Source organism: Leifsonia sp. NPDC077715, from assembly GCF_040686855.1.
Classification (GTDB): Bacteria; Actinomycetota; Actinomycetes; order Actinomycetales; family Microbacteriaceae; genus Leifsonia.
Genome location: NZ_JBFBOG010000001.1, coordinates 127,593 through 182,779 on the forward strand (window position 1 = coordinate 127,593; position 55,187 = coordinate 182,779).

A 55,187-nucleotide genomic window follows, 5' to 3' on the forward strand; every position below is an offset into this window, starting at 1 on the left:
GCCGAATCGTCGCTATTCGTGGCGAATAGCGACGATTCGGCACGAATCGCGGGCTACTCGGGCGCGCGCGGGCCCGCGTCGAGGAGGTCGAGGAGGGCGGCCTCCGGGACGCGGGAGGTGTCGATCACCTCGCCGTTGCGGTAGCGGTCGAAGATGCGCGGGTCGATGTAGCTGTTGCGGGCGATCGTCGGCGTGTTGCCGAGGGCGGAGGCCGCCTCGTTGACGGCGGCGCTGATCCGCTTCTTGCGCTGCGAGTCCGAGCCCGCCAGCCCGAGGTCGGCCAGCGCCGTCGCCGCGACGATCGTGCCCTTCAGCGTCCGGAAGTCCTTCGCCGTGAACTCGCCGCGCGTCTGCCGCCGGATGTACTCGTTGAGCGACGCCGGGCGGATGGTGTGCCAGGTGCCGTCCTTCCACGACAGCAGCCGTGACCGCTGGCCGCGGAGCGCCTGGATCTGGCGCAGCAGCTCCGCCAGGTCCTCGTCGCTGATCGTGCTCGTCCACTTCTGCGCCGACTTCGCCGGGAAGGTCAACGTGATGTCGTCGCCGTCGATGCTGGCGTGCCGGCACAGCAGCGTGGTGAGGCCGCGGCTCCCGTTGGCGTGCAGGTACTCCTCGCTGCCGATCCGGACGCTGCCGAGGTCGATGATACGGAAGGCGGCGGCCAGGATGCGGTCCCGCCCGAAGCCCTCCTCGCGCAGGTCCATGGTCACCTTCCGGCGGGCCGAGGGCAGGGTCTCGGCGAGCTGGGCCGCCCGCTCGAACTTCAGACGGTCCTGATGCAGGCGCCACGAGTCGTGGTACCGGTACTGGCGGCGCCCGGCCTGATCGGTGCCGACGGCCTGGATGTGGCCGCGCGCGTCCGGGGAGATCCACACGTCCTCCCACGCGGGCGGGAGCACGAGGGACCGGATGCGCTCCAGCTCGTGCTCGTCGACGATGCGGTTGCCCGCTTCGTCCTCGTAGACCGGTCCCTTGTCGGTCATCCTCCGGTGATAGCCAGGGCCGGACGGGTTGCTGCGCTTCAGCCGCGTCACGCGGGCTTCTTCGCAGACTTCTTGGCCGGTGCCTTCTTCGAGGGAGCCTTCTTGGCGGGAGCCTTCTTCGCCGTGGAGGCGGACGACCCCGAGGACGACTTGGTCGACCGGCTGCGCTCGACACTGCGCTGCAGGGCCTCCATCAGGTCGATGACCTCGCCGCCGCCCTTCTTCTCGGACTCCTCCTCGCCGAAGGTCGCGGCGGTGTCGACGCTGTCGCCCTCCTCCAGCTTGGCGTCGATGAGCTTCCGCAGCTCCACCTGGTACTCGTCGCTGAACTTCTCCGGCTCGAAGTCGCCGGCGAAGCTCTCCATGAGCGCGCTGGAGAGCTGCAGCTCGCGGTCGGTGACCCGCGGCTCCTGGTCGAGCGACGGGAAGTCCGCTGCGCGGATCTCGTCGTGCCAGAGCAGCGTCTGCAGCACGAGGACCTTGCCGCGCACGCGCAGCGCGGCGAGGCGCGTCTTCTGGCGGAGGGCGAACTCCACGATCGCGGTGCGCTCCTCGTCCTCGAGCGTCTTGCGCAGCAGCGCGTACGCCTTGAGCGACTTGGAGTCGGGCTCCAGGTAGTAGCTGCGGTCGAACATGAGCGGGTCGAGCTGGTCGTTGGGGACGAACTCGACGACGTCGATCTCGCGGCTGCGCTCGGAGGGCAGGGACGCGATGTCCTCGGGCGTGAGGATGACGGTCCGTTCGCCGTCGTCGTACGCCTTCGCGATGTGCTCGTACGGGATCACCTTGCCGTCGATCTCGCAGCGTCGCTGGTAGCGGATCCGTCCGCCGTCCTCGTCGTGCACCTGGTGCAGCGGGACGTCGTGATCCTCGGTTGCGCTGTACACCTTCACCGGGACGTTCACGAGTCCGAAGGTGATGGCGCCCGTCCAAATGGCCCTCATGTGCCCATCGTGTCCGGGGATCAGCGCATTTTCAAGCAGTGATCAGGGAATGCACCGGTACGGCGTACGGTGTGCCTATGGCCGCGCCGGACACCGAGGTCGTCGACATCGACGGCCACCGCCTCAAGCTGACCAACCTCGACAAGGTGATGTATCCCGCCACCGGAACCACGAAGGCGGACGTCTTCGGCTACTACAGCGCGGTCGCGGAGGCGATGATCCCCCACGTCCGCGACCGCATCGCCACGCGCAAGCGCTGGGTGCACGGCGTCGGGACCCCGGAGGACCCGGGGCAGGTGTTCTTCCAGAAGGATCTCGACGAGCGCTCGACGCCCGACTGGGTGCGCGAGGCGACCATCCAGCACTCCTCCGGACCAAAGACGTATCCGCTCGTGAACGACCGGGCCACGCTCATCTGGCTCGCGCAGATCGCGTCGCTCGAGATCCACGTGCCGCAGTGGCGGGTGGGTCGGGACGGCGAGCGCGGCAACCCGGACCGGCTCGTGCTCGACCTCGACCCCGGAGAGGGCGTCACCCTCGCCGATTGCGCGGAGGTCGCCCGGATGGCGCGCACCATCCTCACCGACATGGGACTGGAGCCGTTCCCGGTGACCTCCGGGTCGAAGGGCATCCACCTGTACGCCGCGCTGGACGGGTCGCAGACCAGCGACCAGGTCTCGGCGGTCGCGCACGAACTGGCGCGGGTGCTGGAGTCCGACCATCCGGACCTCGTGGTCAGCGACATGAAGAAGTCGCTGCGGGCCGGCAAGGTGCTGGTCGACTGGAGCCAGAACAACGGGTCGAAGACGACCATCGCGCCGTACTCCCTGCGCGGTCGGTTCGAGCCGACGGTGGCGGCGCCGCGGACGTGGCGCGAGCTCGCGTCCAAGGACCTCCGGCACCTCGACTACCGCGAGGTGATGCAGCGGGTGCAGCGCCGTGGCGATCTGCTGGCGGACCTGGATGCCGCGCACTCCGGAGCGCGGGCGACGGAGCCGGACCGGCTGTCGACGTACCGCTCGATGCGCGACGCCGCGAAGACGCCGGAACCGGTGCCCGCCGACCGGCCGGAGGCGCGCGAGGGGCGCTCGTTCGTCATCCAGGAGCACCACGCGCGTCGGCTGCACTGGGACTTCCGGCTGGAGAACGACGGCGTGCTGGTCAGCTGGGCGCTACCGAAAGGCACACCGACCGACCCGAAGCAGAACCACCTCGCGGTGCACACCGAGGACCATCCGCTCGAGTACGGGGGCTTCGCCGGCGACATCCCGCACGGCGAGTACGGCGCAGGGCACGTCGACATCTGGGACCACGGCGACTACGAGCTGGAGAAGTGGCGCGACGACGAGGTGATCGCGACGCTGCACGGCCAGCCGGACGGGGGCCTCGGCGGGGTGCCGCAGAAGTTCGCGCTGATCCGGACGAAGCAGGGCGGGGACGAGAAGAACTGGCTGATCCACCGGATGAAGCTGGACGGCGAGGAGGAGCACACGCCCCGGACACCGCGCGAGCCCGGGCCGCCGATCACCGGGACCCCGGTCTCCCCCATGCTCGCGACCCTCGGCTCGGCGGCGGACATCTCGGACGAGGACGAGTGGGCGTTCGAGATGAAATGGGACGGCATCCGCGCGGTCGCCGAGGTGCGCGACGCGCGCCTCCGGCTGACGACCCGGAACGGCAACGACGTCACCGTCACCTACCCGGATCTCGCCGGGGTGGTCGACCTCGCCGGCGACCACGACCTCGTCCTCGACGGCGAGATCGTGACCCTCAACCCGCAGGGCCGGCCCGACTTCGGGCTGCTGCAGACGCGGATGGGACTGACCCGGCCCGCCGACGTGCAGTCCGCGCTGAAGCGCGCGCCCGCCCACTACATGGTGTTCGACGTGCTGGAGGTCGACGGGACGAAGCACACGCGCGACCCGTACGACGAGCGGCGGTCGCTGCTGTCCGACGTGCTCCGGCCCGGGCGCGGCGACGTCGTCCAGGTGCCGCCGGCGTTCGACGGCGACCTGGCGCACGCGGTCGCGTCCAGCAAGGAGCTCGGCCTCGAAGGCGTGATGGCGAAGCGGCGCGACAGCACCTACGCGACAGGGCGCCGCTCGCGCTCCTGGATCAAGATCAAGCACCACCTCACCCAGGAGGTCGTCATCGCCGGGTGGACGCCCGGCAACGGCCGCCGCGCGAACACCATCGGTGCGCTCCTCCTCGGCATCCCGGACGGTGACAGGCTGCAGTACGTGGGCAAGGTCGGCACCGGCTTCAGCGACCGAGCGCTCGACGACCTGAGCGCGAAGCTCGCGAAGCTGGAGCGGAAGACCCGGACGATGGAGGGCGTCCCGTCAGCGGATGCGCGCGGCGCGCACTGGGTGCGACCGGACCTCGTCGGCGAGGTCGAGTTCGCCGAGTGGACGGGACCGGGGAGGCTGCGACAGCCGTCCTGGCGGGGGCTGCGGCCCGACAAGCGCCCCGACCAGGTGGTGCGCGAGTCCTGACGCCCGCCTACGGCGTGGGCGCGAGCGCGTCGTAGCGGCGGAACGAGCCCTGGATGCGCACGATCGTCGCGACGAGCACCACGATCAGCAGACCGCCGAGCAGCGGCGGGAACCACAGCGCGCCGGTCAGGGCCAGCACGCCGATGTACAGATCGCCGAGGCGGGGGCCGCCGGTCACCACGACCGTGAAGACGCCCTGCAACCGGCCGCGCATCACATCGGGCGCCGAGGCCTGGAGGATCGTCATGCGGAAGATCGAGCTCACGTTGTCGGCCGCGCCGGAGGCCGCGAGCAGCAGTGTGGCGACCAGCAGCGCCGGGAGGTTGGCCTGGGCGAGCGAGGCGCCGCCTCCCGCGGTCCCCGTGAACGCGACGACCGCGAGCACGAGGCCGAACCCGAGGATGCTCGCGCCGTACACGATGATCGCCCGCTCCACCGCGCGGCCCTGCCAGCGGACGCTGCCCAGGCGCCCCGAGAACACGCTCGACGCGAGCGTGCCGACCGCGCCCGCCGCGGTGAGGATGCCCACGGTGATCGGTCCGCCGCCGATGAGGAGCGCGCCGACGGCCGGGAACAGGGCGCGCGGCTGACCGAACGTCATCGCGATGACGTCGAGGACGAAGGTCATGCTGAGGTTCGGGGCCGTGCGCAGGAACCGCAGCCCCTCGAGCACCGACGCCAGGCCGGCGCCGGTCCGCTCCCCCTCCGGCACGATCGCCGGCAGCGTGAAGATGCCGAGGAAAGCGGCCGTGAAGAGCACCGCGTCCACGGTGTAGGTCCACGGGATGCCCACGGTCGCGACCAGCAGGCCGGCGAGCGCCGGGCCCACCGTGACCATGACGCCCATGGAGATGCCGCCGAGGGCGCTGGCGGCGGGGAGCAGGCTCGTCGGAAGCAGGCGCGGCGTGATCGCCTGCCGGGTCGCGCCGATCATCACGCCGGCGACCGCGTTGATCGTGGTCAGGATGTAGAGCGGCCAGACCACCGGGACGCCGGTCCACGCGAGCAGGGCGAGCGCCGCCGTCGACAGCCAGGCCACGATCGCCGTCACCAGCGCGACCTTGCGGCGGTCGAACGCGTCGGCGAGGACGCCGCCGTACAGCCCGAAGACGATCATCGGGACCAGGGCGAACAGCGCGACGAGCGAGACGGCGAGCGTCGAGTGCGTCAGGTCGAAGATGTGCAGGCCGACCGCGACGACCGTCATCTGCGTGCCGATGCCGGAGATCGCGCCGCCCAGCCAGAGGCGCGCGAACGCGGGCGACTCGCGCAGCGGCGAGAGGTCGACGAAATGGCGCCGCCGTGGATGCTGCTGCGCGGTCTCGCCCGCGGGCACACCGGCGTCGATCGGCGCGGTCGGGTCGACCTGCGCGGCGGGGTCGGCGGTGCGGTCCGCCGGGTCCCCGCTCAGAACCGGGGCTGCTTGCTGAGACGGACCGCGGCGGTGGACACCACCACGCCCCACAGCATGATCACGACGGTGATCGCCTGGAGCAGCACCTGGAAGAACGGGGTGAAGGGGGTGACCGAGACCCAGAGCCAGAGGATGGCGCCGATCAGCGTGATCACGTAGCTGAAGGTGTGGCGGGCGTACAGCGCGTTGAGCGAGACGATGGTCGCCGCGACGGTCACCTGGAAGAACGGGAGGAACTGGTCGGCGTTCCCGGTCCACGTGTACACGAGGCTGATGACGCCGATCACCAGCGATACCAGGACCACAAGCGTGGCGAGGAGGTTGCCGAGCGCGCTCGGGAGGACCGTGCTCAGGCTGCGGACGAGCGTGCCCTGCTCGTCGGATGCGACGACCTCGCGCTCGTGCTCGTTGGGCTGGGAGATGACGTGCGTGCTCACGTCGTCGATCCTACCGCCCGTCGTCCCGGCGCGGAGCACGGTCGGCGTAGATTGCGGGCATGGCCACTTCTCGACGCCGCCGGCACGCTCGCCTCCCGTTCCCCGACCGCGCCGAGCGGGTGGACGAGGCCGTCGCGCGCCGGATCAATGCCCGCACGACGGGGCCCGGGGTCGACGGCTTCTGGCGCGGCCTCACCCGGTTCGCCAACCACGGCAAGCTGTGGTTCGTCGCGGCGTTCGTCCTGGTCGCGCTGGGGCGCCCGCGTGCGGCCGTGCGCGGTCTCGCCTCCCTGGGTCTCGCGAGCCTGGTCGCGAATCTGGTCGGGAAGCGCCTGGTCGGGGGCGACCGCCCGGCGCTCACCACCATCCCGATCGCCCGCAGGCTGGACCGCTCCCCGACGTCGCCGTCGTTCCCCTCCGGTCACACGGCGAGCGCCGCCGCATTCGCCACCGGAGCCGGCTTGGAGTGGCCCGCCGCCGGCGCCGTCCTCGCGCCCGTCGCGGCCGGGGTCGGATACTCGCGGCTGCACACGGGCGCGCACTGGTTCTCGGATGTCGCGGGCGGCGCGGCGATCGGCGTCGGCGCGGCCGTCGCCGTGAAGGCGGCCGCGGGGCTGGCCCGACCGGTCGTCGACCGTCGGGACCCGCCGACCGCCGAGACCGTCGACCTGCCCGCCACGACGACCGGCGCCGGCGTCTTCATCGTCGCCAATCCCGGCTCCGGCCGGGGACTCGGACGCCCCGCGCCGGGGCCGCTCCTGCGCTCGGCTCTGCCCGAGGCGGAGGTGCACGAGCTCTCCGAGCACGAGGACGTCGCGCAGGTCATCGCCGACCGGCTGGCTGCCGCCGACCCGCCGCAGGCCCTCGGCGTCTGGGGCGGCGACGGCACGGTCGCCACCGTGGCGGACGCCGCGCGCGCAGCCGACCTGCCCCTCCTCGTCCTCCCCGGCGGTACCTTCAACCACTTCGCCCGCGCCGTACTCGTCGACTCCGTAGACCAGGCTCTCGCAGCGCTGGCCGACGGCTGCGGCCGGGAGGTGGATGTGGCCGAGCTGGAGTTCGGCGACGGCACCACCCGCACGGTCCTCAACACCGCGTCCGTCGGCCTCTACCCGGCGTTCGTGGAAGAGCGGGAGCGGCACGAGAAGCGCCTCGGCAAGCCGATCGCCGCCCTGATCTCGGCCATCCGCACCGTCCGCCGCAGCGAGCCGCTGGAGGTGGAGATCGACGGACGAGCCCGTCAGGTCTGGTCCGTGTTCGTCGGCGTCGACCGGTACTACCCGCCGTCGGTCGCGCCGATCGAGCGTCGTCGGCTGGACGACCGCGTGCTTGACGTGCGCATCCTCGCCGCCGGAGGCAAGCCGCGGACGCGCGGCGCCCTGGCCCTGGCGTTCGGCGGCCGCACGGACGCGCTGGCCGCGCGCCTCCCGTTCCTTCAGGGGCCTCCGGCCCTCGAGGCCCGCACGGCCGAGGCGATCGAGATCGCGGCCGACGGCGACGATCCGGGCTACGCCCACGACGGGGAGGCGTCCACCAGCACGCCCGGAGACCCGAAGCGGCTGCGCCTGCGCGTCGTGCCGCGGGGTCTGCGCGTGTACGCGCCGCGGGAGTGAGTCAGGCCGGGACGCGCGCGGGCAGCGGTTCCGGCGCCGCAGGACCGACGTAGCGTGACGAGGGGCGCAGGATCTTGCCGTCGGCGGCCTGCTCCAGGATGTGCGCGGTCCAGCCGACGACCCGCGCCGCGGCGAACGTCGGCGTGAACATCTCGCGCGGGATGCCGCAGAGCTCCATCACGACACCGGCGTAGAACTCCACGTTCGTGTGCAGCTCGCGTCCCGGCTTCAACTCCGCGAGCAGTTCCTGGACGCGGCGCTCCACCTGGACGGCGAACTCGACCCGCGGACCGCCGAAACCCTGGGCGAACTCCCGCAGCATCCGCGAGCGGGGATCCTCCGTGCGGTAGACCGCGTGCCCGAAGCCCATGACCCGGCCGCCTTCGGCCAGCGTGCGGCGCACCCACTCGTCGGTGCGGTCGGGCGTGCCGATCTCGTCGAGCGTGTCGAGCGCGCGGCTCGGCGCGCCGCCGTGCAGCGGTCCGGAGAGGGCGCCGAGGGCGCCGCCGACGGCCGACGCGAGATCCGCTCCCGTCGACGCGATGACCCGTGCGGTGAACGTGGACGCGTTGAAGCCGTGGTCGATCGCCGCGGTCATGTACGCGCTCAGGGCGCGCTCCTCCTGCTGCGTCGGGACGCGGCCGGTGACGAGGTACAGGTAGCCGGCGACGTGGCCGAGGTCGTCGCGGGGCGCGAGCGGTTCCCGGCCGGCCGCGAGCGCGTGGAGCGAGGCGAGGAGCACCGGCGTGACGGCCGCGGCGCGGATCGCGTCGCGCATCCGTTCGTCGGAGTCCTCGTCATACAGCGGCCGGACGCGATCCGCGGCGGCGACGGCGGCGAGCGCCATCCGGAGTCCGGCGAGGGCGTCGCCGTCCGCCGTCAGGCGCGCGATGGCCGGGAGCAGGGCACGCACATCGTCCGGGAGGGCGCGGGAGGCGGCGATCCGGGCGCGGAACGCGTCCGACTCGGCCGGGTCGGGCAGCGCGCCGAACAGCAGGAGGTACCAGGCCTCCTCGAACGTCCGCTCGCGCGCGATGTCCACCGCCGAGTACTGGCGGTAGTGGTAGAAGCCCTCGTGGCCGCGCACGTCGCCGAGTTCGGTGCGCGCCGCCACCACGTTCGTGAGTCCGCGCGGGACGTCGATGAGGGTGTCGTCCATCCTGTCCATACCGGTATGGTGAACTGGATTCATCGCCTCGTCAACGTTGATCGGATCAACATGGATGCGCTCCCCCGCCTCACCGCGGAGCAGACCGCCGAACGCCTCGGCGTCAAGCTCGAGACCCTGTACGCCTACGTCGCGCGCGGGCGCCTGCAACGGCAACGGACGGCCGAAGGATCGACCTTCGACCCGCTCGAGGTCGAACGCTTCGCCGCGACCCGGCGACGGCGGCCTCCGGCGCCGGGGCACTCCGAGGGCCGACCGCTCATGGTGATCGAGACGCGCTTCGCGCTCATCGAGGACGGCGAGCTGTTCTACCGGGGCCGGCCCGTGTCGGAACTCGCGACCGAGCCGTTCGAGACAGTCGCGCGGTGGGCGCTCACCGGGCGGTGGGATGCGGCGGCGCACTTCTCGCACGGCGCGGGACTCGAGGCGGCGCGGGCGGCGTCCGCGGCACTCCCCGCGTCGGCGGGAGACCGCGACCGGCAGCTGGTGGCCGTCGCGGCACTGGCGGCGGCCGACCCGCTGCGCGCGTCGGTCGATCCTGGAATCGTCGCCAGCGCCGCCGAGCGGCTGGTGGCGGGGATGGTGGACGTGCTCCCCGTGCGTGGTGCGGAGCCGGAGCTCCCATCCGTCCGAGACGGCTCGCCGCTCGCCCACCGCCTCCACCGCCGTCTCGTCGCGACCGAGCCGGACCCGTCCGACACCGCTCTGCTCGACGCGGCCCTCGTCCTCCTCCTCGACCACGACATCGCGATCTCGACGCTGGCCGCTCGCGCCGCCGCGTCGGCCCGCGCCACGCCCTACGGCGTCGTCGTCGCGGGGCTGGGCGCCCTCGACTCCCCGCTGCACGGGAACGCCAGCCGTGCTGCCCATCGGCTGCTCGCACGGGTGGTCGCCGGCGAGGACGCCGCGCGCGCGGTGGCGGACACCGTCCTCACCGCGCATGGACCGGTCCCGGGATTCGGACAGCCGCTCTACCCGGAGGGCGACCCGCGGGCGCGCATCCTGCTCGGCATGCTCGCCGCCGATCCGCGCCATGCCCGGGTCGCCGAGGCCGTCGACACGGTGGCGACGGTGATGCGGGACCGCACCGGCGCGCACCCCAACGTCGACCTCGCGCTGGGCGCGCTCACGGTCGCGTGCGCCATGCGCGACGACGCCGGCGAGGTGCTGTTCGCCACGGCCCGCACGGTCGGCTGGCTGGTCCACGCCCTCGACGAGTACGCCCAGCCGCCGCTGCGGCTGCGTCCCGTCGGCCGCTACGTCGGCGACTGACACCGCGCTCATCCCCGTGATGGGACGCAACACGCCGTTATGCGCGGCGCGTAACGGCGTGTTGCGTCCCCTGGATGGAGTGCTTCAGCGGCGCAGCGCCTTGCGCGCCAGCCAGTTGCCGAGGAACTGCGCGGCCTGCACCAGGATCACGATGGTGATGACCGCGATCCAGGTGACGGCCCAGTTGTACCGCTGGTAGCCGTAGGAGATCGCGAAGTCGCCCAGGCCGCCGCCGCCGATGCTGCCCGCGATCGCGGACAGGTCGACGATCGCCACGAAGATGAACGTGTAGCCCAGGATGAGGGGGCCCAGCGCCTCCGGGATCAGCAGGGTCGTGATGATCCGCCACGGGCTCGACCCCATGGCGCGGGCCGCCTCGATGACGCCCGGCTCGATGGTGACGAGGTTCTGCTCCACGATCCGCGAGATGCCGAACGTCGCCGCGATCGTCATCGGGAAGATCGCCGCCGGCGTGCCGAGGAACGTCCCGAGCACCAGCTGCGTGAGCGGCGCGATCGCCGTCATGAAGATGATGAACGGGATGGGACGGATGAAGTTCACGAGCACGTTGAGGACCGTGAACAGCGTGCGGTTCTCCAGCAGCCCGCCGCGACGGGTCGTGTAGAGCAGCACGCCGAGCGCGAGACCCAGGATGCCGCCGAGCACGAGCGTCGCCACCACCATCCACAGGGTCTGGCCGATGGACTGCAGATACACCGGCCACAGGGTCGACCAGTCGCTCATGCGGCCACCTCCTCGACCTCGGTGACCGTCCGGAGCTCGGCGATCAGCGCATCCACGTTCGCGGGCTCGCCCAGCAGTTCGAGGGTGAGGCTGCCGAACGAGCGGCCCTGCAGCGCCGAGATGCCGCCGTAGACGATCTCGAACCGGACGTCGTGCCGTCCGACGGCATCCGACAGCACCGACCCGAGCCGGCCGTCGTCGTGGATGCGCGCCGAGACGATGCGACCAGCGTGCTTGCCGCGCAGGCGCTCGATGTCCGCCTCGCCCGGCTGGTTGCGCAGCACGGTGCCGACGAACCGCTGAGCCGTCGGGGTCTGCGGGTCGGAGAACACCTCGAAGACGCTGCCCTGCTCGATCACCCGGCCGGCATCGAGCACGGCGACACGGTCGGCGATCGAGCGCACGACCTCCATCTCGTGGGTGATGACGACGATGGTTACTCCGAGCTCCCGGTTGACCCGCTTCAGCAGGGCGAGCACGTCGGAGGTGGTCTCCGGGTCGAGCGCGCTGGTCGCCTCGTCGGCGAGCAGGATGTCGGGGTTCGTCGCGAGCGCGCGGGCGATGCCGACACGCTGCTTCTGGCCGCCCGAGAGCTGGTCGGGGTAGCTCCACGCCTTGTCGGTCAGGCCGACGAAGGCGAGCAGTTCGGCGACGCGCTGCTTACGCTTCTCCTTCGGCCAGCCCGCGACCTTCAGCGGGTACGCGACGTTGCCGAAGACCGTCCGCGAGCGGAACAGGTTGAACTGCTGGAAGATCATCCCGATCCCGGCGCGGACGCCGCGCAGCTCCTTCTCCTTGAGCGTGGTGAGGTCGCGTCCCTCGACGATGACCGAGCCCGACGTCGGGTGTTCGAGCGCGTTGATGAGCCGCACCAGCGTGCTCTTGCCCGCGCCCGAATAGCCGATGATGCCGAAGATCTCGCCGCGCCCGATGCTCAGGTCGAGGTCGTCGACGGCCGGAACCGCGGCGTCACCCGAGCCGAAGCTCTTGGTGACGCCGCGGAACTCGATGATCGGAGCCGCGCCAGTGCTTCCGGTGGGCACAGGGCGATCCGCCACTACTGCGCCGCCTGGATGGTCTTCTTCAGACCGTCGAGGATGCCGATCAGGTCGGACTCGTCGCGCTTCACGATGACCGCGGTGTTCTTCGACTCCGCGAGCACCGCGTCCGTCACAGCCTTGGTGTGGTAGAGCTCGGCGACCTTCAGGTAGGTCTTGTTGTCCTTGTCCTGCTCACGGGCGACGAAGGCGTTGATGTACGGCTCAGCGGTCTCCGACTTCGGGTCGTCCTGGAACAGAGCCGACTTCGGGTCGATGCCCGCGGTGAGCGCGAAGTTGTTGTTGATGATCGCACCGTCGGCGGAGCTGAGCGCCGGAGCGGTCTGTGCCGCGTCCACCGGGATGACGGTGACCCTGGAGGCCGAGGCGTCGATGTCGGCCGGGGTCGCGAGCGTGCTGCCGCCGTTCTTCAGCTTCAGCAGGCCGGCCTTCTGGAGCACGAGGAGCGCACGCGCCTGGTTGGTCGCGTCGTTCGGGATCGCGATCTTGCCGCCCTGGGGGATGTCCTCGAGGCTCTTGTGCTTGGTGGAGTACAGCGGCAGCGGGACGACGAGGGTGGCGCCGATCGGGACCAGGTTCTGCTTCGCCGACACGTCGTAGTTGGCGAGGAACTGCAGGTGCTGGAACAGGTTCAGATCGAGCTGGCCGTCCGCGAGCGCCGGGTTGGCCTGCGTGTAGTCGCGGAAGTTGACGGTCTGGATGTCGATGCCCTCCTTCGCCGCCTCCTTCTTCAGCACGGCCCAGTACGGGGAGGACGCCTCGGTCGTGCCGATCTTCACGGTGACGGACTTCGCGGTCGCGGCGCCCGATCCCGTCAGGTTCACGACGACGAGCACGACGGCGACGATGACCGCGACGACGGCGATGCCGATGCCGACGAACCAGCCGGTGCGTGACCGCTTCGGCTTCTCCGGCAGCGCGGGGGTGGGAGGGGTGGCGTCGGACATGGCTGTGCCTCTCGTGAAGGTGTGATGTGATTTCGCCGGCGGACGGTTGGCGGCTGATTCGAGCCTCCCCCGCCTCCCGGATCCGGTCAAAACGTCTTTCGAAATGTGACGCCCCGGTGTTCGTCGTGCGTTCATGACGCGGCCCTTACCCTCGCGGTGGGCCACGCGTAGTGTGAGCCGGGTCGGCGTGCTCCACGGGACGTGCTTCCGGGACACGCACGAACACGGGACGGACGGGAGACGGAATGAGCGACATCAACGACGACGACATCACCACCGACGCGGCGGGCTCCGGCGAGGGCCCCGCGGACGGCGGCGCCAACGCGGGCGGCCACGACGGCGGAGCCGACGGGTCCGCGGGCGGCTCGGGCGAAGGCCCCGCCGACGGCGGCGCCAACGCGGGCGGCCACGACGGCGGAGCCGACGGGTCCGCGGGCGGCTCGGGCGAAGGCCCAGCCGACGGCGGCGCCAACCCCGGCGGCCACGACGGCGGAGCCGACGGGTCCGCTTGATGACGACGGACGGGCGCGGGCCGGGCGACCGGCCCGCGCTTTCGCGTTGCGTGCCGGTCGACCCGTCCCTGTTCGCGGAGGAGTTCTGGGGCCGCCGTCCCCTGTTCACCCGCGCTGCGGACCTGGGCGGCGACGGCTTCGCGGACCTGTTCAGCGTGGACGCGGTGGATGACCTGGTCTCGTCGCGCGCGCTGCGCACGCCGTTCGTCCGCATGGCGAAGGAGGGCACCGTCCTCGCGCCGTCGCGGTTCACCGGCCCGGGCGGCTTCGGCGCCGAGGTCGGCGATCAGCTCGACTCGGCCAAGGTGCTCGCCGAGTTCGCGAACGGGGCCACCCTCGTGCTGCAGGGCCTCCACCGCACCTGGCCCGCCGTCGCGGAGTTCTCGCGGCGCCTGTCCGCCGAGCTCGGGCATCCCGCGCAGGTGAACGCCTACATCACCCCCGCGTCGTCGCGCGGGTTCGACCCGCACTACGACGTGCACGACGTGTTCGTGCTGCAGGTCGCGGGCGAGAAGCACTGGCGCATCCACGAGCCGGTGCACGTCGATCCGTTGCGCGACCAGCCGTGGAGCGACCACCGGGACGAGGTCGCCGCGCGGGCGGCGGAGGCGCCGGTGATCGACGAGACGTTTCGCCCGGGCGACGCGCTGTACCTGCCGCGGGGCTGGATCCACTCGGCGGAGGCGCTGGGCGGCGTCTCGGTCCACCTGACCATCGGTGTGGCCGCATACACGCGGGCGGACGTGGTGCGGGAGGCGGTGGGCCGGGTGGCGGACGTCGCCGCGCTGCGCGCGTCCCTCCCGGTCGGCTTCGATCCGGCGGACCCGTCCGCGGTCGCTCCCGTCGTGGACGAGACCGTGGATGCGCTGATCGCCGCGCTCTCGGACCCGTCGGCCCGGCCCGCGATCGCCGCGGCGGTCGCTGAGCGGTTGCGACTTCGTCAGCGGTCGGACTCGCCGCCCTCGCCCGTGCGCCCGCTCGCGACCATCGCTGCGGCGGAGTCGCTGGGGCCGGACACCGTGGTCGTCGCCCGCCCGGGCCTGCGCCCGGACGTGACGGTCGAGGTGGAGACGGTCACCGTGCGGCTGCCCGCCAAAAAGGTGGCGCTGCCGATCGCCGCGCGGGATGCTGTCGGGCGGCTGCTCGACGGACGCCCGGTCGCGGTTGCCGAGCTGCCGCTGGACGAGCGGTCGGCGGTCGTGGTCGCGCGACGGCTGCTCCGGGAGGGCATCGTGGTCCTCGAGGGCGACAGTGGTGCGACCCAGGATGCGGACGAGTTCGATTTCGCGGACCCGGCCGGTGTCTCGTCGGACGGCGAACGCAGCGCGACCGCCGACTTCGGGACCGCGACGCCCACGTGACGAGCGTTCCGGCCGACCACCCGTCGGGTGGCGCGGCGCGTGCCGGAAGTCCGCCGGCCGGCGGCAGTGTGCAGGAGTGGCTGCCATGCAGCAATCGGGCGCTCGAGCGCGGCGATCCGCTTCCCGGGACGGCCGGGTTCGGTGAGCGGTGGCTGCTGGTCGAGATCGAGAGCGGGTGGGGGCGTCACGCGTTCTTCGACTCCGAGCTCGATCCCGGGCTAGGGGCGCGGATCGTCGCGCGCGCGGAGGCGGCGGGCATCCGTCCGCTCGCCATCCGCCGGACGCGCTTGCGCGCGCCGCAGCGGCGCGAGCAGGCGTCGTGGCGCTGGGCGCTGGTCGACTGCCGTCCGGGGTCCGAGTCGATCCGCTGGGGTCGCGTCGACGACCCCGCCGACCTGCTCGACCTCCCCCTCGACGGCAGCGCCGGCGAGCCCAGCGCTGCTCCGATCTACGCCGTGTGCACCCACGCACGCCACGACCAGTGCTGCGCCGTCCGCGGGCGACCGGTCGTCGAGGCGTTGGCTGCGTCACATCCCGAGTTCACGTGGGAGTGCTCGCACCTCGGCGGCGATCGGTTCGCCGCCACGATGGTGGTGTTCCCGCACGGCCTGCACTACGGACGGGTGACGGCCGACCGTGCCGAGACGATCGTCGAGCGGTACGCCGAGGGACGGGTGGTGCCCGACCTGCTCCGCGGCCGCACGTCGCTCACGACGGTCGCGCAGGCCGCCGAGGCCTTCGCCCGGGACGAGACCGGCGACGATCGGGTCGACGCCTTCCGCGAGATCTCGGAGCGCCCCCATCCCCACGGCTGGACCGTGGAGCTCGAGCACGACGCCGACCGGCTGACGGTCGAGGTGGGCGAGCGCTTGTCGGAGCCGATGCTCAGCACCTGCGCCGCCACGCTCGCGCACCCGGTCCGCGAGTTCGTCCCCGTGTCGGTCGCCCGGCGCTGAGGGCCGGCGGAGCGCTCAGGCGTTCTGCGCGGCCGGCGCGGTCTGCAGGATGCGGACCATGTTGCCCGATGGGTCGCGGAACGCGCAGTCGCGCGGGCCCCACGGCTGGTCGATCGGCTCCTGCAGGACCTCGGCGCCGGACGAACGGACGCGCTCGAACGCGGTGTCGAGGTCGTCGGTGCGGAAGACGATCGGGCTCATGGACCCCTTCACGACGAGCTCCTGGAGGGCGTCGCCGTCGGCCTGCGAACGGCCCGCGTGCGGGTCGCTGAGGACCACGGCGGCGTTGTCATCGCCGGCCACGCCGAGCGTGATCCAGCGGTGGTCTCCGGACTGGACGTCCTGGATGACGTCGAGCCCGAGCGCGTCGCGGTAGAAGGCAAGGGACTCCTCGGGGTCGAGGACGGTGATCTGCGAGTACTGGAGTGAAACGGTCATGAGTCGACTCTAGGAAGCGGCGTGCTGGTGCGCTTCTCCAAAACTGCTCTCTGTGGAGAAGTCGTCGAGCGCGCCGCTGGGGACGGTTTCAGCCGCGGACGCGCACCGGACGCGTGCGCTCCCGGGCGACGCAGTCCGGCATCGCCCGCACGGCCTCGTGCTCGCGCGCACGGTACTCGGTCGGCGTCATCCCGACCACCTCGGTGAACTTCGAGCTGAACGAGCCGAGCGACGTACAGCCGACCGCCATGCAGGCGTCGGTGACGCTCATCCCGCCGCGCAGCAGCGCCATCGCCCGCTCGATGCGCCGGGTCATGAGGTAGCTGTACGGGGTCTCGCCGTAGGCGGCCCGGAAGCGACGGGAGAAGTGGGCGGGCGACATGTATGCGCGCGCCGCCATCGTCGGGACGTCGAGCGGCTTGGCGTAGTCGCGGTCGATCAGGTCCCGTGCGCGGCGCAAATGCGCGAGCGTCTGCAGCTCCTCCGGTGACACGGGACGAGAGTAGCACTGGGCGCTCCGCTGTCTGCCAGTGGGCCCCTCACCCAGCGGCCCGCTCACCCACCGACCCATTGGCCGACCGACCCATTGGCCTACCGACCCACTCGCCTCGCAGCCGACCGCGTCATCCCACCGGCAACGCGGCCGTCTCGTCCGCCTCTTCGACCAGCCGGATGAACGCGCTCAGCTCCCCCACGCCTCCGGGCGTCGTCGGCAGGAACTCCGTCAGCTCCGGCGAGTGCACGAGGTACGCCGCCCACTTGGCGCGCGAGATGGCGACGTTGAGCCGGTTCTTCATGAGCAGGAACGACATCCCGCGCGGCACGTCGGCGGCGGACGATGCTGCGAGACTCACGATCGCGATCGCGGCCTCCTGGCCCTGGAACTTGTCGACAGTTCCGACGCGCACGCTCCGATACCCGGCCGCGTCGAGCAGTGCCCGCACCTCGGCGAGCTGAGCGTTGTACGGGGTCACGACGATCACGTCGTCCTCGCCGAGCGGTTCGTCGTCGCGGCCGGCGGCAGGATCGCTCCACGACCGCCCGAGCACGTCGCGAACGATGTCGACGACGGCTTCTGCCTCCTCGGGAGACGCGGTCGAGTTGCCGACGTGCAGCACCGGCACCGGATGCACGCCCGGCACGACCCCGGCCAGTTCGCGGTCGGAGGCGCCCGGGTGCGCCCGAAGCTTGCCCTCGTAGGACAGCCGCGAGACCGACGCCGCGAGCGCCGGGTGCATGCGTCGTGTCTCGGCGAGGAAGTAGCCCAGCTCGGGCGGGAGGACGTCGTGCCCGGCGCTCACCCAGCCCAGCGCAGACCCGTCGACCGGTTCGGGGTGACGACCCTGGCTCACCTGCGGGAGCTGCTGCGGGTCACCGAGCAGCAGGAGGTTCTTCGCCGCGACGCCGACGGCCACCGTCGAGGCGAGCGAGAACTGGCCGGCCTCGTCGACGACGAGCAGGTCGAGACTGCCGCGCGGCACGCGGGCCGCGTTCGCGAAGTCCCACGCCGTCCCGCCGAGCACGAAGCCACGACCCTCGTTCACGCCCGCGAACTCGAGGTGGCCATTGGCGGGCAGCGGTGTGAAGCGGTGCGCCGCCTCGCCTTCGGCCGTCTCGGAGTCGTCGCCGCGCGCACCGCCGCTCGGCACTTTGCCCACGGCGGCGGCATCGAGCCCGGCGTCGACGACCCGATCGAGCAGGTTCTCCACGACCGCGTGGGATTGAGCGACGACGCCGACCTTCCAGCCGTGCTCGGACACCAGCCGTGCGATCACGTGCGCCCCGAGGTACGACTTGCCGGTTCCGGGTGGACCTTGCACGGCGAGATACGACCGGTCGAGGTCGAGCAGGCTCGCCACCACGGCGTCGATGCGGCCACCGCCGTCACCACCGTCATCTGGACGGGAGCCGGCCCCGTCGAGCGTCGGGTCGGGTACCAGCCGGCCGGAGCGTGCTCGCGGCGGTGTGCGCCGCAGCAGGTCGATCGTGGCGTCCACCGGCCAGGTCTCGTGGTGCCGGGCGATGAGGAGCGCCGTGCCCCACTCCCGGATCGCCTCCGCGAGCCGCCGGGAGTCCGGCGGCGCGGGCGGCGTCAGGGCGCTCGGGAGGTCGCGGTACGGCGGGACCTCGGGCGGAAGCGTCTCGCGCACGACGATCGACCCGTCCGGCAGCGCTTCGATCACTGCGACCGTCCGCGCGGCGCGTGCGCCGGGCTGTGCTCGCGGCTGCCGGAAGGGCCCGGGGTACTCGTAGAGCAGGTAGGGACCGCTGCGCTCGCTGACCCGGACCGCGCTCCCGGGTCCCCACTGCCCGGCGAGCAGCAGCTCGCGCCGCTCCACCTTCTGCCCCTCGTCGATGTACCAGTCGCGCAGGACCGTGGCGTTCTCGACGACCAGCACGTCGCGTGTCTCGGCCCACTCCTCGATCGGCTGGATCAGCCGGGCGAAGTGCGACTGCCAGAAGCTCTTCTGCTCGCGCCGGTGGAAGTCGATGGCCGCCGCGGCGAGCGCCATCGCCTCACGGTCGCTCGATCGATGCGGATCGAGCGGATCGCCGGCGAAGGCCAGCAGACCGGCGCGCAACGGCGACTCGTCGGGCGCGACCTCGGACTCCTCCGCCGGTGCCGCGCCGACCGGGATGCCGTTCTCGGCGGCGCGGGCGAGCAGCCAGTCGCGCAGGCGCAGTGTGGAGACGCAGTCGTACCGGTTGTATTCGCCGATGTCGTCGAGCAGCGGCTGGGCCTCGTCAAGGCGGCCGAGTGCGATCAGGTCGCGGGCGTTGGCGTACTCGGTGATCGAGTCGGCGCCGTTCGTCACGTCGCTCTCGCGGAGCTCGTCGCCCATGTACAGCGGCTCGAGCTTCTTGATGGAGTACGACCGCGAGCCGACACGGACCGCTTTGCGGACCAGCGGGTACAGGTCGACCATCACATTGTCGCGGAGCAGGCCGTCGACCTCCTCCTCGCCGACCCCGTGCCGCGCCGCCAGCGACAGCAGATGGGTCTGCTCGTACGCCGCGTAGTGGTAGATGTGCATGCCCGGGTGCTGACGCCGCCGGTCGCGCACGAACGACAGGAACGCCTCCAGAGCCACACGCTCGGCGGCGAAGTCGTGGGCCCAGAAGGCGGTGAACCGCTCCTCCTGGTCGACCAGGCCGAACAGATAGTCGAGGTTCCAGCGCTCGCCCGCACCCTCCGTGTAGAGCGGGTCGCCCTCGAAGTCGAAGAAGATGTCTCCGGGATCGGGATGCGGCAGCACCGCGAGCACGGGGGCGTTGAACACCCGGACCGGCGGCGGTGACCCGGGCTCCGCCTGCAGCTGCAGACGCGCCTGCTCCCGCAGCCCGTCGAGTGTGCCCTCGGGGATGCCGTCGACCGGCCCGCTGGACGCCGCCAGCGCGTCGATGGTCCCGAGCCCGGCCGCGAGCAGGTGCTCGCGCTGCGTCACCCGCATGCCGGCGACCAGCAGCACGTCCCGAGTCGCCTGCACCTCGGCGTCGCAGGTGTCGCAACGGCCGTCGACCGTGAACCGCGGATCGCCCCACTCCACAGGGCCGGTGTCGGCCACGTGCTCCGCGATGATGCTGAGGAGCCGAGCGCGCCGCTTGCGGTACACCGGCTCGATGTCGGTGAGCGAGTGCTCGCTGACCGACCCGTCGCCGAGCAGGAGCTCGACCGTGTCGTCGACCTCCACCCCCATCCGCCGCAGTTGCTCGGCGTAGGCGGCGAGCTGCAGCAGCGCGGTCACCCGTGCGCTGCGGGCGAGCTTCGAGTCCTGCACCCGGTAGCGCCCGTCGGGCAGGCGCACGACGAAGTCGGCGAAGCCGACGAAGGCGCCGTCGAAGAAGGTCGCCTGGAACACCACCTCGGCGCCGCCGGCGAACGCCTCCGACGTCAGCCGCACGGCCTCGGCGAGCGAATCGGCCGTCAGCTGCGGCGGCCGCTCGATCTCGACGACTCCGGCCCCGTACCGCTCCCGGTACCGCTGGAGGATGCGGTGCTCCTGCTCGTCGCCCATGCGCGACGATCGCACGTACATCGGGTCTTCGATCTCTTCGGTCTTCTCGAGGCGGCCGAGCTTGACGTCGACCGTCCGCAGGAACGCGAACTCGCACTTGGACGCCTCGGTGAGGTCGCTGGCGCTCGTGACGATGACCCCGTCCAGCAGGAACACGGCGACCTCCTCTCGTCCGGCTGATCGACCCGGTACACCGAGGCTATCGGGGACCTCCGACACGGCGGCGACCTCCGGGGAACCGGTGGACAACGTCCGCGACCGCCCACCTGTGGACGGATTAGGCGGCTCACTTCGCCTTGGCGGCGGCCTTCATCGCGCGCTTGTGCTCGCGCACCTTCGTCAGCGAGTCGGCGTCGACGATGTCGGCGACCGAGCGGTACCCCGGAGTCCCGTAGTCGCCCGCGGCCTTCTCCCATCCCGGAGCCGCGAGGCCCTTCTGCTTGCCGAGCAGCGCCAGGAAGATCTTCGCCTTCTGCTCGCCGAAGCCCGGCAGCGCCTTCAGCCGGCGCAGCACCTCCGCGCCGTCCGGATCGCCCTGCGTCCAGATCGCCGCGGTGTCGCCGCCCCACTCGGAGACGATGGCGGAGGCGAGCGCCTGCACGCGTCCGGCCATGGAACCGGGGAACCGGTGGACCGCCGGCGGCTGCTTCATGACCGCGGCGAGCTCGTCCGGGTCCATCGCGGCGATGCTCTGCGGATCGAGCGCGCCGAGCCGGTCCCGCAGCTTGGCGGGCCCGCTGAACGCGGTCTCCATCGGGATCTGCTGGTCGAGCAGCATCCCGGTCAGCAGGGCGAAGGGGGACTCATCGAGCAGGGCGTCCGCGGCGGCGTCGCCCGTGATGGAGAGTGGCATGCCCTCAGCCTGCCACCAGCAGCAGGACGCCCGCCACCGCGGACAGCAACGCGAGAAGGAGGGCGACGCCGAGAAGCACAGCGTGCACCACGAGGAACGGCGTCGCCCGGCCCGCCGCGTCCCGCGCCCGCTGATCGTTCCGCACCCGGGCGAAGAACCGCGGCCAGGCGAAGACGTTGAAGACGGCGTTGAGGAACAGCACGATGGCGGCGAAGACGGTCATGATGCCTCCAGCCTAGGCGGGTGCCAGGCCGCGTCAGTCCTGGGACGCCGCGAGCTGCACGCGGAGCGAGTCCACGCGGGTGGCGATCACGTCGTCGGCGGCCCAGCGCTGCGCGAGGCGGGCGAGGATGGCGTCCAGCTCCTCCCGCGTCAGCCCGGCGGCGAGGGCGAGGCGCACGACCAGCTCCTCGCCAGCGAGCCGGCTCTGCGGGTCGCCCGAGAGCAGCGCGATGTCGTGCACGCCGAGCTCGGACGCGATGGAGGCACGGAACGCCTCGCCGACCGCGGGATCCCGGTCGCTGGGCAGCCACGGCGTCCCCTGGGCGACGGCCCACACGGCGGGCCGACGGAGCACGAACTCGGTCTCGGAGGTCGGATCGAGCACGATGAGCTCCGTCCCCTCCGAGGCCGCGGCCAGCGCGGCGCGGCGTCCGTCCGCCGGCACCGGTCGGGCGGCGGGGTTCCAGGCCGTCATCGCGGTCACCGAGCTGAAGACGGGCTGCACGGTGCGGCCGTCGGGCCCGGCGACGGTGACGATCGACAGCTCCTGCGTCTTATCCACGCGGAGACCGGCGTCGCTCTCACCCTCGTCGCCCAGCTCGGCCACGAGCGGGATGAGCAGGCGCGAGGAGCGCAGCGCGTCCACGACCGCCTCGGCGCCCACCTCGCCCGCGCGGAACCCGGCCAGGGCGCCGAGCAGCACCGGCGGGGCGGATCCGTCGTCGTCGCCGAACGGGTTGTCGTCGAACTCCCGACCCTCCCACGGCTGGCCGGCGGAGTCGGCGAGGGAGGCGGCGAAGCCCGCGAGCCGGGCCGCGCCCTCCTCGGACGGACCGGTGCGCGCCGGGCGGCCGTCGTCCGGGCCGCCGACGGGCGCGCCGTCCGAGCCCGTGCCGGCTCCGGCGTCAGCGTCCCGCGACATCCAGCGCCTCGGGCAGCGTGAACGCGCCCGCGTAGAGCGCTTTGCCGACGATCGCGCCCTCGAGGCCCAGCGGGACGAGCTCGCGCAGCGCGGCGATGTCGTCGAGGTTCGAGATGCCTCCGGAGGCGACCACGGGACGCTCGGTGCGGTCGAGCACCTGGCGCAGGAGGTCGAGGTTGGGGCCGCGGAGCGTGCCGTCCTTGGTGACGTCGGTGACGACGTACCGCGCGCAGCCGGCGTCCTCCAGACGGTCCAGCACCTCCCACAGGTCGCCACCCTCGCGCGTCCAGCCGCGGGCCGCGAGCGTCGTGCCGCGCACGTCCAGGCCCACCGCGATCGCCTCGCCGTACTGGCTGATCGCGTGCGCGGCCCACTCCGGGTTCTCCAGGGCGGCGGTGCCGAGGTTGACGCGGGAGGCACCTGCCTCGAGCGCCTGCTCCAGCGACTCGTCGTCGCGGATGCCGCCGGACAGCTCGATGCTGACGCCCTTCACCTGGTGGATGACACGCTTCAGGAGGGAGCGGTTCTCTCCGCGGCCGAACGCGGCGTCGAGGTCGACCAGGTGGATCCACTCGGCGCCCGCTTCGGCCCACTCGGCGGCCGCGTCCACCGGGTCGCCGTAGCTGGTCTCGCTGCCGGCCTCGCCCTGCGTGAGGCGAACCGCCTTGCCGTCGGCGACGTCCACAGCGGGAAGGAGGACGAGTCGGGGCGTGGTGAGAAAGTCGGTCATCGTTTCCTTACGTTCTTCCGCGGCGCGGACGGATGGTTCGTGCGGTCGGCTAGAGCGAGCGGACCCAGTTGCGGAGCAGCCGGATGCCGGCCTGCCCCGACTTCTCGGGGTGGAACTGCGTCGCGCTCAGCGGGCCGTTCTCGACCGCCGCGACGAAGGGCGTGCCGTGGTCAGCCCAGGTCACCTTCGGCGTGGGGAACGGGGCCTCGGGGTGCAGCGTCCAGTCCTGCGCGGCGTACGAGTGGACGAAGTAGAAGCGCTCGTCCTGCAGTCCGTCGAACAGCACCGAGTCCTCGGGTGCGCGGACGGTGTTCCAGCCCATGTGCGGGACGACATCGGCCTTCAGGAGGTCGACCGTGCCCGGCCACTCCCCCAGCCCCTCGGTCTCGAGGCCGTTCTCGACGCCGCGGTCGAACATGATCTGCATGCCCACGCAGATCCCGAGCACCGGGCGGCCTCCCGCCAGGCGGCGGTCGATGACCTCGTCGCCGTGGGATGCGCGCAGCGCCTCCGCGACCGCGGTGAACGCGCCGACGCCCGGCACCAGGAGGCCGTCGGCCTGCTGGGCGCGCCTGCGGTTGCCGGTCAGCTCGACCGCGGCTCCCGCGGCTTCGAGCGCCTTCACGGCCGAGTGGACGTTGCCCGTGCCGTAGTCGAAGACGACGACGTCCGGCTTGCGCTCGTCGCTCACAGCGCCCCCTTCGTGGACGGGATGCCGGTGATCAGCGGGTCGAGCGCCTTCGCCTGGCGGAACGCGCGCGCGAACGCCTTGAACTCGGCCTCGGCGATGTGGTGCGGGTCACGGCCGCCGACCACGGTGATGTGCGTGGTGATGGCGGCGTTGAAGGAGATCGCCTCGAACACGTGCCGCACCATCGAGCCGGTGAAGTGGCCGCCGATGAGGTGCAGCTCGAAGCCCACGGGCTCACCGGTGTGCACGAGGTACGGACGCCCGGAGATGTCGACGACGGCCTGCACCAGCGCCTCGTCCAACGGCACCAGTGCGTCGCCGTACCGTGAGATGCCGGCTTTGTCACCGAGAGCCTGACGGATCGCCTGGCCGAGGACGATGCCGATGTCCTCCACCGTGTGGTGGACGTCGATGTCGGTGTCGCCGGTCGCGCGGATGCGCAGATCGGTGAGCGAGTGCTTGGCGAACGCGGTGAGCAGGTGGTCGTAGAAGGGGACGCTCGTCTGGATGTCGGACGTGCCGGTGCCGTCGAGGTCGAGGGTGAGCTCGATGCTCGACTCGCTCGTCTCGCGGGTGACCGTGGCGGCGCGGTTCGTCATAGGTCCGAGTCTATCGGGGCGGGCTCCGTGCGCTCCGGGGCATCGTCCACTGTGGATAACTCGTCCGCCGCCGTCGCCGGGCGCCCGAGGGCGGCCAGCGCCTCCAGGAACGCGGTCGTCTCCTGCTCGGTGCCGGCGGTCACGCGCAGGTGGTGCGGGATGCCGACATCGCGCACCAGGATCCCCTGCTCGGCCAGTGCCTCGAACGTCGCGTGCGGGTCGGCGACGCCGCCGAACAGCACGAAGTTGCTGCCGCTGCGGTGGGGCGTGTAGCCGAGGGCGGCGAGCTCCGTGACGAGCCGATCGCGTTGCAGGCGGATCTCGCCGACGGTGGCCAGCATCTCGTCGGAGTGAGCGAGCGCGCCGAGCGCGGCAGCCTGCGTGATCGCCGACAGGTGGTACGGCAGGCGGACGAGCCGGAGGGCGTCGTTCACCGCGGGGTCGGCGGCGAGGTACCCGACGCGGGCGCCGGCGAAGGCGAACGCCTTGCTCATCGTGCGCGAGATCAGGAGACGCGGGCGGCCGGACAGCAGGGTCAGGGCCGAGGGCGTGCCGTCCGGCAGGAACTCGGCGTACGCCTCGTCCACGACGACGATGCCGCGCGCGGCGTCGTACGCCGCCTCGACCGTCGCGAGGTCGAGCGGCGTGCCGGTCGGGTTGTTGGGCGAGCAGAGGATCACGATGTCGGGATCCAGCGTCCGGATCTGCTCGGCGGCGGTCTCGGGCGAGAGCTCGTAGTCCGCATCCCGCGTGCCCGCGACATACGCGGTGCCGGTGCCCGCGGCGAGCAGCGGATACATCGAGTACGTCGGCGCGAAACCGAGCAGCGTGCGCCCAGGGCCGCCGAACGCCTGCAGGATGTGCTGCAGCACCTCGTTCGAGCCGTTCGCCGCCCAGATCTCGTCAGCGGTCAGGTCGTGGCCGAGGTAGCGCGCGAACGCCTCGCGGAGCTCGGTGAACTCCCGGTCGGGGTAGCGGTTCACGCCGCCGACGGCCGCGGCGACCCGCGCGACGATGTCGGACGCCACATCCTCGGGAATGGGATGCGTGTTCTCGTTCACGTTCAGCGCGACGGGCACCGGACGCTGCGGCGCGCCGTACGGTGAACGACCGCGGAGGTCGTCTCGGATCGGCAGCTCGGAGAGGGAGGTCACCCTTCAATCGTAGTCAGCGCTACACGACCGCTCCGCCGGATGACGGCGTGCGACGGACGGTGTACGAACGACGTGCCGGACTTGCCCACAACGTCTCGAAGGAGCCGCTACGCCCGCGCGAAACGGAGGTCTTAGCGGCCCGACGCGCCGCTGGCGGCGAGAAACGGAGGACACCTGTGGTCCCCCGGGCCCGGGATTCCTCCCTTTCGGCAACGCTCCCCGGCGAGGACCTACTTGGCGTACTTGGCCGGAACCGCGAGCTGCTGGCCCGGGGTGACGACGGCCGAGTCGAGGCCGTTGAGGGAGACGATGTCGGCGATCACGTCGCGCGGGTCGGCGTTGGGGGCGACGCGCTCGGCGACCGACCAGAGGGAGTCGCCGGAGGCGACGGTGACGTACTGGAAGGTGACGTGCGTCTGCTCGCCGGTGGCGACGGCGCCGCCGCCGTTGAGGGCGAAGACCAGTGCGCCGACGACCAGCGGCAGCGCGACGAGCGCGGACAGCACAGCGCGACCGCGGCGCGTGAGGCGCAGACGGACGCGCGCGCCCTCGGGAAGCGGCGGCACCGCCCGAAGGGTGGTGGGAACCGACTCGCTCATCAGTACTGCACTCATGGCCGTGACCTCCTCAGAATCGCGGGTGCGAAGCTGTGTTCCGAATGTATCTTCGAATGTCTGAATCCGCAAGGGGCCGTTCGAAGCGGCACGGACAGGAGAAATCGCCGATGAAGTTCGCGACACACTCGAACACATGTTTGTCTTCCCTCCTGGACGCGGATACAGTTTCGACTGTCTGAGGACATCAGATCAGGAACCACCGACATTCCTGCCGGAGAGCACCCGGCGGACGGCCCCAGGCCCAGAGAGGACGCCCGTGTCGAACGAGAACCAGGCCCGCGGAGGCACCCGCCGACGCAAGAACCTGAGCGACAAGCAGCTGGCCATCCTCGACGTGATCCAGAAGTCGGTGAACCAGCGCGGCTATCCGCCGAGCATGCGCGAGATCGGCGACGCGGTCGGCCTCTCCTCCCTCTCGTCGGTGACCCACCAGCTCAACCAGCTCGAGCTGAGCGGCTACCTGCGCCGCGACCCGAACCGCCCGCGCGCGCTCGAGATCCTGATCGACCTGCCCAGCGCGTCCGGCGACACCCCTGACTACGAGAACCAGACGCCCGTCGGCGATGCGGCGATGGTGCCGCTGGTCGGCCGTATCGCGGCCGGAATCCCGATCACCGCCGAGCAGCAGGTCGACGAGGTCTTCCCCCTCCCCCGCCAGCTGGTCGGCAACGGCGAGCTCTTCATGCTCAAAGTGGTCGGCGAGTCGATGATCGACGCGGCCATCTGCGACGGCGACTGGGTGGTCGTGCGGGCACAGAACACGGCCGAGAACGGCGACATCGTCGCGGCGATGCTCGACGAGGAGGCGACGGTCAAGGTGTTCCGGCAGCGCGACGGCCACACCTGGCTGCTGCCGCGGAACTCCAACTTCGAGCCGATCCTCGGCGACTTCGCGACGGTGCTCGGCAAGGTCGTCGCGGTCCTCCGCGCCGTCTGATGCGTACCGCCCGCGGCCGGCTCGGCGGTCACGCCCAGCCGAGCTCCTTCAGCCGGGCGTCGTCCAGCCCGAAGTAGTGCCCGATCTCGTGGACGACCGTGACGCGCACGCGCGCCCGCAGCTCCTCCAGCGACGACGCGGAGGCCTCGAGGTTGTTCCGGTACAGCGTGATGCGGTCGGGCAGCTCCCCGAATCCGTACACCGACCGCCGGGTCAGCGGCCGCCCGCTGTAGAGCCCGAACAATCGCGGTCGCGCGCCCGGCGGCTGGTCCTCGATGAGGATGGCGACGTTCTCGAGCGGGCCGACCATGTCGTCAGGGAGGGAGTCGAGGATGTCCCCCACCATCCGCTCGAACTCCTCATCGGGGATGCGCACCATGCGCTCATCCTGCCCGACGCCGAAGCGCCCCGGGGCGGTGTCCGCGGACAGCGGACGCCCCGAGGCGCTTCATCGCGATCAGACGATCAGGCGGTCACGGCCGCCTTCTCGCGCACTCCTCGCGTCGCCTCGATGATGTTGCGGAGCGACGCGACCGTCTCGTCGTACCCACGGGTCTTGAGCCCGCAGTCCGGGTTCACCCAGAGCTGACGGCCCGGGATGGCGCTGAGCGCCGTCTCGAGCAGTTCGGTGACCTCGGCGACCGACGGCACGCGCGGCGAGTGGATGTCGTAGACACCCGGGCCGATCCCGTGCTCGAAGCCGGAGCGCTGGATGTCGTGCACGACCTCCATGCGGCTGCGCGCGGCCTCGATGCTGGTCACGTCGGCGTCCAGATTGCGGATCGCGTCGATCACCACGCCGAACTCCGAATAGCAGAGGTGCGTGTGGATCTGCGTCTCGTCGGCGACGCCCGAGGTGGCGAGGCGGAAGGAGCCGACCGACCACTCCAGGTAGTCGTCCTGGTCGCGCTTCTTGAGCGGCAGCAGCTCGCGCAGCGCCGGCTCGTCGACCTGCACGACGCGGATGCCCGCCTGCTCCAGGTCGGCGATCTCGTCGCGGAGGGCGAGGGCGACCTGGCGGGCCGTCTCTCCGAGCGGCTGGTCGTCGCGGACGAACGACCACGCCAGGATGGTCACCGGGCCGGTCAGCATGCCCTTGACCGGCTTGGACGTCAGGCTCTGCGTGTACGACGACCAGTCGACCGTGATCGGCGCGGGCCGCGACACGTCGCCCCACAGGATGGACGGACGCGTGCACCGCGACCCGTACGACTGCACCCAGCCGTTCTGGGTGACCGCGAAGCCGTCCAGGTTCTCGGCGAAGTACTGCACCATGTCGTTGCGCTCCGGCTCGCCGTGCACGATGACATCGATCCCGATCTCCTCCTGGAGGTCGACGACGCGCTTGATCTCGTCGCGCATCCGGCCCAGGTACTCCGCCTCGCTGATCAGGCCCTTCGCGAGCTGGGCGCGTGAGCGGCGGATGTCGGCGGTCTGCGGGAAGGAGCCGATCGTGGTGGTCGGCAGGAACGGCAGGCCCAGGGCCTCCTCCTGCGCCGCCTGGCGTGCGTCGTAGTCGCCGCGGCGGAAGTCGGCGCGGGTCAGCGCCGCCTCGCGCTCGCGCACGGCCGGGACGCGCACCCCGGGCGCCGAGGCCCGGTCGGCGAGCGCCGCGGTGGCCGCGGTCAGCTCCTCCTGGATGGCCTCGTGGCCATCCACGATCCCGCGGGCGAGGACGGCGACCTGCGCGACCTTCTGGTCGGCGAAGGCGAGCCAGGTCTTGAGGCGCACGTCCAGCTCGGGCTCGTCGTCCACATCGTGCGGCACGTGCAGCAGCGAGGTGGAGGTCGACACCGTCACGGACGGGCTGAGCGACAGGAGCTCGGTGAGCGTCCCGAACGCCGCCTCCAGGTCGCCGCGCCAGATGTTGTGGCCGTCGATCACGCCGCCGACGACGGTCTTGGCGGCGAGCGCCGCCGCCGTCGACGCGTCGAGGCCGGTCGGCACCGTGCCGCGGACGAGGTCGAGCGAGATCGCCTCGACGGGCGTGGCCACCAGCGGCGCGAGCGCGTCGTCCAGGCTGCCGTACGGCGCCGCGACGAAGATCGCCGGCCGGTCGGTCGCGCCGGCGAGGTCGTCGTAGGCCGTGCGGACGGCGTCGAGCACCGCATCCCGCGGTTCGTCGATGCTCTCGCTGACGAGCGCCGGCTCGTCCAGCTGCACCCAGGGCGCACCCGCGGCGGCGAGCCGCGAGAGCAGCTGGCGGTACACCGGCAGGAGGTCGCCCAGGCGCGACAGCGGACGGAAGCCCTCGGGGGCGTCGTCGCTCGCCTTGCTGAGCAGCAGGAAGGTGACCGGACCGACGACCACCGGTCGCGTCACGAAGCCCGCCTCGCGGGCCTCCTCGAACTCGCGCACGATGCGGTCGGACGCGAGACGGAAGTCCGTCTCCGGCCCGATCTCCGGCACCAGGTAGTGGTAGTTGGAGTCGAACCACTTGGTCATCTCCAGCGGCGGGTTCTCCCCCTCGCCGCGGGCGATGGTGAAGTAGCCTGCGAGGTCCACGGAGCCGTCCGCGCCGGCGAGCCCGGCGAACCGCGATGGGATGGCGCCGACGGTGACCGCCGCATCCAGCACCTGGTCGTAGTAGCTGAAGCTCTCCGGGATGGACGCGTCGGTGCGGCCGAGGCCGAGGGACGCAAGGCGCTCGCGGGTGGCCGAGCGCAGGTCGGCGGCCGTGGCCTCCAGCTCGTCCGCGGTGATGCTGCCGGCCCAGAACGCCTCGACGGCCTTCTTGAGCTCGCGGCGGCGGCCGATGCGCGGGTAGCCGATGATCGTGCCCGCGGGAAAGGCGGGGCGCGCGGTGGTGTCGGTCATGCTGGTTCCTTCTGGGTGGTGGGGCGGTCGGCGTCACCGGTCGGCAGGGCGCCGATCCGGTCCAGCACGGAGAGCACGGCCTCGTGCTGGTTGAACGTGTAGAGGTGGATGCCGGGGGCGCCGCCGTCGAGCAGGCGCTGCGCGAGGCGGGCCGCCCACGCGACGCCGATCTCGCGGCGGCCCTCGTCGGTCGGCTCGACCTCGAGCTCGATGGCGAGGTCGCTGGGGAGGTCTTCGCCGCTCAGCTCCAGCATCCGCTTGAGGCGGGCGGGGCTGGTGACGGGCATGATCCCGGGCAGGATGGGGAACGCGACACCGGCCTCCGCCGCGCGCTGCGCGAAGTGCAAGTAGTCCTCGGCGTGGAAGAACAGCTGGGTGATGCCGAGGTTCGCGCCGGCCGCCTGCTTGGCGAGCAGGGCGTCGATGTCCTGCGAGACGGAGCGCGACGACGGGTGCCCGTTCGGGAATGCGGCGACCGCGATCTGCACGTGCTCGCGGTGCTCGAGCAGGGCACGAGCGTGCAGTCCGGGGACCGGCAGCTCGCCGTACGGCACGCGCTCGGCCTGCACCCGGTGGATGAGCTGCACCAGTTCGGCGGTTGTCCGGATGTCGCCGATCGGGTCGACGCCCTCGGGGAGGTCGGCAGGCGGGTCGCCGCGCACGGCGAGGAACCGGCGCACCCCGGCATCCAGGAACTCCCGGATCAGCCGGTTCGCCTCCTCGTGCGACGAGCCGACGCAGGTGAGGTGGGCCATCGGGCTGACGTCGGTGTGCTGCAGGATGTAGCGCAGCACGTCGAGGGAAGCGGTGCGCGACGATCCGCCGGCGCCGAAGGTCACCGAGATGAAGTCGGGGCGCACGGCCGCGAGGCGGTCGATCGTTCCCGGGAGCGCAGCCGCCGCGCGCTCGTTGCGCGGCGGGTACAGCTCGAAGGAGTACCGGGGCTCGGTACAGCTCATGGATCGGTTCCTCGGATGGTCGGACAGCGGCACGGGATACCCGCACCGCGCGAGTGCGCGGTGGCGGTTTTCACGGGCGGGTGCCGGGCTCGGCTGTCGCACCACGTCAGCGGTCGCCCGCTTCGGTTGAGAGGCAATCTAGCAACGCAGAAGGCCGGACGGAATCGCCCGTGTCATGCTTCGACACAGTCGATCCCGTCCGGCCTCCGGATCGGTCCGCTCCCGTTACGCGGTCGCGGCCACCTCGAACGGCTCGAATGCCGCGTGGTACTCGGGCATGATCCGCGCGGTGACGCGCGTGCCCTCCTCCACGTACTCGGTCGAGATCACCCGGCCGCGCTCGTGCAGGGCCGAGATGAGGTCGCCGCGGTCGTACGGCACCACGAGCTCCACCTCCAGCGACGGGTCCGGCAGCAGTCGCGCGATGGCGGCGAGCACTTCGTCGACACCCTCGCCCGTGCGGGCGGAGGCGAAGATGGCGCCCGGCTCCAGGCCGCGCAGCACCAGGCGCTCGTCCTCGGGGATCAGGTCGGCCTTGTTGAAGACCACGATCTCCGGGATGTCGCGCGCACCGACCTCGCCGATGACGTCGCGGACCGTCGCCAGCTGCGACGCCGGGTCGGGGTGCGAGCCGTCGACCACGTGCAGGATGACGTCGGAGTCGGCGACCTCCTCCAGCGTCGACCGGAACGCCTCCACCAGCTGGTGCGGCAGGTTGCGCACGAACCCGACCGTGTCGGCGAGCGTGTACAGGCGCCCGTCGGCGGTCACGGAACGGCGGACCGTCGCATCCAGCGTCGCGAACAGCGCGTTCTCGACCAGCACGCCGGCCTTGGTCACGCGGTTCAGGAGGCTGGACTTGCCCGCGTTGGTGTAGCCGGCGATGGCCACCGACGGCACCGAGTTGCGGTTGCGGTTCGCGCGCTTCGCCTCGCGGGCCGGCTTGAAGCCGGCGATCTGCTTGCGCAGCCGCGCCATGCGGGTGTGGATGCGGCGGCGGTCGAGCTCGATCTTCGTCTCACCCGGACCGCGCGAGCCCATACCGGCGCCCGCGCCGCCCACCTGGCCACCGGCCTGGCGGGACATCGACTCACCCCAGCCGCGCAGGCGCGGGAGCAGGTACTCGAGCTGCGCGAGCTCGACCTGCGCCTTGCCCTCGCGGCTCTTGGCGTGCTGGCTGAAGATGTCGAGGATCACGGCCGTGCGGTCGATCACCTTCACCTTCACCACGTCCTCCAGCGCACGACGCTGGCTCGGCGCCAGCTCGGTGTCGGCGATCACGGTGTCGGCGCCGAGCGCGGCCACGATCCCGGCCAGCTCCTCCGCCTTGCCGCGTCCGAGGTAGGTGCTCGGGTCCGGATGCGGACGGCGCTGCAGCAGGCCGTCGAGGACGGCCGCTCCGGCGGTCTCGGCCAGGGCGGCGAGCTCGCGCATCGAGTTCTCGGCGTCCTGCAGGGAGCCCTGCGAGTACACGCCGATCAGCACGACGTTCTCGAGCCGCAGCTGCCGGTACTCGACCTCGGTGACGTCCTGCAGCTCGGTCGACAGCCCGGAGACGCGGCGGAGTGCCGCGCGCTCCTCGCGGTCGAACTGCTCGCCGTCGTGGAGGCCGCCGTCGGCCCTCTCGGCCTGCAGCGCCTGCGCGCGATCCGCGCTGCCCGCTCCGAAAAGCGTCACGGAGGCGCGGTTGTTCTCGGTCGCGAGCACGCGGGCGACGACGTCGTCTTCGGCGTGGTCGCGGATGTTCGTCTTATCAGTCATTCATTCCCCTGATCCGGGATAAACCCTAGTTCGTCTTGTTCGCGTCTGTCCTGTACCGTCTGCTTATGGCCAGCGGAGATCACTACTTTTCCCCGGCGCCGGAAAGCGAACTGAACCTGCGGCCGTTCACCGCGCGCCTGGCCGGACGGACCTACGAGCTCGTGACGGCCAACGGCATCTTCAGCCCCGAGCGCGTCGATATGGGCACGAGAGTGCTGCTGGACCATGTCCCCGCAGCGCCGCCCGGCGGTCAGTTCCTCGACCTCGGGAGCGGCTGGGGGCCGCTGGCTCTCACACTTGCTCTCGAATCCCCTCATGCGACGGTGTGGGCCGTCGACGTCAACAACCGAGCGCTGGATGTGGTCCGCCGGAATGCGGACAAGCTCGGCCTCACCAATGTAAACCCGGTGACCCCGGATAATGTTCCCGATGACGTGATGTTCACGACGATCTGGTCCAATCCGCCGATCCGCGTGGGCAAGAACGAGCTGCACGCCATCCTGGAGCGCTGGCTCCCCCGGCTGGAGCCGGGTTCGGACGCGTGGCTGGTCGTGCAGCGCAACCTCGGCAGCGACTCGCTGCACCGGTGGATCCAGGCGACCTTCCCCGACCTGACGACGACGCGGGCGGCGACGTCGAAGGGCTACCGGGTGCTGCGGGCGCGGTCGCACGCGTCGGCGTAGGCTGACCCGCCTACGTCGGGCTGCGGTCGCGAAGCGGTCAGGCCAGCTCGAGCGTCCCGGTGTAGACCAGCTCGGCGGGGCCGGAGAGGCCGACGTGCTCGCCGTCCTCCGTCGCGAACATGCGGACGCCGACCGTGCCGCCGGGCACGTCGACGCGCCACTGGTTCGGAGCGCCCTCGCCCGCCCAGTAGCGGACGGCGAGGGCCGCAGCGGCCGCGCCGGTGCCGCACGACAGGGTCTCGCCGCTGCCGCGCTCGTGCACGCGCATCCGGATGCGGCCGACGCCGTCCTGGATCAGCGGCTCGCGCGGCACGACGAACTCGACGTTCGCTCCGTGCTCGGGCGTCGGCTCGAGGTGGGGGATGTACGAGAGGTCGGCAGCGTCCAGCTCGGCCTCATCCGCGACCGCGACGACGACGTGCGGGTTGCCCATATCGATGCCGAGGCCGGGTCGGGCGACCGGGAGCTCCTTGGCGCGGACCAGCGGCTCGCCGCCGGAGAGGTCCCAGCGGCCGAGGTCGACCTGGAAGCCGTTGGTGCTGCGCTGCACGTCGCGCACGCCCGAGCGGGTGCCGATCGCCAGCGTCCCGCCCTCCGGCAGCTCGGCGAGGCCGGTCTCGAGCAGGTAGCGGACGTAGACGCGGATGCCGTTGCCGCACATCTCGGCGGCGGACCCGTCGGCGTTGTAGTAGTCCATGAACCAGGTGGCACCGTCGTCCTCCGCGAGCGCGGCCGCACCGCCGGGGAGGTGCGCAGAACGGACCGCGCGGATGACGCCGTCCGCGCCCACGCCGAAGTGCCGGTCGCAGATCTCCGCGATCTGGGCGGCCGTCAGCGGCAGCTCCCCCTCGGGGTCGGAATACAGGACGAAGTCGTTGCCGGTGCCCTGACCCTTGGTGAAGTGGATGGTCGCCATGCGCTCCAGCCTACCGATCCGCGGCTGGGTGGTCGGCGTCGTCCACCAGGGCCACGGCGGCATCCACGAGCTGCGGGTCGTCGTAGTCGAGCCAGCGGATGTCCGGGTAGCGCTTGAACCAGCTGACCTGCCGGCGGGCGTAGCGGCGGGTGAGCTGCTGCGTCTGGGCTATCGCCTCGTCGCGGGTCAGCTCGCCGCGCAGCTCCGAGAGCGCCTGCGCGTAGCCGATGGCGCGGCGGGCCGTGACGCCGTCGTCGATCCCCCGCGGGACGAGGCGTTCGACCTCGGCGGGGAGGCCGTCCTGCCACATCCGCTCGACGCGGGCGTCGAGGCGGGCGACCAGTTCATCGCGCGGCGCGGCCACGCCCAGGAGGACCGTCGGGCGGTGCCAGGGCGTCGGCTCGTCGGGGAGCGCGCCGGTCACCGCGGTCCCGGTCAGCTCGGCGACCTCCAGGGCGCGCACGATGCGCCTCCCGTTGGTGGACCCGATACGACGGGCGGACTCGGGGTCGACGGCGGCGAGGCGCTGGAACAGGATGCCGGGGCCGTGCTCGGCGAGCTCGCGCTCGAGCCGGGCGCGGAGCTCGGGATCGGTGCCGGGGAACTGCAGGTCGAAGACGACGCTCGACACGTAGAGTCCGGATCCGCCGACCAGGATGGGCACCGCATCCCGGTCGAGGATGTCGGCGATGATCGCGCGCGCCTCGGGCTGGTAGCGGGCGACCGTCGCCTCGTCGGTGACGTCGAGCACGTCGAAGAGGTGGTGCGGGACGCCGCGCCAGTCGCTCTGCGGGAGCTTCGCCGTACCGATGTCCATGCCGCGGTACAGCTGCATCGCGTCGGCGTTGACGACCTCCGCCGACCGGCCCCGTTCGCGCAGCGCCTCGGCCAGGGCCAGCGAGAGGTCGGTCTTGCCTGTTCCGGTGGGGCCGACGATGGCGACCAACGGGGTGGAGTCGGGGCCGGGCGCAGGCACGGACGCCGTCGCAGGCGCGGTCACGGACGCCGTCGCAGGCGCGGTCACGGACGAGGGCGTCGGGTCGGGTGCCGCTGCCGGCGTCGGCACCTGCGGCGGGTCGGGTGCCGCTGCCGGCGTCGGCACCTGCGCCGGGTCGGGTGCCGCGGTCAGCGCTGGCCGTCCGACGGGTCGTAGATCGGCATGGTGCCGACGCCGGGCGAGGTCAGGGGCTCCCGCACGCGGAGCGTAGGGAGGCCGAGCGAGACCGGGCCGGTTCCCGCGGCGGCCGTGCCGCCGTGGGTCGGGACGGCGCACGAGTCGGCCTCGGCACGGTCCCACGCGTCTCCCGCGCGCGTGCGGCGGATGCGGAGGGGCGCACCGTCGGTCGCGTCGGCGATCAGGTGGTGCGGTGCCGCCTGCGTGACCCGCACCGTGACCGTGTCGCCGGGGCGCGGGAGGTCGGAGCCGGCCGGGACCTCGAAGTGCACCAGTCGGCTGTCGCGCGCGCGGCCGCTCAGGCGGCGCGTGTCCGCGTCCTTCCGGCCCTCGCCGTTGGCGACCAGCAGTTCGACCTCGCGGCCGATCAGCTTCTGGTTCTCCTCGAGGGAGATGCGCTCCTGGAGGGCGATCAGGCGGTCGTACCGGTCCTGCACGACCTCCTTCGGCACCTGGTCCTCCATCGTCGCCGCCGGCGTGCCGGGACGGATCGAGTACTGGAACGTGAACGCGGACGCGAAGCGTGCGGCCTCTACGACCCGCAGGGTCTCCTGGAAGTCCTCCTCGGTCTCGCCCGGGAAGCCGACGATGATGTCGGTGCTGATCGCCGCGTCCGGCAGCTTGGCGCGCACGCGATCGAGGATGCCGAGGAACTTCTCGGAGCGGTAGGAGCGGCGCATCGAGCGCAGGATGCGGTCGGACCCCGACTGCAGCGGCATGTGCAGCTGGGGCATGACGTTCGGGGTCTCGGCCATCGCGTCGATGACGTCGTCCGTGAACGCGGCCGGGTGCGGGCTGGTGAAGCGGATGCGCTCCAGTCCCTGGATCTGGCCGGCGGCGCGGAGGAGCTTGCTGAAAGCCTGACGGTCGCCGAACTCGACGCCGTAGGAGTTGACGTTCTGCCCGAGCAGGGTGACCTCGATCGCGCCGTCGTCGACGAGCGCCTGGATCTCGGCCAGGATGTCGCCGGGACGACGGTCCTTCTCCTTGCCGCGGAGCGACGGGACGATGCAGAAGGTGCACGTGTTGTTGCAGCCGACGGAGATGGAGACCCAGCCGGAGTAGGAGGAGTCCCGCTTCGTCGGGAGGGTGGACGGGAACGTCTCCAGCGCCTCGAGGATCTCGATCTCGGCGGCGTCGTTGTGCCGGGCCCGCTCCAGCAGGCTCGGAAGCGCGCCCATGTTGTGGGTGCCGAAGACGACGTCGACCCACGGCGCCTTCTCGAGGATGACGTTCTTGTCCTTCTGGGCGAGGCAGCCGCCGACGGCGATCTGCATCCCCTCGTGGCGCCGCTTGACGCCGGCCAGGTGCCCGAGGTTGCCGTAGAGCTTGTTGTCGGCGTTCTCGCGCACCGCGCAGGTGTTTATGACGACGATGTCGGCTTCTTCGCCGTCGGCCGGCACGTACCCGGCTGCCTCCAGTGAGCCGCTGAGACGTTCGGAGTCGTGCACGTTCATCTGGCAGCCGAAGGTGCGCACCTCGTACGTTCGCGCCCGGCCGTCGGGACGGAGGGCCGCCGCAGAGGGCTCGATGACGCTGTGCTGTTCGAGGATGCTCATGATGGCGATAAGTCTACGTTTCTCGCCGCTGCGGGAACGACTCGCCTCTCTCCGGGCAACGGCTACTGGAAGCGGACGCCGGACCCGCCGCGCGACCGCCGCCCGGCGAAGGCGGCGTCCATCGCCTGTCGCACGATGTCGGAGGTGTACCCCTTGCGTGCGAGGAACCCGTGCAGACGGCGCCGAGCGGTCTCGTCGTCGTAGCCGGACAGCTGCCCGATGCGCTTGACCGCGAGTTCGGTCGCGCGCTCCAGCTCGTCGTCCTCCCCGATGTCTTCGAGAGCCGCCTCGATCAACTCGGGGTCGATGTGCCGGCGCTTGAGGTCCTGCTCGATCACCGTGCGCCCCAGCCCTTTGCGGCTGTGCTGCGTGAACGCCAGGGTTGCCGCGAGCGACGCGTCGTCGATCACGCCGAGCTTCTCGAGCCTGTCGAGCTCCGGACCGAACACCTCGGGAGCGATCTCGCGCTTGGTCAGCAGCTGCTCCAGCTCCCACCGGGACATGCCGCGACGCGCCAGCTGGCGGATGGCGACGCCCGTCGCCTTCCGAGTCTGTCGCTCGGTCTCCTCGTCCAGCTCTTCCGAAGCGTCGTCCGAGGATGTCACCGCCATCGAACGCGATCGCGCGGTCGGCGCCGAAGGGTCTGAACCCCAGGTGTTGTTCCACCCACCGCTCGAAATCTCAGCGACGGGTCGCGCCGCCGACCTCCGCGACGGATGCGCATCGGACGCGTGCTCGCGCCCCGCGCCCGCCGTGCGGAGCGGCGTCACGGGCGCTAGCCGCTCGCCCTCCGCCCCTCCGCCGGACGACGGCGCCTCAGACGACTCGTCACCCTCGGGCGACGACGGGAATCTCACCACCACGCGGAACTCCTCCCGGAGGCGAACGCCACCGTTACGCGCCCTTGCGGGCCTGCAGCTTGTCTTCGATCGAGCCGACGTTGGACGGCGCCGCGGCAGCCGCGTTCGGGTCGGGGATGATGCCGAGCTTGATCTTGATCTTCTGCTCGATCTCGGCGGCGACGTCGGGGTTCGCGATCAGGAAGTTCCGCGAGTTCTCCTTGCCCTGGCCGAGCTGATCGCCCTCATACGTGTACCACGCACCCGACTTCTTGACGATCGCGTGCTCCACGCCGAAGTCGAGGAGGCTGCCCTCGCGCGAGATGCCCACACCGTAGAGGATGTCGAACTCGGCCTGCTTGAAGGGCGGCGCCATCTTGTTCTTGACGATCTTGACGCGCGTGCGGTTGCCGACCGCCTCGGCGCCGTCTTTCAGGGTCTCGATACGGCGGATGTCGAGGCGGACGGACGCGTAGAACTTGAGCGCCTTACCACCGGCGGTCGTCTCGGGGCTTCCGAAGAACACACCGATCTTCTCGCGCAGCTGGTTGATGAAGATCATCGTGGTGTTGGTCTGGCTGAGACCACCCGTGAGCTTGCGGAGCGCCTGCGACATGAGGCGGGCCTGCAGACCGACGTGCGAATCGCCCATCTCGCCCTCGATCTCGGCGCGAGGCACGAGCGCTGCGACGGAGTCGACCACGATGAGGTCGATGGAGCCGCTTCGCACGAGCATGTCAGCGATCTCGAGCGCCTGCTCACCGGTGTCGGGCTGCGAGACCAGGAGGGAGTCGATGTCGACGCCGAGCTTGCGGGCGTACTCGGGGTCGAGCGCGTGCTCGGCGTCGATGAAGGCCGCGATGCCGCCGGCGCGCTGCGCATTGGCGATGGCGTGGAGGGTCAGGGTCGTCTTACCCGAGGACTCCGGGCCGTAGATCTCGATGATGCGGCCACGCGGGAGGCCACCGATTCCGAGCGCGACGTCGAGCGCGATGGATCCGGTCGGAACGACCTCGACGGGAGCGCGCTCGTCGCTGCCCAGTCGCATGACGGACCCCTTGCCGAACTGGCGGTCGATCTGCGCGAGAGCGGTCTCGAGCGCCTTCTCGCGGTCTGCGGGTGATGGCATTGCGGTTCTCCTTCGTGGCTTCGCTACGGTTCGACTCTAGGAGTGACGTCCGACACTGGAAGCGCGGGCGCGCGATCTGTGGACAACCGGTTTTCGACTGCCGTTGTGAAGAAGTCTAGCCAGTTCCGAACATATCTTCGAGGGTACGGAACCGGCGTGTCGCGGTGCGGATCAGCGCTTCGGCGCAGGCTTCCCGGCGCCGTACCAGCGCGACGACGGCACGCCCGTCTCTTTGCAGAGCGCGATCCAGACCTCGCGGGGCGGGAGCCCCGCCGCGATCGCCTCGTTGGCGGTGCGCCCGCCGAGCTCGGCGAGCACGAGGTCGGTCAGCAGCGTCTGGCCGTAGGAACTGCCGAACTCGTCGGAGACGGCACGCTGGAACTCGCTGAGCTTCATGGGTCCTTACTTCGGGGTGCAACAGAGAACAGGTGGGTGGGAAAACGAAGGACGCCCCGCTGTTCGCGGGGCGTCCTCGACAGTCTTCGGAATCAGCGGACGACCAGGTCCGAGTCCATCGCCGAGACGAACTCGTCGGGCACCGTGTCCGGGATCACCGGCTCGAGGCCTTCGAGAACCGCGATGCGGTCGCCGACCTCGCGCATGATGACCGAGACCGGGGTCTCGAGCGCGTCTGCAACGGAGGCGAGGATCTCGCTCGACGCCTCCTTCTGTCCGCGCTCGACCTCGCTGAGGTAACCGAGCGCCACGCTGGCCTTGCTGGCGACCTGGCGGAGCGTACGTCCCTTTTGCAGGCGGAAGTCCCTGAGCACGTCGCCGATTTCCTGACGTACAAGAATCATTCGGAGCCTCCTTCTCTTACCCTGCCGACGTATCGATGGGATACGAATGTACCGCATCCGGATGCTCCACGATATCGAGGGCCACTGGGCTTTTCTTGTGAATGCAGCAGGTGTAACCAGACCGAAACACCGCGTATTCCCGCGGTAACGCGGGATGTTCACACGGCTGTTATGCCCAGCTCCTCCGCGAGCGCGGCGACGGCCGACACGACGGTGGCGCGGCGGATCGCGTCGCGGTCCCCGGACAGCTCGAGAGCGATGGCACGCGTGCCGCGTGCGGATGAGACGCCGACGAACACGGTGCCCACCGGACGCCCGCCCTGCGGGTCGGGGCCGGCGACCCCCGTGGTCGCGAGGCCGACGTCCGCCGGGCGTCCGTCCACGGCCAGCCGCTGCCGGACGCCGCTCGCGAGCTGGCGTGCGACCTCGGGGTGGACGGGCCCCTCAGCGGCGAGCAGGTCCGCATCCACTCCGAGGAGCGAATGCTTGAGCTCCGTCGCGTAGACCACCGCTCCCCCGAGCACGACGGCCGACGCGCCGGGCACGCTCGTGAGCTCTGCGGTGAGGAGGCCGCCGGTGAGCGATTCTGCCGCCGCGATCGTCAGACCGCGGTCGATGAGCGTCCGGACGACCGCGGCGGTCGCCGGATCAGGCGACGGCACGCTTCGCCCTCCGGCCCTTCCACGCCTGCCAGAGGTAGTCGATGCCGGTCCAGACGGTCAGGATGACAGCGGCCGTCATGAGGACACCATTGACCCAGAAGATCCAGTCGCCGAAGACCGTCCAGAGCGGGACGAGCGCGAACGAGATGGCCACCGACTGGACGATGGTCTTGATCTTGCCGCCGCGGGAGGCCGCGATCACGCCCTGCCGGATGACGACGAAGCGGTAGACGGTGATGCCGATCTCGCGCACCAGGATGACGACGGTCACCCACCACGGCAGCTCGTTGAGGATGGACAGCGCGATGAGCGCTCCCCCGGTGAGCACCTTGTCGGCGATCGGGTCGAGGAGCTTGCCGAGTTCGGTCACCTGTCCGTTGCGTCGCGCCAGGGCACCGTCGACGCCGTCGGTCGCGATGGCGAGGATGAACAGGGCGGCCGCCGCCCAGCGCAGCCAGCCGTCGTCGCCGCCGTCGGCCAGCAGCATCCAGACGAAGAGCGGGGCGAGCAGGATGCGCACGACGGTGATGACGTTGGGCAGGTTCCAGTTGCTCACGCGCTTCGCTCCGCCGTCCGCCGGGATGGGCGGAGGCGCGTCGGGCACCGACATCGCTGTCTACTCCCTGCCGGTCAGCTGCCAGGCGTCCTCGTCCGAGTCGCCGTCGACCTCAGGATAGCCCGCCGTCATGTCCGCGACGGGATCGGCTCCGTACCGATCATCGTCGTACTCGCTCTGCAGCGCGGCAGCAGCGGCCGGCGCAGCAGCGGCCGGCGCAGCAGCGGCCGGCGCAGCAGCGGGAGCGGCCGCTGGCGACGGCTCCTCGCCGCGCAGGCGCGCCATCACCTGCGGCAGCTGCTCGGCGGTCACCAGAACGTCGCGGGCCTTCGAGCCCTCCGACGGGCCGACGATCTCGCGCGACTCCAGCAGGTCCATCAGGCGACCCGCCTTGGCGAAGCCCACGCGGAGCTTGCGCTGCAGCATCGAGGTCGAGCCGAACTGGGACGACACCACGAGCTCGGCCGCCGCGAGCAGCAGCTCGAGGTCGTCGCCGATGTCGGAGTCGATCTGCTTCTTCTCGGCTCCGGCCGTGACGTCCTGCCGGTACTCCGGCCGCGCCTGGCGCGTGACGTGGTCGACGACTTTCTGGATCTCGTCCTCGTTGACCCACGCGCCCTGCACCCGCAAGGCCTTGGAGGCGCCCATGGGCAGGAACAGCCCGTCGCCCTGGCCGATGAGCTTGTCGGCGCCCGGCTGGTCGAGGATGACGCGGGAGTCGGTGACGCTCGTCACGGCGAACGCGAGCCGCGACGGCACATTCGCTTTGATCAGACCCGTGACGACGTCGACGGACGGACGCTGCGTCGCCAGCACCAGGTGGATGCCGGACGCGCGCGCCAGCTGCGTGATGCGGACGATCGAGTCCTCCACGTCTCGCGGCGCGACCATCATCAGGTCGGCGAGCTCGTCGACGACGACCAGGAGGTACGGGTACGGCTTGAGCTTCCGCTCGCTCCCCTCCGGCAGGACGATTTCGTTGTTGATCACCGCGCGGTTGAAGTCGTCGATGTGGCGGAAGCCGAAGCTGGCCAGGTCGTCGTACCGCATGTCCATCTCCTTCACGACCCACTGCAAGGCCTCCGCGGCCTTCTTGGGGTTCGTGATGATGGGCGTGATCAGGTGCGGCACGCCGCCGTAGATGGTGAGCTCCACGCGCTTCGGGTCGATGAGCACCATGCGCACCTCGGAGGGCTTCGCACGCATCAGCAGTGAGGTGATCATCGAGTTGACGAAGCTGGACTTGCCGGAGCCGGTCGAGCCGGCGACCAGGAGGTGAGGCATCTTCGCGAGGTTGGCGACGACGAAGCCGCCCCCCACGTCCTTGCCGACGCCGATGGTCATCGGGTGCGTGCTCTTCGCCGCCGCGGGCGAGCGCAGGATGTCGCCGAGCGACACGATCTCGCGGTCGGTGTTCGGGATCTCCACGCCGATCGCGCTCTTGCCCGGGATGGGCGACAGGATGCGCACCTCGTTGCTGGCGACGGCGTACGACAGGTTCTTGCTCAGCGCCGTCACGCGCTCGACCTTCACACCCGGGCCGAGCTCGATCTCGTACTGCGTGACCGTCGGACCGCGCGAGTAGCCGGTGACCTTCGCATCCACGCCGAACTGCGTCAGCACCTCGGTGATCGCGGCGACGATCTCGTCGTTGGCGCCCGACCGGGTCTTGGCCGGAGTGCCGGCCGACAGCATGGACGCCGACGGCAGGTGGTACGGGGCCGTGGGCTGGGGCAGTGCGGGCGGTTCGGCCGCCTCCTCGTCGAAGTCCTCCGCACCGGCCTGGAAGCCGGGCAGCACGGCACCGGCGCCGGGGACACCGCCGCCCGACGTCGGCATCGGCGCGACCGCCGTCGGCGGCAGCTCGCCCGTGAAGCGCTTCAGGGCGTCCTCGGCCTGCGCCAGCTCGCCGATGACCTCGGTGTTGTAGTGGTCGCTCGACGGGTCGGGCTCGAGCGGGGTGGCGAACTCGCCCTTGCCGCGCTGCTGAGCGCCGAACACCTCGGTCAGCCCGTCGACGCCGGGGGCGTCGTAGTCCGGGTCCTCCTCTCGCTGCGACTTGTTGCGCCGCCACCAGGGCAGGTTGGCCTCGGCCTCCGGCTCGTCGTCGATGCCGTCGAGCTCGACCTGCTTGGACGCCGCCTTGGCCTCCTTCGCCTCGGCGCGCTCGTCCTCGGTGGGCAGCTGGGCGCCGAAGAGGTACGCGTACAGCTCTCGGATGCGGGCGGGCAGCTTGTTCGGCGGTGTCTTGGTGATGATGAACAGGCTGAGGATCAGCAGCAGGATGATCACGGCCCCGGCGCCGTACGGGGTGATCACCAGCGAGAGCGGCGCCGCGACCAGCCAACCCAGAACGCCGCCCGCCTGGGCGAGGGCGATCATGCCGTCCGACGGCGACGGGTGCGGGCTGAACAGGTGGCACAGCCCGGAGACCATGAGCAGCAGGATGCTGAGGCCGATGCCGATGCGCGTGTTGTCGTGCACGGAGCTGGGATGCCGGAACAGCCACGCGGCGAAGATCACCATGACGACGGGCAGCGCGAAGGCCACGCGGCCGAACAGGCCGCCGAACGTCCAGGCGTCGAGCGTGCGCGCGACCTGGTCGTTGATGAGGAACCACTCGACCACCGCCCCGGCGATCGCGAGCAGCACCAGGAAGAAGGGGAAGCCGTCGCGGCGCTCCTCTTTCGAAAGCTTCTCGGGACCGAGGGCGCGGAACGCCGCCCCGGTGAGATGCGCCAGCCCCATCCAGGCGCGGATGAGCGGGCTGGGCCCCGCGTCGGCCGCCGGGTACGCGACCGTCTTCTGCTGCGCGGTCTTCGACGCCGGCTTGCGCGCGGTCGACCCGCCGCGGCCGGAGTTCCGGGCGCGGGAATTCGACTTGGTGCTCGTGGCCATGGGGACAACGGTACGTCGTGCCCCCGTCAACGCCGGGATACCGCGCCTGGATTGTGGAAAATCCGGTTGCTCAGCGGACTGTGAGCACCATCGTCTCCGAGCCGCCCTGCGAGGCGACGGTCACGTATCCCTCGCTCTGGTACAGCCGGTGGGCGAAGTTCCCGTGGGCGACGCTGAGGCTGAGGCGCGCGTGCCCCCGGGCTGCGGCCGTCCGCGCGAGCTCGCGGAGCAGCGCGCGACCGGCGCCCTGCGCCCGCCAGTAGGGGTAGACGCCGAGCGTCAGCTCGGGGACGCCGACCGCCACGAAGCCGTAGCCGGGCGCGTTCGCCGGGAACAGCCGCGCCCAGCAGGCGCCCACCGGCAGGCCGTGGGCGTCCTCCGCCACGCAGCCGAAGTCGCCGGGACGCTGCCAGCCGGCCACGTACCGCGCGACCGCACGGTCCTCCAGCACGGAGAGGCGTGGGCGCGCCCGCACCGGGTCCCAGTTGGCCGCCTCGACCAGCATGTCGGTGAGCACGCGCGCATCCTCGCCCGTGGCGGGACGGATGCGGAACGCGTTCATGGAGGAACGCTACCCGCGCTCGTGTTACGCGCGGGTTACGTCCGGCTCCTCACGCCTCGATGACGAGCGGCACGATCATCGGCCGGCGGCGGTAGCTGGTGTTGACCCAGCGGCCGACCGTGCGGCGGACGACCTGCGAGAGCGCGTGGGAGTCGCGGACGCCGTTGTGCGCCGCGTCCGCAAGCGCCGCCGCGATCTTCGGCTTGACGTCATCGAACACCGCGTCGTCCTCGGCGAAGCCGCGGGCGTGCACCTCCGGCCCGGTGACGATCCGGCCCGTGGCCGCCTCGACCACGACGATGATCGAGATGAAGCCCTCTTCCCCGAGGATCCGGCGGTCCTTGAGGTCGGCATCCGTGATCTCGCCGACGCTCGAGCCGTCGACGTAGACGAAGCCGAGGTCGAGCTGGCCGACCACGCGGGCGACGCCGTCGCGCAGGTCGATGACCGAGCCGTCCTCGGCGAGAATCGTGTTCTCCTCCGGGACGCCGGTGTCCATCGCCAGCCGCGCGTTCGCGACCAGGTGGCGGTACTCGCCGTGAACCGGCATGACGTTCTTCGGCTTGAGGATGTTGTAGCAGTACAGCAGCTCACCCGCGGCGGCGTGACCCGAGACGTGCACCTTGGCGTTGCCCTTGTGCACGACGTTCGCGCCGAGCTTCGTCAGCCCGTCGATGACGCGGTAGACGGCGTTCTCGTTGCCCGGGATGAGGCTGGAGGCGAGGATGACGGTGTCGCCGTGCCCGACCTCGATCTGGTGGTCGAGGTTGGCCATGCGCGCGAGCACGGCCATCGGCTCGCCCTGCGACCCGGTCGACATGTAGACGATCTCGTCGTCGGGGAGGTCGGCGGCCTTCTTGTAGTCGATGAGCACGCCCTCGGGCACCTTGAGGTAGCCGAGCTCGGCGGCGATGGTCATGTTGCGGACCATCGAGCGTCCCAGCAGCGCGACGCGGCGCCCGTTGGCGGCGGCAGCGTCCAGGACCTGCTGCACGCGGTGGACGTGACTGGAGAAGCTGGCGACGATGACCCGGCGCGGCGCCCGCGCGATGACGGTGTCGAGCACCGGTCCGATGGACCGCTCGAGCGGCGTGAAGCCGGGCACGTCGGCGTTGGTCGAGTCGGCGAGGAACAGGTCGACGCCCTTCTCGCCCAGCCGTGCGAACGCGCGCAGGTCGGTCAGCCGGTCGTCGAGCGGGAGCTGGTCCATCTTGAAGTCGCCGGTGTGCAGCACGACGCCGGCGGGCGTGGTGATCGCCACGGCGAGCGCATCCGGGATGGAGTGGTTGACCGCTACGAACTCCAGGGAGAACGGGCCGAGCTGTTCGACCTGCCCCTCCTGCACGGTGAGCGAGTACGGCTGGATGCGGTGCTCCTTGAGCTTCGCCTCGACCAGGGCGAGCGTGAGCCCCGACCCGATGAGCGGGATGTCGCGGCGCAGCTTCAGCAGGTAGGGCACCGCGCCGATGTGATCCTCGTGGCCGTGCGTGAGCACGACGCCGACGACGTCGTCGAGGCGGTCGCGGACCGGTCCGAAGTCGGGGAGGATGAGGTCGACGCCCGGCTGGTCCTGCTCCGGGAAGAGCACGCCGCAGTCGACGATGAGGATCTTGCCCTCGTACTCGAAGACCGTCATGTTGCGGCCGATCTCGCCGAGACCGCCGGTGGGGATGATCCGGAGGGTTCCGGGTTCGAGCGCGGGAGGCGCAGAGACGAGGTTGGGCATATGCCCTCCTATTTCCGTATTCGTATGCGGGGCTTCTCGCGCCCGCGATGTGGTGTGGCCGCCTTCCCGGCGGCCGTCAGCGTGTGGTCCCGGCGATCTTCGGGAGCGCTCCACCCGCGGCCGCGTTGCGGTCGGGGCGGAAGTTGGAGAAGTCGACGCCGGGGATGTCCTTGACGAGGTCGAGCTCGTCCTCGATCTGGGCGGCCTCCCACTCCTCGGGGCCGACGAGCGGAAGTCGCACGCGGGGGCTCGAGATGCGGCCGAGGCCGTGCAGGATGTACTTGGTCGAGACGGTGCCCGGCACATGGGTCATCACGGCGCGGACCAGCGGCTCGAGCTTTTTGTGGGCCGCCGTCGCCGTGGCCAGGTCGCCCGCATTGACCGCGTCGACCATCTGCCGGTACGGCGTCGCCGCGATGTTGGCCGTGACGCCGATCAGGCCGCTCGCCCCGATGGCGAGGTGCGGCAGCACGTTCGCGTCGTCGCCCGAGAAGTACAGGAGGTCGGTCTGGTTGAGCACCCGGCTGACCTCGCTGAAGTCGCCCTTCGCATCCTTGATCGCCAGCACGTTCGGGTGCTTCGCGATGCGCAGGATGGTCTCGTACTTGATCGGGACGCCCGTGCGGCCGGGGATGTCGTACAGGATGACCGGCAGGTCGGTCGAGTCGGCGATCATCCGGAAGTGGGTCAGGATGCCCGCCTGCGTCGGCTTGTTGTAGTACGGCGTGACGACCATGACGCCGTCGGCGCCCGCCTTCTCGCTCTGCTGGTAGAGCTGGATGGCGTGGGCCGTCTCGTTCGAGCCGCCGCCCGTGATGATCTTGGCCCGGCCGCCGGCGACCGACTTGCCGACCTCGACGAGCCGCAGCTTCTCGGGGTCGGTGAGCGTGGAGGTCTCGCCGGTGGTCCCGGTGACCACGATGCCGTCGGCCCCTGCCTGGATCACGTCGTCGATGTGCTTCTCGACCGCGGCCCAGTCCACTTCGCCGTCGGCGGTGAACGGTGTGACCAGGGCGACGAGCACCTGGCCGAACGGGTTCGCAGTGGTTGGCATGGCTCCTAGGCTATCGGGTCGCCGTCACGCGAGGTCACATTCTCTGCGCTGTGGAGAAGTCGGGCGTAACGTCCCGACCTGTGAACGGATTCGCCGCCCTCGGCATCCTGCTCGGGCTCGTCGCCGTCGCCACGGCCGGCGGCCTGCTCTGGCGCGCCACCACCGGCCGTTCCCGCTCGGCGCGCGGCCACCAGGTGCTCGCGCCCGCGGACGTCGACGTGGCGGCCTTCGGCGACCGGGCCACCCTGCTGCAGTTCTCCACCGAGTTCTGCGCGCCGTGCCGCTCGACCGCACGCGTCCTCGGCTCGATCGCCGACGACGCCGACGGCGTCCGGCATCTGGAGATCGACCTGACCGACCGACCGGACCTCGCCGACCGGTTCCGCATCCTGCAGACCCCCACCACCCTCGTGCTCGACGGCACCGGGGCCATCCGCGCCCGGATCGGCGGCGCGGCCCGTGCGGACGACGTCCGCGACACCCTCCACCGCATCCTCGGGAGCGACCATGTCACAGCCTGAACCGACCGCGTCCCCTGCACGCGGGATCGACCCGCGCTCCCCGCGCTTCGGCGCCGGGATCACCGCGGTCCTGCTGCTCGTCGACCTCTTCCTGTCCCTTGTCGGCGCCACCGTCGCGGCGGCCGTGCTCCTGCTCGTGATCGCACTGCTGTTCGCCTGGGGCGCCTTCGCCGGCGTGCAGCGGCACCCCTACGGCGCGCTCTACCGGGCGCTCATCCGCCCGCGGCTGGCTCCCCCGGCCGAGCTGGAGGACCCCGCTCCCCCGACCTTCGCCCAGGGCGTCGGCCTCCTCGTCACCGGCGTCGGGCTCCTCCTGTTCGTGCTCGGCGTCCCGCTCGCTCTGCCGATCGCGGCCGCGCTCGCCTTCGTGGCGGCCTTCCTCAACTCGGTCTTCGGATACTGCCTCGGCTGCCAGCTCTACCTGCTGCTGGTGCGCGCCCGCGTGATCCGCCGCCGCGCGACCGCCTGACGCCAGCGGCCCAGCCGGGAATCCGCCGTGCACCGGATGACGGCGTCGGACCCCGTCAGTAGTGTGGAACGGGCCCGGCCGCGCTCGGCGGCCGCGTCTCGTAGGAGGTCTCCATGGCAGTCACCAGCGCATCCACCACCGTCTGGAACGGCGATCTGAAGAGCGGATCGGGCACCGTCACGCTCGACTCGTCGCACGCGGCCGAGCTGTCGGTGAACTGGAAGGCCCGCTCCGAGGGCGGCGCGGAGGTCACCACGCCGGAGGAGCTGCTGGGAGCCGCGCACGCCGCCTGCTTCTCGATGGCGTTCTCGAACGGGCTCGCGCAGTTCGGCCACGCGCCCGAGAGCATCCGCACCACGGCCGCCGTCACGTTCGACCCGGCCCAGGGCATCACCGGCAGCCACCTCACGGTCGTCGCGACCGTCCCCGGTCTCTCGCACGAGGACTTCCAGCGGCTCGCCGACGAGGCGAAGGCGGGCTGCCCGGTCTCGCGTGCGCTGGTCGGCATCCCGATCACGCTCGAGGCGTCGCTGGCCTGATCCCTCGTCCGCGACCGAAGGGCGGAGCGACATGAAGGTGCTGCTGGCCGGTGCATCCGGCCTGATCGGCGGCGAACTGCGGTCGCAGCTCGCCGCGGCGGGGCATGACGTTCTCCGACTCGTCCGGCGCGAGCCGTCGTCGTCCGAGGAGGTCCGCTGGGATCCGGCGGAGCGATCGGTCCCCATCGACGCGCTCGAGTGGGCCGACGCGGTCGTCAACCTCTCGGGGGCTTCGCTGCAGCGGCTCCCGTGGACGAAGGCGACCAAGCGGCGCATCCTCTCCTCGAGGCTGCAGGCGACCGGCACCCTGGCCGACGGGATGCGGCGTGCCGACGATCCCCCGGCCGTGTTCCTGAGCGGGTCGGCGGTCGGCTTCTACGGCGACCGGCCCGGCCAGCACTTGACGGAGGCGGCGAGCAAAGGGAGCGGGTTCCTCTCGGACGTCGCGGACGCGTGGGAGGCCGCGGCGCGCCTCGCGCCCGAGTCGACGCGCCTCGTGCTCGCCCGCACCGGCGTGGTCATCGGCCGGGGCGGCGCGATGAAACCGCTGCTACCGCTGGCGAAGGCCGGGCTCGCCGGGCCGCTCGGCTCCGGACGCCAGCACTGGCCGTGGATCAGCCTGCACGACGAGGCGGCCGCGCTCGTCCATCTTCTGGGATCGAGTCTCGACGGGCCGGTCAACCTCGCGGGGCCGACTCCGGCGACCGAGAGGGAGGTCGTGAAGGCGCTGGCACGCGCGGTTCGTCGGCCGTCGGTCGTCCCCGTCCCGACGTTCGCGATCGAACTGGCCCTGCAGGACGCCGGACGCGAGCTGCTGCTGGCCGACCAGCTGGTGGTGCCGCAGAAGCTGCTCGACGACGGGTTCGTGTTCCGCGACCCGACCGTGGAGGACGCGATGGACCGATTGGTGGAGGTCCGGGCCGCCTAAGCCGGCCGCTCCCCCGCCTTCGCGTCCGCGCGCTCCAGCCGGATCGCCTGACGCAGCGCCTCGCGCGCCCGGCGGCGGTCGCCGGAGGCGTCGTACGCGAGCCCGAGCCGGAACCAGGCACGCCAGCTCGACGGCGCCGCCTCCACCTCGGCCTTGTACTCGGGGAACTGGGCATCCGCCGCGTCCCGCAGCGGCCGTCCACTCGCCCGGGTCGGCAGGTCCTCGACCGGGAGGTTGCCCTCCGCCTCCAGCTGCCGCACCAGTCGCTCGGTGCGTGCCCCGAACAGCAGCTCGCGCCCGATCGCCCACGCCGCGATCACCGGCAGCACGAACAGGGCGATGCCCATCGCGATCCCGATCGCCACACCGGACAGGATGAGCAGCACGGCGCGCTGGGTGACCAGCACGAGATAGACCAGAAGGAGCAGCGCCATCAGGATGGCGGCCAGGCGATTCCTCATCGGCGGTGCGTTCTCCTGCTCAGCGGGCCAGCTCGGTGCCGTCGTCGCCCGCGTCGCGGACAGTCCGACGCGGCGGCTCGCCACTCGGCTCGGCGATCCCGAGGTCGATCAGCTTGTCGAGCCCGACCGTCACGCCGGTCGCCGTCGCGGCTGCGCGCAGCGCGAGCAGGATGCCGGTCTCATACGCCTCCGACCCGACGGTGTCGTGCTCGATGACCAGCTGCTCGCCGGGACCGCCGAAGATGACCTGCTGCTGCGCGACGACCCCGCGCATCCGGAGGCTGTGGATGGGGACGCTCGCCACCTGCTGCCCGCGGGCGCGCTGGTCCGAGTGCGGCGCCTCGACCGGTCCCTTCGCCGCCCGGGCGGCGCCGATCAGCTCGGCCGTGCGCACCGCGGTGCCCGATGGCGAGTCGACCTTGCCCGCGCCGTGCGCCTCGATGATCTCGATCGAGTCGAAGAAGCGCGCCGCGACGGTCGCGAAGGCCGTGCCCAGCGCGGAACCCAGCGAGAAGTTCGGGATGACGACCGCGCCACGGCCCTCGTGCTGGGCGACGCGGCGCTCCAGGTCGAGGATGCGGTCCGCCGACCAGCCGGAGGTGCCGACCAGGACGTTGAGGCCGTGGTCGACGGCGAAGGCGACGATCCCGGGGCTCACCTGCGGAAGCGTCATATCGACCAGCACGTCGGCGCCGAGCATGTCCTCCAGAGGGGAGCGCGAGTCGAGGCGGGCCACCAGCTCCAGGTCGTCGGCCTGCTCGATGAGGCGCACGGCCACGCTTCCCAGTTTTCCGGTCGCTCCGGCGACGGCCACGCGAATGCTCACACACCCAGCCTACCTGCGCGCCTGCGGACGACCCGCGGCTCAGCCCGCCCCGGCGCTACGCTGGACCGATGGTGTCTTTCGCCGACGTCGCCGTCACCGACGCGACCGCCCACCGGATGCTCTCCGACTACTTCGCCGAGCGCGCCGAGACGTTCCCGAGCGCGCAGGGCGCCTACCGGACGGCCTTCCCGGATCCGGGCCAGTTCGTCGCGCCGAACGGCGTCTTCCTCCTCGCCTACGACGACGGTTCGGAGGTCGGCTGCGGCGGCGTCCGCGAGCTGCGCGTCCCGCTGGGCGAGACCGAGGACGGCGCCCCGGTCGTGCGCTACGAGATCAAGCACCTGTGGGTCACGCCGTCGCGGCGCGGCAACGGGTACGGCCGCGCCATCCTGGTCGAGCTGGAACAGCGCGCCCGCGGCTTCGGCGCGACCGAGATCGTGCTCGACACCAACGCCAGTCTCGAGGCGGCCGGCGGGCTGTACCGGGCGCACGGTTACGAGAGCATCCAGCCGTACAACGACAACCCGAACGCGACCGACTGGTTCCGCAAGCGGGTCGAACCGATCGAGTAGCCCGGCTCAGACCGGCTGCAGCTCCGGCAGGCCCGTGCGGAGCTCCACCGGCAGGTGGCCCAGGTCGTTGTGCACCACCAGGACCGGCGGCTTGGCCGAACGCACGCGGATGATCGTGAGGCCGCAATTGGCCTGATTCAGTCCCAGCCAGCGCCAGTCCGGGGCGTCGAACACGTGCCGCACGAACCATCCGATCACGAAGTTGTGCGTGATCAGCAGGTCATGCCGGTCTCCCATCGCGGGCGTCAGGAACTCGTGGACCGCGTCGTCCATCTGCGCGCGCCCCGCCTCGATCTCCGCCTCCGTCACCGGGCCGAAGAACGACTCGAACGCCTTCGGCATGTCCGGCGTCGGCCCCGACGGGATGCAGTCGAACAGCAGGCTCGACGGCTGCGGCTCCAGCGCGGGCATCCGCTCCGCCATGATCGACGCGGTCTCGGTGGCCCGGTTGAGCGGCGAGTGGTACATCGACGTGAACGGGATGCCGCTCAGCCGCTCGGCGATCAGCTGCGCCTGCCGCTTACCACGCGGTGACAGGGGGCCGTCCGGCATCCCGTGCTCGGCATCCTGCTGCTCGCCGTGGCGCACGAGGTAGATGTAGTGGGGCACGAGGGTGGACCTTTCGAGAAGAGCGGAGCGGGAGGGAGGCGGATCAGGGAGCGAGACCGGCGAACGTGTCGTCGGTGACGCTCCCCACCGCCGCGACGGAGAGCGGCCGTCCCGCCAGATCGGCGGCGAGCTCCCGCACGTCGTCGACGGTGACGAGGTGCAGGCGGCGGAGGCTCTCATCCAGGTCGGCGAACTCGCCGAGGGTGATCTCGGCGCGGCCGAGGCGGGACATGCGGGTGTCGGAGTCCTCCAGCGCCAGGGCGGCGCCGCCGGACAGCTGGCCGACGGCGCGGCGCAGCTCGTCGGCGGTCACGCCGTCGGAGCCGAGCCTGCGCAGCTCGTCGAGCATGAGCTCGGTGACCTGCCGCGCCTTCGCGGGCGCGCAGCCGGCGTAGAGGCCGAAGACCCCGGCGTCCGAGTAGGAACCGGAGAAGGAGTAGACGGCGTAGGCGAGGCCGCGGCGCTCGCGGACCTCCTGGAACAGCCGGCTGGACATCCCGCCGCCGAGGATGGAGTTGAGCACGCTCATCGTCGTGCGGCGCGGGTCGGTGGCGACGGTGCCGGGCATCCCGACGAAGACGTTCGCCTGCTCGGTCGGGCGCTGGACCGTGACCACGGCACTGCCGCGCGAGATGGTCGCGGTGCCGCCGGTGCGGCGGTCGACCGGGGTGGCGGGCAGGTCGAGGTCCCAGCCGGCGGAGAGGAGCGCGCGCTCGACGCCCGCGACCAGCAGGTCGTGGTCGACCGCTCCCGCGGCGGTGACCACGAGGTCCTGCGGCCGGTAGTTCGCCCGGTAGTGCTCCCACACACCGTCGCGGGTGGCGGCGTGGATGGTGTCGGGGCGGCCGCCGATGGGACGGCCGAGGGGATGCGCGCCCAGCACGGCCTGGAACATGCGCTCGTTCGCGACGTCGCCCGGGTCGTCCTCCGCCATCGAGAGCTCTTCCAGGATGACGCCGCGCTCGTTCTCGAACTCGGCCGGGTCCAGGACGGAGGAGGTGAGCATGTCGCCGATGACCTCGACTGCCATCGCGAGGTCGCGATCCTGCACCTTGGCGTAGTAGCAGGTGTACTCCTTGGCGGTCATCGCGTTGTGCTCGCCGCCGACCGAGTCGAAGGAGACCGCGATGTCGAGAGCCGTCCGCGACCGTGTGCCCTTGAACAGCAGGTGCTCGAGGAAGTGGGTCGAGCCGAGGGTTCCCGGATGCCCGGGCTCGCTCTCGTGCTCGTCGCGCGAGCCGACCGCGACCCAGTAGCCGAGGGTGGCGCTCCGGGCGCCCGGAACCTGCTCGCTCAGGACGCGCACCCCGCTCGGCAGGATCGTGCGGCGGACCAGCGCCTCGCCCGACGCGGCGAAGGTGAGGTCGGCCAAACCGAGCGGAAGGTCGACTGCGCTGTTCATCCCCTCCACCCTACGCCAGCCTCCGTCGGATGCCTCGCGGCACAAATCGAGGACAAACAGACTCGTCTGTCTACTGCTATACTGCGAGAACCGAAGGGAGGCGGCCCCTCGTCTCCCCCTCAAGCAAGGGAGTCGTGCCGGATGGTCGTAAGTGCCCGAGCGACCATCCGGCCGCCCGCCCCGTCCAAGGTCAAGATCCTCGCGACCGCCGACGAGCTCTTCTACCAGGAGGGCATCCACACCGTCGGCGTCGACCGCATCATCGCGGGCGCGCGCGTCACCAAGGCGACGTTCTACAAGCACTACCGGTCGAAGGACCTTCTTATCATCGCCTACGTCGAAGGCCGCGACCGGCAGGTGCGCGAGTGGTTCGCCGAGAAGGAGGCGGAGCTCTCCGACCCGCGCGACGTTGCCCGCGCCCTGGTCGACTCCATCAACGAGGAGGCGGTGCGCCCCGGGTTCCACGGCGACCCGTTCATCAACGCGGCCGCGCAGTTCTCCGACCCGAGCGACCCCGTGCGTGTGGCGGTGACCGCCCACCGCGACTGGTATGCGGACCACATCGAGGAGCTTTTCCGCCGCATCGGGCACCCGCGCCCGGGCGACGCCGCCGACGACCTCATCCTCGCGCGCGACGGCGCCCTGGCCGGCGGCTACGTGGGCGACCCGATCGCCGCGGGCGCCGCCCTGCACCGCGCGCTCGACCGCATCCTCGCCGAGGCGTAGCCCGCCCAACCCTGCCGGTCTGGTTGACGCAACACGCCGCTGCGTCACCCCGTCGCACGGCGTGTTGCGTCACCCAGACGCATCCCGACCGCCGCCCGCCTGCGCTGCCACCCCATCCATGGGACGCAACACGCCGTCACGACGTGCGCATGACGGCGTGTTGCGGCCCATGGATGCGTCTAGTGGGCCCAACACGCCGTTATAGGGCGATGCGTCACGGCGTGTTGGGACCAGTAGATGAGCGGACGGGCTGGGACGGGGCGGCCGCCGCGGCGTTACGGAGCGGCAGGCGGGCGCGGGCTACTCGGAGACGCGGTCGAGGTCGAGCATCTGGGAGCGGGTCAGGCGGATGCCCGCCGCGGCCATGAGCGCGTCCACCTGGTCGGGGCGGCTGGCGCTGGCGACGGGCGCGATGATGGTCCGCTTGGCCAGCAGCCAGGCGAGGGCGATGCTCGCGGGAGCCACCTTGTGCTCCGCCGCGATGCGGTCGAGCACCGCGAGCACCCGCTGGCCGCGCCGGTTGACGTAGGCCGCCGCGCGCACGCTGCGCGCGCCCGCCGTGAGGTCGCCCTTGCTGCGGTACTTGCCGGTGAGGAAGCCGTTCGCCAGCGCGTAGTACGGCATCACGCCGAGCCCCTGCGCGGCCGCGACGATCCGCGGGGCGCTCTCGAACTCGGTGCGGTGCATGAGGTTGTACTGGTTCTGGATGGCGACGAACTTCGGCAGGCCGGCCGACGCCAGGATGCGCGCCTCGATCAGGCGGTCCGCGCTGAAGTTGGAGGCGGCCAGGTAGCGCACCTTGCCGCTCTCGATCAGCCACTCCGCCGTCGCCAGGCTGTCCTCCAGCGGTGTCTCGGGGTCGTCGTCGTGGAAGTACAGCAGGTCGATGCGGTCGGTCTTCAGCCGCTCGAGCGACGCCTCGACGGCGCGCACGATGCTGACCGAGCCGAGGCCGG

At 71.4% G+C, this 55,187-nt stretch carries 55 protein-coding genes (1 of these 55 only partly in view); 14 read left to right on the top strand and 41 right to left on the bottom strand.

Annotated elements, in window-relative coordinates; genetic code table 11:
- Window positions 1–53: 53 nt before the first annotated feature.
- Together AB0P25_RS00625 and AB0P25_RS00630 are read right to left on the bottom strand one after the other, a co-directional pair.
- On the bottom strand, window positions 54–983 hold the full coding sequence (locus AB0P25_RS00625; protein WP_363804796.1) for a DNA topoisomerase IB: 930 nt from the start codon (window positions 981–983) through the stop codon (window positions 54–56).
- Window positions 984–1,030: 47 nt separating this feature from the next.
- A complete protein-coding gene (locus tag AB0P25_RS00630; RefSeq protein WP_363804798.1) occupies window positions 1,031–1,927 on the bottom strand; it encodes a Ku protein in 897 nt (298 codons plus the stop codon).
- Between the two features lie 77 nt (window positions 1,928–2,004).
- On the opposite strand from AB0P25_RS00630, the gene AB0P25_RS00635 reads away from it, so the two are divergent.
- Entirely contained in the window at window positions 2,005–4,422 is a 2,418-nt protein-coding gene (locus AB0P25_RS00635) for an ATP-dependent DNA ligase (RefSeq protein ID WP_363804799.1), read from the top strand.
- A gap of 7 nt (window positions 4,423–4,429) precedes the next feature.
- Here the strand turns inward: AB0P25_RS00635 and AB0P25_RS00640 are convergent, their stop codons facing one another.
- Together AB0P25_RS00640 and AB0P25_RS00645 are read right to left on the bottom strand one after the other, a co-directional pair.
- Window positions 4,430–5,758 carry an MFS transporter gene (locus AB0P25_RS00640; RefSeq protein ID WP_363806207.1) on the bottom strand — a complete coding sequence of 443 codons (1,329 nt, stop codon included), beginning with the start codon at window positions 5,756–5,758 and terminating at the stop codon, window positions 4,430–4,432.
- A 71-nt stretch (window positions 5,759–5,829) separates the two neighbouring features.
- Window positions 5,830–6,273 carry a hypothetical protein gene (locus AB0P25_RS00645; RefSeq protein WP_363804800.1) on the bottom strand — a complete coding sequence of 148 codons (444 nt, stop codon included), beginning with the start codon at window positions 6,271–6,273 and terminating at the stop codon, window positions 5,830–5,832.
- Window positions 6,274–6,332: 59 nt separating this feature from the next.
- Here AB0P25_RS00645 and AB0P25_RS00650 point away from each other — a divergent pair, with 59 nt between their 5' ends.
- Complete coding sequence (locus tag AB0P25_RS00650) at window positions 6,333–7,886, top strand: phosphatase PAP2 family protein (protein ID WP_363804802.1); 1,554 nt, start codon at window positions 6,333–6,335, stop codon at window positions 7,884–7,886.
- Between the two features lies 1 nt (window position 7,887).
- On the opposite strand, the gene AB0P25_RS00655 is transcribed toward AB0P25_RS00650, so the two are convergent.
- Window positions 7,888–9,054, bottom strand: a complete 1,167-nt coding sequence (locus AB0P25_RS00655; RefSeq protein ID WP_363804804.1) for a citrate synthase — start codon at window positions 9,052–9,054, stop codon at window positions 7,888–7,890.
- 51 nt (window positions 9,055–9,105) lie between these two features.
- Here AB0P25_RS00655 and AB0P25_RS00660 point away from each other — a divergent pair, with 51 nt between their 5' ends.
- Complete coding sequence (locus AB0P25_RS00660; protein WP_363804805.1) at window positions 9,106–10,326, top strand: citrate synthase; 1,221 nt, start codon at window positions 9,106–9,108, stop codon at window positions 10,324–10,326.
- Window positions 10,327–10,410: 84 nt separating this feature from the next.
- Here AB0P25_RS00660 and AB0P25_RS00665 read toward each other — a convergent pair whose 3' ends face one another.
- From AB0P25_RS00665 to AB0P25_RS00675, 3 genes are read right to left on the bottom strand one after another with little or no spacing between them, the layout of a single operon-like run.
- A complete protein-coding gene (locus AB0P25_RS00665; RefSeq protein ID WP_363804807.1) occupies window positions 10,411–11,070 on the bottom strand; it encodes a methionine ABC transporter permease in 660 nt (219 codons plus the stop codon).
- Complete coding sequence (locus AB0P25_RS00670) at window positions 11,067–12,113, bottom strand: methionine ABC transporter ATP-binding protein (protein ID WP_363804809.1); 1,047 nt, start codon at window positions 12,111–12,113, stop codon at window positions 11,067–11,069. Before AB0P25_RS00670 ends, AB0P25_RS00665 begins: the two co-directional genes overlap by 4 nt.
- A 14-nt stretch (window positions 12,114–12,127) precedes the next feature.
- Entirely contained in the window at window positions 12,128–13,075 is a 948-nt protein-coding gene (locus AB0P25_RS00675) for a MetQ/NlpA family ABC transporter substrate-binding protein (protein WP_363804811.1), read from the bottom strand.
- A 245-nt stretch (window positions 13,076–13,320) separates the two neighbouring features.
- On the opposite strand from AB0P25_RS00675, the gene AB0P25_RS00680 reads away from it, so the two are divergent.
- From AB0P25_RS00680 to AB0P25_RS00690, 3 genes are read left to right on the top strand one after another with little or no spacing between them, the layout of a single operon-like run.
- Complete coding sequence (locus tag AB0P25_RS00680; protein ID WP_363804812.1) at window positions 13,321–13,587, top strand: BatC protein; 267 nt, start codon at window positions 13,321–13,323, stop codon at window positions 13,585–13,587.
- Entirely contained in the window at window positions 13,587–14,948 is a 1,362-nt protein-coding gene (locus tag AB0P25_RS00685; protein ID WP_363804813.1) for a cupin domain-containing protein, read from the top strand. The genes AB0P25_RS00680 and AB0P25_RS00685 overlap by 1 nt, the downstream gene beginning before the upstream one ends.
- Entirely contained in the window at window positions 14,945–15,904 is a 960-nt protein-coding gene (locus AB0P25_RS00690) for a sucrase ferredoxin (protein WP_363804815.1), read from the top strand. Before AB0P25_RS00685 ends, AB0P25_RS00690 begins: the two co-directional genes overlap by 4 nt.
- A 15-nt stretch (window positions 15,905–15,919) precedes the next feature.
- Here the strand turns inward: AB0P25_RS00690 and AB0P25_RS00695 are convergent, their stop codons facing one another.
- From AB0P25_RS00695 to AB0P25_RS00745, 11 genes are all read right to left on the bottom strand, one after another.
- Window positions 15,920–16,342, bottom strand: coding sequence for a VOC family protein (locus AB0P25_RS00695; protein WP_363804816.1), 423 nt, complete (start codon window positions 16,340–16,342; stop codon window positions 15,920–15,922).
- A gap of 88 nt (window positions 16,343–16,430) precedes the next feature.
- Window positions 16,431–16,835: a helix-turn-helix transcriptional regulator gene (locus AB0P25_RS00700; RefSeq protein WP_363804817.1), complete on the bottom strand. Its 405-nt coding sequence runs from the start codon at window positions 16,833–16,835 to the stop codon at window positions 16,431–16,433.
- A 130-nt stretch (window positions 16,836–16,965) separates the two neighbouring features.
- Entirely contained in the window at window positions 16,966–20,514 is a 3,549-nt protein-coding gene (locus AB0P25_RS00705) for a TM0106 family RecB-like putative nuclease (RefSeq protein WP_363804819.1), read from the bottom strand.
- Between the two features lie 130 nt (window positions 20,515–20,644).
- The gene (locus AB0P25_RS00710) at window positions 20,645–21,211 is read right to left on the bottom strand and encodes an HhH-GPD-type base excision DNA repair protein (RefSeq protein WP_363804820.1); all 567 of its coding nucleotides are present in this window, start codon (window positions 21,209–21,211) and stop codon (window positions 20,645–20,647) included.
- A 4-nt stretch (window positions 21,212–21,215) separates the two neighbouring features.
- Window positions 21,216–21,434 (bottom strand): hypothetical protein, encoded by a 219-nt coding sequence (locus tag AB0P25_RS00715; RefSeq protein WP_363804821.1) that lies wholly within the window; start codon window positions 21,432–21,434, stop codon window positions 21,216–21,218.
- Between the two features lie 33 nt (window positions 21,435–21,467).
- Entirely contained in the window at window positions 21,468–22,355 is an 888-nt protein-coding gene (locus tag AB0P25_RS00720; protein ID WP_363804822.1) for an SseB family protein, read from the bottom strand.
- Window positions 22,339–23,085 (bottom strand): bifunctional 1-(5-phosphoribosyl)-5-((5-phosphoribosylamino)methylideneamino)imidazole-4-carboxamide isomerase/phosphoribosylanthranilate isomerase PriA, encoded by a 747-nt coding sequence (priA, locus tag AB0P25_RS00725; RefSeq protein ID WP_363804823.1) that lies wholly within the window; start codon window positions 23,083–23,085, stop codon window positions 22,339–22,341. Before priA ends, AB0P25_RS00720 begins: the two co-directional genes overlap by 17 nt.
- A gap of 49 nt (window positions 23,086–23,134) precedes the next feature.
- Window positions 23,135–23,776: an imidazole glycerol phosphate synthase subunit HisH gene (gene hisH / locus AB0P25_RS00730; RefSeq protein WP_363804824.1), complete on the bottom strand. Its 642-nt coding sequence runs from the start codon at window positions 23,774–23,776 to the stop codon at window positions 23,135–23,137.
- The gene (gene hisB, locus AB0P25_RS00735; RefSeq protein ID WP_064109375.1) at window positions 23,773–24,375 is read right to left on the bottom strand and encodes an imidazoleglycerol-phosphate dehydratase HisB; all 603 of its coding nucleotides are present in this window, start codon (window positions 24,373–24,375) and stop codon (window positions 23,773–23,775) included. Before hisB ends, hisH begins: the two co-directional genes overlap by 4 nt.
- On the bottom strand, window positions 24,372–25,529 hold the full coding sequence (locus tag AB0P25_RS00740) for a histidinol-phosphate transaminase (protein WP_363804825.1): 1,158 nt from the start codon (window positions 25,527–25,529) through the stop codon (window positions 24,372–24,374). Before AB0P25_RS00740 ends, hisB begins: the two co-directional genes overlap by 4 nt.
- 230 nt (window positions 25,530–25,759) lie before the next feature.
- The gene (locus AB0P25_RS00745) at window positions 25,760–26,128 is read right to left on the bottom strand and encodes a LysM peptidoglycan-binding domain-containing protein (RefSeq protein WP_363806209.1); all 369 of its coding nucleotides are present in this window, start codon (window positions 26,126–26,128) and stop codon (window positions 25,760–25,762) included.
- A gap of 274 nt (window positions 26,129–26,402) precedes the next feature.
- On the opposite strand from AB0P25_RS00745, the gene lexA reads away from it, so the two are divergent.
- Window positions 26,403–27,083, top strand: a complete 681-nt coding sequence (lexA, locus tag AB0P25_RS00750; RefSeq protein ID WP_363804826.1) for a transcriptional repressor LexA — start codon at window positions 26,403–26,405, stop codon at window positions 27,081–27,083.
- 28 nt (window positions 27,084–27,111) lie between these two features.
- Here lexA and AB0P25_RS00755 read toward each other — a convergent pair whose 3' ends face one another.
- From AB0P25_RS00755 to hflX, 4 genes are all read right to left on the bottom strand, one after another.
- Window positions 27,112–27,462, bottom strand: coding sequence for a metallopeptidase family protein (locus tag AB0P25_RS00755; protein WP_363804827.1), 351 nt, complete (start codon window positions 27,460–27,462; stop codon window positions 27,112–27,114).
- Between the two features lie 86 nt (window positions 27,463–27,548).
- Window positions 27,549–29,900 (bottom strand): 5-methyltetrahydropteroyltriglutamate--homocysteine S-methyltransferase, encoded by a 2,352-nt coding sequence (metE, locus tag AB0P25_RS00760; protein WP_363804829.1) that lies wholly within the window; start codon window positions 29,898–29,900, stop codon window positions 27,549–27,551.
- Window positions 29,897–30,859: a methylenetetrahydrofolate reductase gene (locus AB0P25_RS00765; RefSeq protein WP_363804830.1), complete on the bottom strand. Its 963-nt coding sequence runs from the start codon at window positions 30,857–30,859 to the stop codon at window positions 29,897–29,899. The genes metE and AB0P25_RS00765 overlap by 4 nt, the downstream gene beginning before the upstream one ends.
- 225 nt (window positions 30,860–31,084) lie before the next feature.
- Window positions 31,085–32,620 carry a GTPase HflX gene (gene hflX / locus AB0P25_RS00770; RefSeq protein WP_363804832.1) on the bottom strand — a complete coding sequence of 512 codons (1,536 nt, stop codon included), beginning with the start codon at window positions 32,618–32,620 and terminating at the stop codon, window positions 31,085–31,087.
- Window positions 32,621–32,685: 65 nt separating this feature from the next.
- On the opposite strand from hflX, the gene AB0P25_RS00775 reads away from it, so the two are divergent.
- A complete protein-coding gene (locus tag AB0P25_RS00775; RefSeq protein ID WP_363804833.1) occupies window positions 32,686–33,303 on the top strand; it encodes a methyltransferase in 618 nt (205 codons plus the stop codon).
- Between the two features lie 37 nt (window positions 33,304–33,340).
- On the opposite strand, the gene dapF is transcribed toward AB0P25_RS00775, so the two are convergent.
- The 13 genes from dapF to dapA all read right to left on the bottom strand — a co-directional run bounded on the left by dapF (window position 33,341) and on the right by dapA (window position 47,178).
- Window positions 33,341–34,219 (bottom strand): diaminopimelate epimerase, encoded by an 879-nt coding sequence (dapF, locus tag AB0P25_RS00780; RefSeq protein WP_363804834.1) that lies wholly within the window; start codon window positions 34,217–34,219, stop codon window positions 33,341–33,343.
- 10 nt (window positions 34,220–34,229) lie between these two features.
- Complete coding sequence (miaA, locus tag AB0P25_RS00785; RefSeq protein ID WP_363806211.1) at window positions 34,230–35,195, bottom strand: tRNA (adenosine(37)-N6)-dimethylallyltransferase MiaA; 966 nt, start codon at window positions 35,193–35,195, stop codon at window positions 34,230–34,232.
- A 149-nt stretch (window positions 35,196–35,344) separates the two neighbouring features.
- Entirely contained in the window at window positions 35,345–36,952 is a 1,608-nt protein-coding gene (miaB, locus tag AB0P25_RS00790) for a tRNA (N6-isopentenyl adenosine(37)-C2)-methylthiotransferase MiaB (RefSeq protein WP_363804836.1), read from the bottom strand.
- A 62-nt stretch (window positions 36,953–37,014) separates the two neighbouring features.
- Window positions 37,015–37,563, bottom strand: coding sequence for a regulatory protein RecX (locus AB0P25_RS00795; RefSeq protein ID WP_363804837.1), 549 nt, complete (start codon window positions 37,561–37,563; stop codon window positions 37,015–37,017).
- 283 nt (window positions 37,564–37,846) lie between these two features.
- Window positions 37,847–38,920 carry a recombinase RecA gene (recA, locus tag AB0P25_RS00800; RefSeq protein ID WP_064109385.1) on the bottom strand — a complete coding sequence of 358 codons (1,074 nt, stop codon included), beginning with the start codon at window positions 38,918–38,920 and terminating at the stop codon, window positions 37,847–37,849.
- A 171-nt stretch (window positions 38,921–39,091) separates the two neighbouring features.
- On the bottom strand, window positions 39,092–39,316 hold the full coding sequence (locus AB0P25_RS00805; protein WP_363804838.1) for a DUF3046 domain-containing protein: 225 nt from the start codon (window positions 39,314–39,316) through the stop codon (window positions 39,092–39,094).
- Window positions 39,317–39,408: 92 nt separating this feature from the next.
- On the bottom strand, window positions 39,409–39,720 hold the full coding sequence (locus AB0P25_RS00810) for a helix-turn-helix transcriptional regulator (RefSeq protein ID WP_064109387.1): 312 nt from the start codon (window positions 39,718–39,720) through the stop codon (window positions 39,409–39,411).
- Between the two features lie 158 nt (window positions 39,721–39,878).
- Window positions 39,879–40,382: a CinA family protein gene (locus AB0P25_RS00815; RefSeq protein WP_363804839.1), complete on the bottom strand. Its 504-nt coding sequence runs from the start codon at window positions 40,380–40,382 to the stop codon at window positions 39,879–39,881.
- Entirely contained in the window at window positions 40,369–40,992 is a 624-nt protein-coding gene (gene pgsA, locus AB0P25_RS00820; protein ID WP_363804840.1) for a CDP-diacylglycerol--glycerol-3-phosphate 3-phosphatidyltransferase, read from the bottom strand. Before pgsA ends, AB0P25_RS00815 begins: the two co-directional genes overlap by 14 nt.
- A 6-nt stretch (window positions 40,993–40,998) precedes the next feature.
- Entirely contained in the window at window positions 40,999–43,836 is a 2,838-nt protein-coding gene (locus AB0P25_RS00825; protein ID WP_363804841.1) for a DNA translocase FtsK 4TM domain-containing protein, read from the bottom strand.
- 70 nt (window positions 43,837–43,906) lie between these two features.
- Complete coding sequence (locus AB0P25_RS00830) at window positions 43,907–44,398, bottom strand: GNAT family N-acetyltransferase (RefSeq protein WP_363804842.1); 492 nt, start codon at window positions 44,396–44,398, stop codon at window positions 43,907–43,909.
- Between the two features lie 49 nt (window positions 44,399–44,447).
- Window positions 44,448–46,124, bottom strand: coding sequence for a ribonuclease J (locus AB0P25_RS00835; RefSeq protein ID WP_363804843.1), 1,677 nt, complete (start codon window positions 46,122–46,124; stop codon window positions 44,448–44,450).
- A gap of 76 nt (window positions 46,125–46,200) precedes the next feature.
- Window positions 46,201–47,178, bottom strand: coding sequence for a 4-hydroxy-tetrahydrodipicolinate synthase (gene dapA / locus AB0P25_RS00840; protein ID WP_363804844.1), 978 nt, complete (start codon window positions 47,176–47,178; stop codon window positions 46,201–46,203).
- A gap of 80 nt (window positions 47,179–47,258) precedes the next feature.
- Between dapA and AB0P25_RS00845 the strand changes: the two genes are divergently transcribed.
- From AB0P25_RS00845 to AB0P25_RS00860, 4 genes are all read left to right on the top strand, one after another.
- On the top strand, window positions 47,259–47,699 hold the full coding sequence (locus AB0P25_RS00845) for a thioredoxin family protein (RefSeq protein ID WP_363804845.1): 441 nt from the start codon (window positions 47,259–47,261) through the stop codon (window positions 47,697–47,699).
- Window positions 47,686–48,168, top strand: a complete 483-nt coding sequence (locus tag AB0P25_RS00850) for a DUF4395 domain-containing protein (protein WP_363804846.1) — start codon at window positions 47,686–47,688, stop codon at window positions 48,166–48,168. The genes AB0P25_RS00845 and AB0P25_RS00850 overlap by 14 nt, the downstream gene beginning before the upstream one ends.
- A 113-nt stretch (window positions 48,169–48,281) precedes the next feature.
- Window positions 48,282–48,707, top strand: a complete 426-nt coding sequence (locus tag AB0P25_RS00855) for an OsmC family protein (RefSeq protein WP_363804847.1) — start codon at window positions 48,282–48,284, stop codon at window positions 48,705–48,707.
- A gap of 31 nt (window positions 48,708–48,738) precedes the next feature.
- Window positions 48,739–49,635, top strand: coding sequence for a TIGR01777 family oxidoreductase (locus AB0P25_RS00860; protein WP_363804848.1), 897 nt, complete (start codon window positions 48,739–48,741; stop codon window positions 49,633–49,635).
- Here the strand turns inward: AB0P25_RS00860 and AB0P25_RS00865 are convergent.
- Both AB0P25_RS00865 and dapB read right to left on the bottom strand, forming a co-directional pair.
- Entirely contained in the window at window positions 49,632–50,096 is a 465-nt protein-coding gene (locus AB0P25_RS00865; RefSeq protein WP_363804849.1) for a tetratricopeptide repeat protein, read from the bottom strand. The two genes, AB0P25_RS00860 and AB0P25_RS00865, sit on opposite strands and share 4 nt — an antisense overlap.
- A gap of 19 nt (window positions 50,097–50,115) precedes the next feature.
- The gene (dapB, locus tag AB0P25_RS00870; protein WP_363804850.1) at window positions 50,116–50,922 is read right to left on the bottom strand and encodes a 4-hydroxy-tetrahydrodipicolinate reductase; all 807 of its coding nucleotides are present in this window, start codon (window positions 50,920–50,922) and stop codon (window positions 50,116–50,118) included.
- A gap of 68 nt (window positions 50,923–50,990) precedes the next feature.
- On the opposite strand from dapB, the gene AB0P25_RS00875 reads away from it, so the two are divergent.
- Window positions 50,991–51,494, top strand: a complete 504-nt coding sequence (locus AB0P25_RS00875; protein WP_363804851.1) for a GNAT family N-acetyltransferase — start codon at window positions 50,991–50,993, stop codon at window positions 51,492–51,494.
- A gap of 6 nt (window positions 51,495–51,500) precedes the next feature.
- On the opposite strand, the gene AB0P25_RS00880 is transcribed toward AB0P25_RS00875, so the two are convergent.
- On the bottom strand, window positions 51,501–52,103 hold the full coding sequence (locus AB0P25_RS00880) for a histidine phosphatase family protein (protein WP_064109401.1): 603 nt from the start codon (window positions 52,101–52,103) through the stop codon (window positions 51,501–51,503).
- 43 nt (window positions 52,104–52,146) lie between these two features.
- Window positions 52,147–53,505, bottom strand: coding sequence for a pitrilysin family protein (locus AB0P25_RS00885; RefSeq protein WP_363804852.1), 1,359 nt, complete (start codon window positions 53,503–53,505; stop codon window positions 52,147–52,149).
- 141 nt (window positions 53,506–53,646) lie between these two features.
- Between AB0P25_RS00885 and AB0P25_RS00890 the strand changes: the two genes are divergently transcribed.
- Window positions 53,647–54,231, top strand: coding sequence for a TetR/AcrR family transcriptional regulator (locus tag AB0P25_RS00890; RefSeq protein ID WP_363804853.1), 585 nt, complete (start codon window positions 53,647–53,649; stop codon window positions 54,229–54,231).
- Between the two features lie 300 nt (window positions 54,232–54,531).
- Here the strand turns inward: AB0P25_RS00890 and AB0P25_RS00895 are convergent, their stop codons facing one another.
- Window positions 54,532–55,187 carry the 3' portion of an aldo/keto reductase gene (locus tag AB0P25_RS00895; RefSeq protein ID WP_363804854.1) on the bottom strand. 397 nt of this gene lie beyond the right edge of the window, so the window shows 656 of its 1,053 coding nt (coding positions 398–1,053); the start codon falls outside the window, past its right edge — the gene reads right to left on this strand; the stop codon is at window positions 54,532–54,534.

Excerpts from the sequence above, each read along its gene's own strand:
- AB0P25_RS00625 (WP_363804796.1), bottom strand. The coding sequence starts at position 983 with ATGACCGACAAGGGACCGGTCTACGAGGACGAAGCGGGCAACCGCATC.
- AB0P25_RS00630 (WP_363804798.1), bottom strand. The coding sequence starts at position 1,927 with ATGAGGGCCATTTGGACGGGCGCCATCACCTTCGGACTCGTGAACGTC.
- AB0P25_RS00635 (WP_363804799.1), top strand. The coding sequence starts at position 2,005 with ATGGCCGCGCCGGACACCGAGGTCGTCGACATCGACGGCCACCGCCTC.
- AB0P25_RS00650 (WP_363804802.1), top strand. The coding sequence starts at position 6,333 with ATGGCCACTTCTCGACGCCGCCGGCACGCTCGCCTCCCGTTCCCCGAC.
- AB0P25_RS00655 (WP_363804804.1), bottom strand. The coding sequence starts at position 9,054 with ATGGACAGGATGGACGACACCCTCATCGACGTCCCGCGCGGACTCACG.
- AB0P25_RS00660 (WP_363804805.1), top strand. The coding sequence starts at position 9,106 with ATGGATGCGCTCCCCCGCCTCACCGCGGAGCAGACCGCCGAACGCCTC.
- AB0P25_RS00665 (WP_363804807.1), bottom strand. The coding sequence starts at position 11,070 with ATGAGCGACTGGTCGACCCTGTGGCCGGTGTATCTGCAGTCCATCGGC.
- AB0P25_RS00675 (WP_363804811.1), bottom strand. The coding sequence starts at position 13,075 with ATGTCCGACGCCACCCCTCCCACCCCCGCGCTGCCGGAGAAGCCGAAG.
- AB0P25_RS00680 (WP_363804812.1), top strand. The coding sequence starts at position 13,321 with ATGAGCGACATCAACGACGACGACATCACCACCGACGCGGCGGGCTCC.
- AB0P25_RS00685 (WP_363804813.1), top strand. The coding sequence starts at position 13,587 with ATGACGACGGACGGGCGCGGGCCGGGCGACCGGCCCGCGCTTTCGCGT.
- AB0P25_RS00695 (WP_363804816.1), bottom strand. The coding sequence starts at position 16,342 with ATGACCGTTTCACTCCAGTACTCGCAGATCACCGTCCTCGACCCCGAG.
- AB0P25_RS00710 (WP_363804820.1), bottom strand. The coding sequence starts at position 21,211 with ATGCCACTCTCCATCACGGGCGACGCCGCCGCGGACGCCCTGCTCGAT.
- AB0P25_RS00715 (WP_363804821.1), bottom strand. The coding sequence starts at position 21,434 with ATGACCGTCTTCGCCGCCATCGTGCTGTTCCTCAACGCCGTCTTCAAC.
- AB0P25_RS00720 (WP_363804822.1), bottom strand. The coding sequence starts at position 22,355 with ATGTCGCGGGACGCTGACGCCGGAGCCGGCACGGGCTCGGACGGCGCG.
- priA (WP_363804823.1), bottom strand. The coding sequence starts at position 23,085 with ATGACCGACTTTCTCACCACGCCCCGACTCGTCCTCCTTCCCGCTGTG.
- hisB (WP_064109375.1), bottom strand. The coding sequence starts at position 24,375 with ATGACGAACCGCGCCGCCACGGTCACCCGCGAGACGAGCGAGTCGAGC.
- AB0P25_RS00745 (WP_363806209.1), bottom strand. The coding sequence starts at position 26,128 with ATGAGCGAGTCGGTTCCCACCACCCTTCGGGCGGTGCCGCCGCTTCCC.
- AB0P25_RS00755 (WP_363804827.1), bottom strand. The coding sequence starts at position 27,462 with ATGGTGCGCATCCCCGATGAGGAGTTCGAGCGGATGGTGGGGGACATC.
- metE (WP_363804829.1), bottom strand. The coding sequence starts at position 29,900 with ATGACCGACACCACCGCGCGCCCCGCCTTTCCCGCGGGCACGATCATC.
- AB0P25_RS00765 (WP_363804830.1), bottom strand. The coding sequence starts at position 30,859 with ATGAGCTGTACCGAGCCCCGGTACTCCTTCGAGCTGTACCCGCCGCGC.
- hflX (WP_363804832.1), bottom strand. The coding sequence starts at position 32,620 with ATGACTGATAAGACGAACATCCGCGACCACGCCGAAGACGACGTCGTC.
- AB0P25_RS00775 (WP_363804833.1), top strand. The coding sequence starts at position 32,686 with ATGGCCAGCGGAGATCACTACTTTTCCCCGGCGCCGGAAAGCGAACTG.
- dapF (WP_363804834.1), bottom strand. The coding sequence starts at position 34,219 with ATGGCGACCATCCACTTCACCAAGGGTCAGGGCACCGGCAACGACTTC.
- miaB (WP_363804836.1), bottom strand. The coding sequence starts at position 36,952 with ATGAGCATCCTCGAACAGCACAGCGTCATCGAGCCCTCTGCGGCGGCC.
- AB0P25_RS00795 (WP_363804837.1), bottom strand. The coding sequence starts at position 37,563 with ATGGCGGTGACATCCTCGGACGACGCTTCGGAAGAGCTGGACGAGGAG.
- recA (WP_064109385.1), bottom strand. The coding sequence starts at position 38,920 with ATGCCATCACCCGCAGACCGCGAGAAGGCGCTCGAGACCGCTCTCGCG.
- AB0P25_RS00805 (WP_363804838.1), bottom strand. The coding sequence starts at position 39,316 with ATGAAGCTCAGCGAGTTCCAGCGTGCCGTCTCCGACGAGTTCGGCAGT.
- AB0P25_RS00810 (WP_064109387.1), bottom strand. The coding sequence starts at position 39,720 with ATGATTCTTGTACGTCAGGAAATCGGCGACGTGCTCAGGGACTTCCGC.
- pgsA (WP_363804840.1), bottom strand. The coding sequence starts at position 40,992 with ATGTCGGTGCCCGACGCGCCTCCGCCCATCCCGGCGGACGGCGGAGCG.
- AB0P25_RS00825 (WP_363804841.1), bottom strand. The coding sequence starts at position 43,836 with ATGGCCACGAGCACCAAGTCGAATTCCCGCGCCCGGAACTCCGGCCGC.
- AB0P25_RS00830 (WP_363804842.1), bottom strand. The coding sequence starts at position 44,398 with ATGAACGCGTTCCGCATCCGTCCCGCCACGGGCGAGGATGCGCGCGTG.
- AB0P25_RS00835 (WP_363804843.1), bottom strand. The coding sequence starts at position 46,124 with ATGCCCAACCTCGTCTCTGCGCCTCCCGCGCTCGAACCCGGAACCCTC.
- dapA (WP_363804844.1), bottom strand. The coding sequence starts at position 47,178 with ATGCCAACCACTGCGAACCCGTTCGGCCAGGTGCTCGTCGCCCTGGTC.
- AB0P25_RS00850 (WP_363804846.1), top strand. The coding sequence starts at position 47,686 with ATGTCACAGCCTGAACCGACCGCGTCCCCTGCACGCGGGATCGACCCG.
- AB0P25_RS00855 (WP_363804847.1), top strand. The coding sequence starts at position 48,282 with ATGGCAGTCACCAGCGCATCCACCACCGTCTGGAACGGCGATCTGAAG.
- AB0P25_RS00860 (WP_363804848.1), top strand. The coding sequence starts at position 48,739 with ATGAAGGTGCTGCTGGCCGGTGCATCCGGCCTGATCGGCGGCGAACTG.
- AB0P25_RS00865 (WP_363804849.1), bottom strand. The coding sequence starts at position 50,096 with ATGAGGAATCGCCTGGCCGCCATCCTGATGGCGCTGCTCCTTCTGGTC.
- AB0P25_RS00875 (WP_363804851.1), top strand. The coding sequence starts at position 50,991 with ATGGTGTCTTTCGCCGACGTCGCCGTCACCGACGCGACCGCCCACCGG.
- AB0P25_RS00885 (WP_363804852.1), bottom strand. The coding sequence starts at position 53,505 with ATGAACAGCGCAGTCGACCTTCCGCTCGGTTTGGCCGACCTCACCTTC.
- AB0P25_RS00890 (WP_363804853.1), top strand. The coding sequence starts at position 53,647 with ATGGTCGTAAGTGCCCGAGCGACCATCCGGCCGCCCGCCCCGTCCAAG.